The sequence below is a fragment of the Delftia acidovorans NBRC 14950 genome, from assembly GCF_001598795.1.
Lineage (GTDB): Bacteria > Pseudomonadota > Gammaproteobacteria > Burkholderiales > Burkholderiaceae_C > Comamonas > Comamonas acidovorans.
The window spans coordinates 113759-170370 of record NZ_BCZP01000002.1 but is presented as its reverse complement, the minus strand read 5'-3'; the positions used below and the strand labels follow the sequence as shown (position 1 = coordinate 170370).

The following is a 56612-nucleotide window of genomic DNA, read 5'->3' as shown; positions in this document are numbered from 1 at the left end:
GTGAATTCGCGCGTGTAGGTCAGCTCCAGCTCGCGCGGGCGCGGCAGCTCGATGTCGCGGCGCACCACGAAGCGGCCCGGGCTCTTGCTCATCACGTACACGGTGTCGGCCAGGAAGACGCTCTCGCGCAGGTCGTGCGTGACCAGGATGACGTTGAAGCGCTGCTCGGCCTGCAGGTCGCGCAGCACGCACCACAGCTCCTCGCGCGTGAAGGCGTCCAGCGCGCCGAAGGGTTCGTCCAGCAGCAGCATCTGGGGCTCGTGGATCAGCGCGCGGCAGATGCTGGCGCGCTGCTGCATACCGCCAGACAGCTGCCAGGGGTACTTGTCCTCGTAGCCGCCCAGGCCCACCTTCTGCAGCAGGGCGCGCGCACGCGCCTCGTACTCCTTGCGCTTTTGGCGGAACTGCGAGCGGTGCGGCTCCACGATCTCCAGCGGCAGCAGCACGTTGTCCACCGTGGTGCGCCAGGGCAGCAGCGACGGTGCCTGGAAGGCCATGCCCGAGATCTTCAGCGGCCCGGTCACACGCTCGCCGTTGACCATGACACGGCCCATGGAGGGCATCTTCAGCCCCGTGGTCAGCTTCATGAAGGTGGACTTGCCGCAGCCCGAGGGGCCGACGATGGCGATGAACTCGCCGCGCCGCACCTGCAGGTCGATGGCCTCGACCGCGAAGTGGTTGGCGCGCAGCAGCTCCTCGTTGTAGGCAAGCCAGACGTCGCGGAACTCGACGAAGAAGGCGTCGTCATCGCCGTGGGATGTGGAGGAATTCATGGCAGGCAGCAGGCAAGGGCCGGCGCGTCGCCCGCTGGCGCACGCGCACGGTGTCAATCACTTTGTCGTCACTTCTTGGGCAGGATGTTCAGCTCGGCCGCAGACGGCAGGAAGCTGCCGTTCCAGACCTCGGCCGGGTTCACGCGCGTCTTGGTGGCATAGACATCGGAGACCTGCGACGCCATCAGCGACAGCCGCGTGGGCACGACCTGGCCAAAGCCCTCGGCACGCGCGTCGGCGCTGTTGACCACGGTGTCGATGGCCAGTTGCAGGCGGCGTGTCTCCAGCTGGGTGTTGACGATGCCGTCGCGCTCCTTCACGTAGGCAATGGCCGCGCCCGGGTTGGCGATGACTTCCTTGGCCCCCTTGGCGAAGGCCTGCAGGAAGGCCTTGATGGCGGCCGGGTTCTCCTTGATCAGCTTCGGGCTGGCGATGATGGCGTTGCCGTACAGCTTCACGCCGAAGTCCGCATAGGGCATGACCACCACATCGGCGGCCTTGATGCCGCGCGCCTCCAGGTTCAGCAGCGAGGTGAAGGTGAAGCCGGTGATGGCATCCACATCGCCGCGCACCAGCATGGTCTCGCGCAGCGGCGGGTCCATGGCCGTCCACTGCACGGTGCCGACCTGGTTGGCCTTGGCGAACAGCGGGAAGGCGCGGCGGCCCGCATCGAACACGGGCGCGCCCAGCTTCTTGCCGGTGAGGTCGGCCGTCTTGGCGATGCCGCTTTTCTTGAGCGCCATCACCGAGGCCGGCGTGTTGTTGTAGACCATCATCACGGCCACGGGCTTGTTGGGCATGTCCGGGTTGTTGGCCTGGAACTCCATCAGCGCCGCGATGTCGGCAAAGCCCAGGTCATAGGCGCCCGAGGCCACGCGCTGCACCACGCCGCCCGAGCCGCTGCCGGCATCGACCGTGACATCCAGGCCCACGTCCTTGAAGTAGCCCTTGGCCACCGGCTGCAGGAAGAAGGCGGCCGGCCCCTCGAAGCGCCAGTCCAGCTGGAACTTCAGCGGCGTGGCCGCGTGGGCCTGTGTCTGGGCCGTTGCCAGGCCCGCGCTGGCGGACAGGGCCAGGACGGTGTGCAGGAACAGTCGTTTTTGCATGGTGGGCTTCCTCTCTGATGGTCAAAAGAAACGGTGGGGACGGAACGGGGCCGGATCAGCTTTTCCAGGCGCCCTGGTGCGAAGCGGCGGCCTCGCCGATCAGCGCCGGGCCTATGCATTCGATGGCGTGTGACGAGGCGGCGAACACATCGCGGCAGGACAGCTCGGCATCCTTCTGGTCCAGGCGCTCGCCGCGGAATTCGCGCAGGCGCACCGCGTCTATGCCGTAGACCACGCGGCCTATGGCCGACCAGAAGATGGCGCCCGCGCACATCACGCAGGGCTCGGCCGATGAATACAAGGTGGCTGCGGACAGCGCCTCGCGGTCATGCAAGGGGCTGGCCAGGCGGATGGCCGACAGCTCGGCATGGGCCGTGCAGTCGCCGCTCTCGCCATTGGCGTTGGAGGCCTCGGCGAGCACGCGGCCATCGGCGGCCACGATGAGCGCGCCGAAAGGGCGGTTGCCGCGCTTGCGCGCGCGGTCGGCCATGGCGATGGCGCGGCGCAGGTACAGGCCGTCGCGCTCGTCGAGCGAGGCCTCAAGGGGCAGTGAAACGGTGGCGTGGTCCATGTGCGATCCCTCAGGCCTTGGCCATGCGCGCGGCCAGCGGCGGCAGCAGGCTGCGGTTGAACAGCGCGTCGGCCGACACGGGCGCCTTCAGGGCAAAGGCCTGGCTGACCTGCTCAGCCTGGCGGGCCAGCAGCTGCGGGTCGATATCGCCCAGGCCGTGGCGCTGCGTATCGGGCGCGGCCAGGTACTGCGAGGTGATGGCCCAGCGCGCCAGTTCCAGCTTTTCATCCAGGATGGGCTCGCGCTGGCGCACGGCGGCCACGGCCAGCGCGGGCTGGGCCAGGCATTCGATGAGGGCGCGGTTGCTGGCGCGCAGGAATCCCGCCACCAGCGCCGGCTGCTCGGCCACCAGCGCGCTGGAAGCCAGGATGGCGTTGCCATACAGCTGCACGCCCGCATCGGTATAGCGCAGCACCGACAGCTCCTCGGGCTTGATGCGTGCGAACAGCGACACGGCCGAGTCATGGAAATAGGTGGCCGCATCCACATCGCCGCGCACCACTACGTTGTCGCGCGCCGAGAACTCCGTCGTGGTCCAGGCGAACAGGTCGGCCGGCAGGTTCTGGCGCTGCGCGACCAGGGGCCAGACGCGGCGCGTGGACTCCACGGCGGCGGCGGCCACCTTCTTGCCCTTGAGGCTGGCGAACTCGCCCGTGATGCCCCGGTCCTTGCGGCCGATGATGGCGAACGGCGCGCGGTTGTAGTACTGGTAGACGGCCTGCACGCGCGCGGCACCTGCGTTCTGCGCCTGGAACTCGATCAGCGAGCTGATGTCGCCCAGGCCCAGCTGGTAGGCGCCACTGGCCACCCGCGTGATGGATGCCACCGAGCCCGAACCCACGTCGATGCTCACGTCCAGCCCCTCGTCGCGGTAGTAGCCCTTTTGCAGCGCCACGAAAAAGGGCGCGGTCTGCGAGGTCACGCGAAAGTCCAGCGTGAACTTCAGCGGTGTCAGCGCCTTGCCCTGGGCGAAGGCACCGGGCATCACGGCACTGGCAGCGGGAAGGGCGGCGGCGGCAAGGAAATGGCGGCGTTGCATGGTGGAACTCTCAGTCGCTATCAACATGGGGACCGGCCGCTGGCATGGGGCCGGGCGGCTGGCGTGACATGAGCAATTTCCGGGCAACGCGCACTGGGCGCGTGCTGAACGCTTCTACTCAACGATGCTTGTATGCAAAGTGCGTACCACCCCCTGAGTCGCTTCGCGCCTTCCCCCTCTCTCGCTGCGCGGGAGGGGGACGACACCCTCGGTGCGGGGCGGCCCTTCCTTGGTGTCTCTGAGTGGGGCCGCGCCAGTTTCAAGCGCTGCGGGCATGCATCACCTTGGTGCACCGCCAGCTAGATGTGGGGCAACAACACGATTTCGACTGACAGCTGCACCACGATGGAACGCGCGCAGCGAAGAACCGGCCTGCGCGGGCTGGCGCGCTGTTTGCTTGGGTGGTTGGCAAGAGTAGAAGCGTTCAGCTTGCCGGCCTGTGCCGGCGCGGGTCATTGCTCTTGAAGCGGGTGCGGGAGCGGCGTGGCTGCGACCTGTGCCCTTTCAGCCACTTCAAGAGCGACGGGCGGGATCGGTGTCTTTTTGCGCCGGCCGCTGCGTGCCTTGCCACTGCCTTTGCGGCAAAGGAAACAGACCATGAACATGCTTGCCAACCCCACCCTGACTTCGGCACCGGCCTCAGATTACGCGCTGGGCGAACTCGCCAAGGAGGCCCGCATGGGCGGCCAGGGGCAGGAGACGCGCGCACGAGAGGTGCGGGTGATCGATATCTCCGACTTTGACCGCCGCAAGGCCGAGATCGCCGATGCGATCTGGCAGGCCTCGGTGGAGATCGGCTTCTTCCAGGTGTCGGGCCACGGCATTCCCCAGCCCGATATCGATGCGGCCTTCGGGCGTGCCGAGCAGTTGTTCGCCCTGCCGCGCGAGGTGAAGGCGCAGTGGCCGCTATCGCGCAATGCGGGCTGGGAGCACAAGGCGCAGATCCGGCCTTCCACGCGCACGCCCGACCAGAAGGAGTCCTACCAGATGACGCGACCGCGCATGGCCGGCCTGTGGCCCACGCAGCAGGAGCTGCCGGGCTTTCAGCAGGCCACGCTGGACTTCGAGCGCCAGTGCTGGCAGGTGGGCATGCAGCTGCTGTCGTGCTTTGCGTACAAGCTGGGCTTTGATGCGGACTTCTTCACGCGCGCCCACGACCCTTCGGTGCCCGCCTACCAGAGCACGCTGCGCATGCTGCACTACTTCGCGGTCGATCCCGCGCTCAAGGACGAGCTGGGCCTGTGGCGCGCAGGCGCCCACACCGACTTCGACTGCCTGACCCTGCTGTTCCAGCGCGCGGGCCAGGGCGGCCTGCAGGTGCTGCCGGGCAAGGAGATGGAAGGCCAGCAATGGACGCCCGTGGACCCCGTGGAAGGCGTGATCACCTGCAACATCGGCGACATGCTCACGCGCTGGAGCGACGACCAGCTGCCCAGCAACTTCCACCGCGTGCGCAATCCCCTGCCCCATGAATACCAGGGCGCGCGCTACAGCCTGGCCTTCTTCTGCCAGGCCAACGAGGACGCGGTGATCGAAGGGCCGCAAAAGAAGTACCCACCCATCACGGGCGCGGAGTACCTGCGCCAGCGCATCAGCGCCAACTTCTCGAACAAATATTGATCCCCCTGAGCGGCTGCGCCGCTTCCCCCTTCTCGCTTCGCGGAGGGGGACGACGCCTTCGCCGCGAGGCGGCTCTTGCTCGGCGTCCCTGAGTTGGGCCGCGCCAGTTTCCAGCGCTCCACTCTTTGACATAGTGTGGTGTGGCCTGGCCGGAAACGACAAGGCCCCGGAGTCCGGGGCCTTGTCTGTGTCTGCGATCGGTGGTGGTGTTGATCAGCGCAGCGATTCGATCAGGTCGATGTACTGCTGCTTGGCGTCGTCGGCCGAGGTGTCCTTGAGCTTTTCCCAGGCGTCCCACTTGGCGCGGCCGACCATGTCGGTGAAGCTGGGCTTCTTGGCCTCGTTGTCGCCTTCGGTAGCCTGCTTGTACAGCGCGTAGAGCTTGAGCAGCGTGGCGTTGTCGGGGCGCTCGCTGATCGAGGTGGAGTTCTTGACGGCGGCTTCGAAGGCGGCATTCAGATCGGACATGGCGGGTCTCCTGGTGGGCGGTTCGTGTAGCGGCACAGTGTAGCCAAAAAAGCAGGAATTTAGAACGACCGTGCTTTTTTCTCCGTCAACCGCACCGAGACCGGCCACGCCGCTCCTACGCTGCGCTGCAAAGGAGCCCGGCCGTGGGCCATCGGTCAGCCTCGCAAGGCGCGGGGGCCGGCGGCTGGGCGCGAACGCTGTCCGGTTGCAGGAGGCGGCCGTGCTCGATCACGGCCACGCGGTCGGCGACGGCGAAGGCTTGCTGGCGGTCTTGCGTCGCATAGACGGCCGTACACCCCAGGCTGCGCAGCAGCCGGGGAATTTCCTCGCACAGGCGCTCGCGCAGGTTGCCGTCGAGGCCGGACAGGGGTTCGTCAAGCAGCACCAGGCGCGGGCGCTCCACCACGGCGCGGGCCAGCGCCGCGCGCTGCTGCTGGCCACCCGACAGGCTGCCGGGAAGACGCTCGCCCATGCCCTGCAGCCCGGCCAGGCCCAGGGTCTGCTGCACCCGCTCGTGGATCTGCGCGCGAGGCAGGCCGCGCATTTCCAGCGCGAAGGCCACGTTGGCCTGCAGGCTCATATGGGGCCAGAGCGCATGGTCCTGGAGCACCAGGCCCAGGTCGCGCCGCTCGGGCGGCAGGGACTGCGAGGCGCTGGCCGCGCACTGCCCGTCCATCCAGACTTCGCCGCGGCTGGGCTGCTCCAGCCCGGCCAGGATCTTGAGCAGGGTGGTCTTGCCGCAGCCCGAAGGACCCAGCAGGGCCAGCACCTCGCCGGGGGCGATCTGCAGGCTGATGTCCTGGAGCACGGCGCGCTCGCCGTAGATGCGCTTGAGCTGCCGGGCTTGGACGGCCACGCCCTGCGCGGCGGCCGAGGAGGATTCGATGGAGGTCACAGGGACCGCATGCTAGGTGCGGTGTGTGACATGCCGGTGTCGGCCGGACCCTGCAAGGGCCTCAGCGCGTGGGCTCGCTCAGCCAGCGCTGGGCCAGCTTCACCCAGAACGTGGCGCCCTGCGGGATCAGCTGGTCGTTGAAGTCGTAGCTGGGGTTGTGCAGCGTGCAGGGACCGCCGCCGTGGCCGATGGCGCGGTGGTCGCCGTCGCCATTGGCGATGAAGCAGTAGGCGCCGGGCTTTTCCAGCAGCATGAAGGCGAAGTCCTCGGCGCCCATCGAGGGCTCCTGGGGCAGCACGTTGGCCTCGCCCACGACCTCGGCCATGACGCGGCGTGCGAACTCGGCCTCGGGCGCGGAGTTGATGGTGGGCGGGTAGTTGCGCACGAACTCGAACTCGCAGCGCGTGTCATGCGCCGCGCAGATGCTCTCGGCCAGGGCCTTCATGCGCCGCTCGATCAGGTCCAGCACCTCCAGCGTGAAGGTGCGCACCGTGCCCTGCAGCTCCACGCTGTCGGGCACCACGTTCGTGGCCTCGCCCGCGTGGACCATGGTCACCGAGACCACGCCCGCCTCGATGGGCTTGACGTTGCGGCTGACGATGGTCTGCAGGCCCAGGATCAGCTGTGCCGCCACGGGCAGCGGGTCGATCACCATGTGCGGCATGGCCGCGTGGCCGCCCTTGCCGCGCACGACGATGCGGAACTCGTTGCTGGACGCCATGGCCGGGCCCGGGCCCACGGCCATGGTGCCGGCCTTCATGCCGGGCCAGTTGTGCATGCCGAACACGGCCTGCATGGGGAACTGGGTGAACAGGCCGTCCTCGACCATCTCGCGCGCGCCGCCACCGCCCTCTTCGGCCGGCTGGAAGATCAGGTGCACCGTGCCCTCGAAGCTGTCGCGGTGCGCGGCCAGGTACTGCGCGGCGGCCAGCAGCATGGCGACATGGCCGTCATGTCCGCAGGCATGCATTTTTCCGGCGTGGCGGCTGGCGTGTTCGAAGGTGTTGAACTCCTGCATGGGCAGGGCGTCCATGTCGGCGCGCAGCCCGACGGCGCGGCCGCTGGCGCCGCCGTCACGGCCGTGGATGGTGCCCACCACGCCCGTGCGGCCCAGGCCGCGGTGCACGGCAATGCCCCATCCCTCCAATTGCCGGGCCACGAGGTCGGCAGTGCGGATCTCCTCGAAACACAGTTCGGGATGGGCATGTATGTCGCGGCGCAGCGCGGTGATTTCGGGTGCGCGGTCCAGCAGTTCCTGCAGCAAGGCCATGGGGTTCTCCTTTTAGAGCGTGTTATGCACTTTTAAGTACCCGCGTTGGCTTTGCGCGCTGGTGATCGCAAGGCGCAGTGTGCCGCCAAGGCTGAAGCCTTGGCAAGCGCTGCAACGCCGCGAGCGCCTGCGCGCAAAGCCAACCCTCCGGGAAAGCCGGGAAAGGGGCCCGGCCCTTCGTTGCAGCCCGCTTGCGGTGTGGCAACCGCGGCGCGTGCTACGCCTCGTTCCGGGCCCCTTTCCCGGCTTTCGCGGGCACTTAAAAGTGCATAACACGCTCCAATGCAGCAAGCCTACACCCGGACCTTGCCGTCGCCGGTCAGCATGGACAACTCCACGAAGCGCGGCTTGCCGGACTGCGGCTTGAAGACCAGCGGGAAGCCGGCCACCTGCTGGCCGTGCATGGCGTCGAGCGCGGCCACCAGGCCGTCGCGCGTGGGCTTGCCCGAGGCCGAGGCCTGGCGCAGCGCATCGGCGAACACGCGCGCCGCCAGATAGCCTTCCATGCTGGAATAGTTGGGCGTCAGCTTGCCGCCGCCCTTCTGGATGGCCGCCAGGAAATCGCGCGTGATCTGGCGCGAGGTCTGGAAGGGCGAGGGCACGACCTGGGTGATGACCACGCCTTCGGCATCCTTGCCCAGCGTCTCCGACAGCGCCTGGGCACCCACGAAGGACACGTTGTAGAACTGCCCGCCAAAGCCTGCCTGGCGCGCCGCGCGCACAAAGGCCGCGCTGGCCGAGTAGGTGACGATCTGCACGATGACATCGGCGCCCAGCGGCACCAGCGTCTTGACGGCGGCGGCCACATTGTTCGAGTTGCGCTCCACCGTGGCCGCGCCCACGGGCTCCAGCCCCTTGGCGGCCAGCGCCGCCTTGACACCGGCCAGGCCCGATTCGCCATAGGCATCGTTCTGGTGCAGCACGGCCACCTTCTTCAGGCCCAGGCCCGTGAGGTGGCGCACCATCAGCGCCGTCTCGTCGGCATAGGAGGCGCGCACATTGAAGACCAGGTGGGCCAGCTGGGGCTGGCGCAGCGCGTCGGCGCCCGTCAGCGGCGCGAACAGGGGCACGCGCGCCTTTTGCAGCAGCGGCAGCGCGGCCATGCTGGTGGAGGTGCCCACGTAGCCGAACAGGGCGAACACGTCGTCGGACAGGAAGCGCTGGGTATTGGCCGCGCAGCGCTCGGGCTCGTAGCCGTCGTCCATCACGCGCAATTCGATGTTGCGCCGGGCAATGCCCCCCTGCGCGTTGAGCTGTTCGAAGTACAGCTTGGCGCCTTCATGGAAGGGCTGGCCGATCTGTGCCGCGGGGCCCGTCATCGGGCAGGACTGGCCCAGCACGATGGTGCCTCCCGCGTCCTGGGCGCGCACTGCGCCGGTCCAGGTGGCGGCAGCAGCCGTGCTGGCTGCGATGAACTGTCTGCGGCTGAACGCCGTCTTGGGTCGGAGCATGAACTTGCCTGTTTTTGTCACTGGAATCGGCGCCGTTGCTGCGTGCAGCCGGCTGCAAGGGTCCGCATAATAAAGACAAGCGGCGATTGCGGCATGCAAGACCGGCACCGCCCCTTGCCCGTGACGGCCTTTTCCCGTTTTCCCGGCTTTCACGGTTTTTTCGCAAAGTACCCACCCTGTCCGAGACCGCTGCCACCATGTCCTCCGCCACGCCCCCACTCCAGGCCACCTCACAGGTGCTGGGCGCCTGCCCCCATGACTGCCCCGATACCTGCTCGCTGGTGACCACGGTCGAAGACGGCATCGCCAAAAGAGTCCAGGGCAACCCCGCCCATCCGCACACGGGCGGCGTGCTCTGCGCCAAGGTCAGCAAATACACCGAGCGCAGCTACCACCCCGAGCGCGTGCTCACCCCGCTGCGCCGCGTGGGGCCCAAGGGTTCCGGGCAGTTCGAGCCCGTGGGCTGGGACGAGGCGCTGGCCGACATCGCCGCCCGGCTGCACGCGCTGGCGGCGCGCGATCCCGAAGCCATCCTGCCCTACAGCTACGCAGGCACCATGGGCCTGGTGCAGGGCGAGAGCATGGACCGGCGCTTCTTCCACCAGCTCGGCGCCTCGCTGCTGGACCGCACCATCTGCTCCAGCGCCGGGGGCGAGGCCCTGAACCTGACCTATGGCGGCAAGCTGGGCATGCGCGTGGAGCATTTCACCGAAAGCCGGCTCATCCTCATCTGGGGCAGCAACAGCATCGGCAGCAGCCTGCATTTCTGGCGCTATGCGCTGGAGGCCAAGCGCAACGGCGCACGCCTGGTGTGCATAGACCCGCGCAAGACCGAGACCGCCGACAAGTGCCACGAGCACCTGCAGCTGCTGCCCGGCACGGACGCGGCCCTGGCGCTGGCCCTGATGCACGAGCTGATCACGCACGGCTGGCTGGACCATGACTACATTGCGCGCCACACGCTGGGCTGGGAGGAACTCAAGGCCCGCGCCCTGCAGTGGCCGCCCGAGCGCGCGGCCCAGGTCTGCGGCTTGCCCGTGGAGCAGATCCGCCAGCTGGCGCGCGACTACGGCACCACCACGCCCGCCGCCATCCGCCTGAACTATGGCGTGCAGCGCGCGCGCGGCGGCGGCAATGCCGTGCGCGCCATCGCCTGCCTGCCGGCCCTGGTGGGCGCCTGGCGCCACCGTGCGGGCGGCCTGCTGCTGTCCGCCTCGGGCGCCCTGCCCGCGCAGCGCGCCCGACTGCAGATGCCGCACCTGCTGGGCGAACGCCGCCCGCGCACCATCAACATGAGCACCATCGGCGACGCCTTGCTGCACGAAGGCGGCAATGGCTTCGGCCCGCGCGTGGACGCCATCGTGGTCTACAACAGCAATCCCGTGGCCGTGGCGCCCGAGTCGGCCAAGGTCGTGGCCGGCTTTGCGCGCGAGAACCTGTTCACCGTGGTGCTGGAGCAGTTCATGACCGACACGGCCGACCTGGCCGACTACGTGCTGCCGGCCACCACGCAGATCGAGCACTGGGACATCCACGGCAGCTACGGCCATACCGACGTGCTGCTCAACCGCCCCGCCATCGCGCCGCTGGGCCAGGCGCGCAGCAACGGCCAGATCTTCCGCGACCTGGCCGCGCACATGGCGCGGCATGACGACGCCTTTGCCGCTGCCCATTTCCAGACGGGAGACGAGCAACTGTGCCGCGAAGCCTTCGAGGGGCGCGGCGTGGACTTCAACGAGCTGATGGACAAGGGCTTTGCCACCCTGGCCCTGCCCGAGGCCCCCTTTGCCGAGGGCGGCTTCGCCACGCCCTCGGGCCGCTGCGAATTCACCAGCGCCGAGCTGGCGCGGCGCGGCATGGACCCGCTGCCCGACTACCTGCCCAACTACGAAACCGCCGAAACGGATGCGCGCTACCCGCTGGCCATGATCTCGCCGCCGGCACGCAACTTTCTCAACAGCAGCTTCGTCAACGTCAAGAGCCTGCGCACCATGGAAGGCCGCCCGCTGGTGGAGCTGCACCCCGACGACGCCGCCCCGCGCGGCGTGGCCGAGGGCGACCGGGTGCGCGTCTTCAACGACCGGGGCAGCTACGAATGCCACGCCACCCTCAACGGCCGCGCGCGCCGTGGCGTGGTCAACGGCCTGGGCATCTGGTGGCGCAAGCACGGGGACAACGGCACCAACGTCAACGAGCTCACCCACCAGCGCCTGACCGACCTGGGCCGCGCGCCCAGCTTCTACGACTGCGCGGTGCAGGTGCAGCGGCTGGCCTGAGCCCCGCCCCGGAGGCGGGCGATTCCTGCGCAATGGCGTCTGGCGCATCGGCACAATGGACCGCATTGCCACCACCGACAGGAGATGCCCATGCTGCAAACCGCCGTGGTCGCCGTGCGCGACCGTGCCCGGCTGCAGGAAATCGTCGGCGTGCTGCTGCGCTTCGGGCTGGCCGACCTGGTCGACACGCTGGGCCTGGCCCGCTTCGCGCCACGCGGCAGCCAGCCCCATCCCGAGCATCCGCTGGATGCCAGCCGCCCCGAGCGCCTGCGCATGGCCCTCGAACACCTGGGTCCCAGCTTCGTCAAGCTGGGCCAGATCATGGCCACGCGCTCGGACCTGCTCGCGCCCGAATGGACGGCCGCCCTGCAGCAACTGCACAGCCACGCCGCCCCGCTGCCCTGGGAGACGGCCCAGCCGTTGATCGAGCAGTCGCTGGGCCTGCCAGTGGAGCAGGTGTTTGCGCATTTCGACCCCGTGCCGCTGGCCTCGGCCTCCATGGCCCAGGTGTACCGCGCGCGGCTGCCTGCGGCTGAAGACCGGGATGACCGGGATGACCGGGAAGACCAGAAAGACGGCCGCGACAGCGACAGCACCCCTGCGGCCAGCGCTGCCGACATCGAAGTCGTGGTCAAGGTCCAGCGCCCTGGGCTGCGCCCCCAGATCGAGGCCGACCTGCGCCTGCTAGAGCACCTGGCGCTGCTGGCCCAGGAACAATGGCCGCAGCTGGCACGCTACCGCCCGCGCGAGGTCACGCGCCAGCTGGGCCAGGCGCTGCGCGAGGAACTGGATTTCACCGTCGAAGCCCACAACGGCGACGCCGTGGCGCGGCACTTCGCGGCCCAGCCCGAGATCGTCGTGCCGGCCATCCACTGGGCATTGAGCGGGCCGCGCCTGCTGGTGCAGGACTTCGTGCCGGGCGTGCCGGCCTCGGCCGTGGGTGCGGACCCCGCGCTGGACGGCCCGCTGCTGGCGCGCCGTGGCGCCTGCGCGTTTTTGCAGATGGTGCTGCGCGACGGCCTGTTCCACGCCGACCCCCACCCTGGCAACCTGCTGGCCCTGCCCGGCAACCGCGTGGGCTTCATCGACTTCGGCATGGTCGGTCGGCTGTCGCCCCAGCGCCGCCGCCAGGTGCTGGGCCTGATGCGCGCCCTGGTCGAGGGGCAGGGCCGCAGCCTCTCGGGCGTGCTGCTGGAATGGGCTGCCGAAAGCGAAATGCCCGGCCGCGCCCCGCCCTCGGCCGCGCGCATCGAGGCCGCCGTGGACCGCTTCGTGACCCGCCATGGCCCCGGCGCCAGCAATGGCCGCCTGGTCATGTCCCGCGCACTGCAGGACTTCATGGCCCTGGCCCGCGAAACCGGCGTGGCCCTGCCCGCCGACATGGCGCTGCTGCTCAAGGCCCTCATCACGGCCGACCAGGTGCTGCTGCAGCTGGACCCGCAATTCGACGTGGTGCAGACGGCCACGCCCCTGGTCAAGGCCCAGCTGCTGCAGCGCTACTCCCTGCGCAGCCTGGCGCGCCAGCGCCGCGCCGCCATGGCGCAGTGGATGGAACTGGCAGACGACGCGCCGCACACCCTGCGGCTGGTGATGCAAAGACTGCGCTCGGGCCGGCTGCAGGCCGATCTGGACATACGCCATATCGACCGGCTTTCACTGGCACTGGAACGCGCCGCCACCCGCCTGGCACTGGCCGTGGTCTCCGGCGCCTTCATCCTGGGCCTGGCCCCCGGCCTGCTGACCATGGGCCCGCGCCTGTGGGGCATCCCCCTCTTCGCCGCCCTGGGCGTGGCCGGCGCCGCCGCCAGCCTGGCCGTTCTTTTCACCACCATGCGCAGGCAGAAGGCGCTGGATTGATCGCTGGATTGGCGATCAGGAACGCCAAAAAAGCAGCACCAGCGCATCAGTTCAAAGCCGGGCGCCGCCCCCAAAACCGCCACGGCCCAACCCAGAGACACCGAGGAAGGGCCGCCCCGCACCGAGGGTGTCGTCCCCCTCCGCGAAGCGAGAAGGGGGAAGCGGCGCAGCCGCTCAGGGGGTCAGTCCAATTTGACGCCCGCGCTCTTGATGATCGCCCCCCAGCGCTTGGACTCCGCGCGCGACATGGCCAGGAACTGCTCGGGCGTGCCGGGCAGCGCCTCCATGCCGAAGTCCTGCATGCGCTTGACCACGGCGGGGTTGGCCAGCGCCTTGTTGAGCTCGGCGTTCAGGCGCTGCACCACGGCGGGGGGCATCTTGGCCGGGCCCAGGATGCCCTGGAAGGCATAGACCTCGGTATCGGGCACGCCGACCTCGGCCAGCGTGGGCAGCTCGGGCAGGCTGGGCACGCGCTTGCCCGTGCCGATGGCCAGGGCGCGCACCTTGCCCGACTGGATCACGGGCAGCCCAGAGGCCAGGTCCAGGAACATGCAGGGCACCTGGCCGCCCATCACGTCGGCCAGCGCAGGCGCCGCGCCGCGATAGGGGATGTGCGTCAGGAAGGTGCCCGTGCGGTTCTTGAACATCTCCATGGCCAGGTGGTGGGGCGAGCCGTTGCCGGGAGAGGCGTAGTTGACCTGGCCCGGATGCGCCTTCACGTAGGCCAGGAATTCCTTGAAGGTCTTGGCCTCGAAGTTCGGGTTCACCACCAGCGCCATCGGGAAGCGGCTGATGCCGCCGATGTAGGTGAAGTCCTTTTCGGGGTTGAAGGACAGCTTGCTGAACAGGTGCTCGTTGTAGGCCAGCACGGCGTTGTCGGCCGACATGATGGTGTAGCCGTCGGGCTTGGCCGTGGCCACGATCTGGGCGCCGATGTTGGTGGAGGCGCCGGGGCGGTTGTCCACCACGATGGTCTGGTTCAGCGTCTGGCGCATGGCCTCGGCCACGGTGCGCGCCAGCACGTCGGTGCCGCCGCCGGGCGGATAGGGCACGACCCAGCGAATGTTGCTGGCGGGCCAGTCCTGCGCCTGTGCAAAAGGCGCGGCCATGCCGGCGGATGAGGCCGCCACGGCGGCCAGGAATTGTCTACGGTCCATTGTTGTCTCCTGTGGGATGGGTGTGATGGTCCTGGCCGCGCCCTGTTGCTCTTGTTCATGGAGGCGGCGGCCGTGTGTTTCAGGGCGGGCTGGCTGCGGGGAACTCCACGCGCTGCACCTTGAAGCCCTGGGCCGCCAGCAGCGCCGGCAGGCCGCGCGTGCCCACCATGTGCAGGGCGCCCACGGCGGCGAACACGCTGCGGCCGGAACGGATCTGCCGCGCCACTTCGCGCGCCAGGCCGGGGTTGCGGCCATAGACCATGCGGTCGTAGTCGACGCGCTCGGCGGCATTGGCCATGCAGTCGCACCAGTCGGGCAGGCTCTCCAGCAGATGGATGCGGCCATCGGCCCAGACGCGTGCGATCAGGCCCAGCTTCTGGGAGGCGATGCCGCTTTCCAGCTGGCGCAGGCCGGACTCCACCGTCTCGGCCACGCGCGCGGGGTCGTCCGAGACCAGCTCGCGCAGTTGCAGCTCGGGTGTCTCCAGCGACAGCACGGGCTTGCCCAGGGCCAGCGCCACGCCGGCCAGCGAGAAATCGATGCCATAGGACGCGTCCAGCCCCTCGCTGCGGCCGGCCAGCGACAACAGGGAGATCACCTGGGCGTCGGGGCGCAGCAGGGCCAGCTCGGGGCCGGCGCAGGCCAGGCGCCTTTGCGCCTCAAGCCGGCGCTGGAGATCGCCGCGCAGCGGCGGCGCATCGGGCCGCGCCTGCATGCCTGCGAACAAGACCTTCATGACATCGGGATCGAGGATGTTCAGCTCCAGCGCCAGGCTGTCGGAGGCGCGCAGCGCGTCCGCCACCGTGGGTCCGGGCACGCTCCAGTCGAGCTTGGCCGCATGCATGGTCCCGTAGAGCCAGCTGGTGCGGCCCCGGTGCTCGATGCGCCACAGCAGCCCACGGTCCTGCGCCTTGCGCTGCATGGCGCGGATCTCGTCCGGGCTGGGCATGCGCGCCTCGGGCGGGCAGGTGACGGGGTCCGCGGCCGGGGGCGCCGCGAATGCCCCCGCCAGCGGCGACAGCGCCAGCGCGGCCAGGCCGGCGCGCAGCGACCTGCCCGCCAGGCGCCACCAGGGTGCGCAGACGCGGCTCATTCGGCAGGCTCGACGATGTTCTGGTCGATGGCGCCGAAGATGCTCTGGCCGTCCTTGCCCTTCATCTCGATGCGGATGGTGTCGCCGAAGCGCATGAACTCGGTCTTGGGCGCGCCGTCCTGGATGGTCTCTATGCAGCGCTTCTCCGCAATGCAGCTGTAGCCCTTGGGCCACTCCATGCGCCGGTTCTTGCCCTTGCCGCTTTCCACGCCCTTGTTGCTCACGGTGCCGCTGCCCACGATGGAGCCGGCGCGCACATTGCGCGTCTTGCAGATATGGGCGATGAGCTGGCCGAAGTGAAAGCTCATGTCCTCGCCCGCATCGCACATGCCGACCTTGCGGCCGTTCCAGGTGGACTGCAGCGTCAGGTGCAGGCGCCCGCCCTTCCAGGCGTCGCCCAGCTCGTCCAGCGTCACGGCCACCGGGCTGAAGGAGGTGGCGGGCTTGGACTGGAAGAAACCGAAGCCCTTGGACAGCTCATTGGGGATCAGGTTGCGCAGGCTCACGTCGTTGGCCAGCATGACCAGGCGCACGCCGCCCAGCGCACGCTCGGGCGTGGCGCCCATGGGCACGTCGGCGGTGATGACGGCGATCTCGGCCTCGAAGTCGATGCCCATGGACTCGCTGGGCACCACCACGTCGTCGCAGGGGCCCAGGAAATCGTCGCTGCCGCCCTGGTACATCAGCGGGTCGGTGTAGAAATTGGCCGGCACCTCGGCGCCGCGCGCCTGGCGCACCAGCTCCACATGGTTGATGTAGGCCGAGCCGTCGGCCCACTGGTAGGCGCGTGGCAGCGGCGCCATGCACTGGCGCGGATCGAAGGCAAAGGCATGGACCGCCTTGCCGCTGTTGAGCAGGTGGTACAGGTCCTGCAGCTGGGGCGCCATGTAGCTCCAGTCGTCGAGCACCTGCTGCAGGCGGCTCGCTATGCCGGTCGCATAATGGGCCTGGCTCAGGTCGCGTGACACCACGACCAGTTGCCCGTCCCGCGATCCGTCCTTGTATGTGGCAAGTTTCATGCTGCTCCCCCGTGCCGCCGCCGCGCGCCACGGCATCCGGGCAGCGGCCTGGATACCCATGGCGACGCAGCCACGAATTACGATAAGTTAAATTGATTTAACTAAACAAAACCAAATTCTATTGCAATGGACAAGGAACGCGCAGGGATTCAATCGGTCGAGGTCGGTTTTACATTGCTGGAGGCGCTGACGCGCGCCCGGGGCCCGCAGATGCTCAAGGACCTGGCGTCCGACGCCGGCATGAGCGCCGCCAAGGCGCACCGCTACCTCGTGAGCTTCCAGCGCATCGGCCTGGTCACCCAGGACGCGCGCACCTCCCGCTACGACCTGGGCCCGGCCTCGCTCAAGCTGGGCCTGGCCTCGCTGGCGCGGCTGGACCCCGTGCGGCTGGCGCGCGAACGCATGCCCGCGCTCATGGAGCGCATCCACCACACGGCGGCCATCGCCGTCTGGGGCAACCACGGGCCGACCATCGTGCACTGGGAGGAAAGCGCCCAGTCGGTCACCGCCAACCTGCGCCTGGGCGATGTCATGCCCATGCTGGCCTCGGCCACCGGGCGCTGCTTCGCGGCCTGGCTGCCGCGCGAGGTCACGGCCCCGCTGCTGGAGCCCGAATTGGACAAGGCCCGCCGCATCCAGCGCAAGGACCTGCCGCTCACGCCCGAGGCCATAGACGCCATGCTGGCCGAGGTGCGCGAGCGCGGCACCGCCCGCGTGGTCGATACCGTGCTGCCCGGCATCGTGGCCTTTTGCACGCCGGTCTTCGACTCCTCGGGCCATATCGTGCTGGGCCTGACCACGCTGGGCTCGATTGCCACTTTCGACCCCGAATACGGCGGCGCCATCGACGCGCCGCTGCGCGAGGCCTGCCTCCAGCTGTCCCAGGACCTGGGCTGGAATGCCTGAAATGCACCTGCGCCAGCGCGCCCTGCCCGCCCTCACCGCCGTGGTGCTGGGCGTGCACGCCCTGGCCCTGCTGGGCCTGCCGCTGTGGAGCCAGGTATCGGCGCCACACACCGAGGTGGCGGCCATGCAGACGCGGGCGCTGTCCCTGCCCGAGCCACCCGCCCCCCCGCCTGCAGCGCCCGTACCCGCCTCGAAGGCGCCTGCGCCCAAGCCGCAGCAGCCTCGCCCCAAGGTCCAGCGCCCGGCACCCGCCGCGCCCACCGCACCCGCGCCCGAGCCGCTGGACACGCCCATCCGCGAAACCGTGGAGCCCTTGCCGATGGCCGCAGCGCCGGAGCCTGCTGCATCGGACGCCTCGGAAGCCGCCGCTGCCGCCGCCGATGCAGGTGCTGGCAGCGGGCCAACCCCGGCCACGCCGCCGGCGCCGCCCGCTCCCAAGCCCGAACCCGAAACACCGCCCACACCCTCGGCCGGCCCGGCCCAGGGCATGGCCATCACCTCGCCCGATGGCACGCCGCTGGCCTCCGACGCCCCCGTTCCCGTGCAACTGCCCGATCCCGCGCGGCTGTCGTTCGCCGTCACCGGCCAGGCCAAGCGCTTCAACTACTCGGCCAGTGCCGAGCTGGTCTGGCGCCATGCCAACGGCCAGTACCAGGCCAGCCAGGAAGTCAGCCTGTTCCTGCTGGGCTCGCGCTCGCAGACCAGTGAAGGCCGCATCACGGACAGGGGCCTGGAGCCCAGCCGCTTCAACGACAAGGCACGCAAGGAGCAATCGGCGCAGCTGGCGTTCGACCAGAACCTGGCGCACTTCAGCACGGGCGCGCCCGATGCCGCCATCGCGCCAGGCGCGCAGGACCGGCTCAGCGTGTTCCTGCAACTGTCGGCCCTGCTGGCGGCGGCGCCGCAGCGCTACCCGGCGGGTACGCAGATCAGCTTCATCACCGTCAGCGCGCGGCGCGCCGACCGCTGGACCTTCCGCGTGGGTGAGACCGAGACGCTGGACCTGCCCTCGGGCAGCACGCAGGCGCTGCGGCTGGACAAGATCGCGGCGGCCGGCGATGACCAGCAGGCCTCGCTGTGGCTGGCGCCGTCCATGCAATACCTGCCCGTGCGCATCCGGCTGGCGCAGGACAACGGCGACTTCGCCGACCTGCAGCTCAAGGGCCGCCAGGCACCCTGATCGCGGGTAGGCCGGCACTTGCAGGCACCGCTGCCGCCCGCCTACCACACCGCGGCCTGTGGCGCACGCCGCCGCGCATGCCAATCCGTGGAATACTGCATGCAAGTGCCTGTGATAGATCGGGACCCCCACGGTTCTTGAAATCCGGCGCTTCGCAGCCATGTAGGCTGTGCGACGCCCGGCAACGGGCCAGAAAGGGAACACCATGCAAATGCTTTACGACTCCGAATCTTTTGTGGTGCTCCATCTGCGTCCCGACATGGATCCGGATGCAACGGCTGGCAATGAGGCAGTCGACACCGCCCGCCAACTGCCACGCCACGGCTTCGAGATCGTGGACAAGCGCTCGGGCAAGGAGGTCTACCTGGACGGTTCCTGGGCCGAGATGTTCCAAAAGCAGATCATTGCCTGGCAGCTCGACGCCCCCACCGAGGAAGAGGTGGAAGACGCGCTGGAGCGCTACGCCGGCCTGGCCCAGCAGCCTGTCGTGGTCCACTGACGCCGCGCTTTTCACCTCCCTCCAACCCATAAGAAAGCCGGGAATGCGATGAGCATTTCCGGCTTTTTCATTGGGCTTTGGGCTGGGCGGACCCAGCCCCCATTCCACCGTCAATCCCTGGACGCAGCCCTGATCGAAAGTGCCGCCATCCCGGCCAGCATCAGGGCCAGCATCATCAGCGCCCACTGGCTCAACGTGGGGATGGCTGCCACATTGCCAGCCGCCGCCGTCAGCTCGTTGGTGAAAGCCGCTGCGTTGCCCGTGGCCGCCACCGTCAGCGTGACGGCCGCCGGCATCCTGCCCCACGCCAGGCCTGCGGGTGCCGAAGGCAGCGTGGTGCTTTCGCTGACCGTGCAACTCACGCCTTGGGGCACGTTGGTGATAGTGCCTGTGCCCGTGGTCGCATTGGCCAGCACCACGGTCCCCGTGAAACTGCCACTCGCGCCACAGCTGGCCGTGAAGGCAAAGCTGCCGCTCACGCCGCCTGCAGGCGCGCCCGTGACGTTCTTGGTCAGGCTGATGGCAGCGGTGCTGCGCACCAGGGTATTGGTGAAAGCGGCCGCATTGCCGGAAGCCACCACCGTCACCGGCACGGCAGCGGGCATGACGCCCCAGCTGTAGTTGACCGGCGCGGTAGGCAAAGGCGTGTTCTCGGTGACCACGCAGCTCGCGCCTTGCGGAACACCGGCGATGCCGCCCGTTCCCGACGAGGCATTGCTCAGCGCCACGGCGCCGGTGTAGTTGCCGTCCACGCCGCAGCTCGCAGTGAAGTCGAAGTTGCCGGTTACGCCCGCTGCAGGGCCGCCCGCCACGGTCTTGGTGAGCGCAATCGATGCGGCGCTGCGCGCCAGCGTGTTGGTCAAGGCCACGGCAGGACTGCCAGGTGGCGCCAGCAAGGCCACGGTGCCGCTGGGCGGGCTGACCTCCACCCACTGGTGATTGGCCGGTGCCGCTGGGCGGGAGGTTTCGGTCACCGTGCAGCTGCCGCTGGAGATGACGGGCGTGACAGAGACGGCGCCCGCCGTGGGCGTGCTCAGCGTCACGCTGGTGGCAATGCTCGGCACCACAATGCCGTCCGTTCCTGTGCAGGAAACGCTGACGGGGAAGCTGCTGCCCGTCAGATCCGTGGCCTGACTGCCTGCGGCCCAGGCCACCGTCTTGCCCACGGCCAGCGTGCCGGACTGGCAGGTCAGCGTGGCCGTGGCGTTGTTGCCCAAACCTGCGGGTGTGAAGTCCACACCGGGCCGGATGATGTTGGTCACGGTGCGTGCCACAGGGTCCGCGCAGGCCGCGCGGCCTGCCGCGTCATTGGGCCAGACCACGGGCACGGTGATGGAGCAGCCCGTGGTGTGGGGAATACCGAAGTCATCCAGATTGACCGTGCTGGAGCCCTCAGTCGCGGTCAGCGTGCCGCCCGTGCAGGTATGGGTGACGGGACCGCTGCCGATCAGCAGGGGGCTGGGCAGGGCATCGGTGACCTTGGCATGGGCCACGTCCTGCAGCGTGTCATTCTGAAATTCGATGGTCAGCTGCGCCGTGTTGCCGGCGCCGCCCAGCAGCACATCGGTCTTGTCAAAGCGCTTGGTCACCGTGGGCAGGCCGCAGGCACCACCCGGATCAGTCACGGCGCGCACAAAGGCCTGCGCGATCTTGCCGCCGTTGCGGGCGAGGGTCATGTCCGCATCTCGGAAGCTGGACACATCCACGGTGGCAAAGACGCAGGCGCCCTGGCCATTGTTGGACTGGGCGACGGGCACCAGCAAGGCGTAGACGCCATTGACCAGGGCGGTGGAGCCCGCAGGCGGGAAGCCGGCAACGGGTGTGCCGTTCGCCAGGTACAGAACGTTTTCTCCGGGGACGTTGTTGATGTAGTCGAAAAATCCACCGTAGACCGGGTCGAGACTGGTGAACGAGCCCGAATAGGCAGAGTTGGCATTCAGCGGATAGCTCTGAAAGACTCCCACCTTCGTGCCCAATGTGAAATTCCGCCCGGTATTGGCATTGAGCAGCTCCAGCATCTGCACGTCGTTGGTCAGCGTGTCGTCATAGCCATCGACGAAGAACAGCACGCTGTTGGCCCAGCGATTGGCCACGGCCTGTGACAGGACTGCCCAGTTCGTGGGATGGATGGCCCGATAGTGGCTGGCGACCACCACCATGTCGTAGGGCCCGCCGGGCGGGTTGAAGGTGGCTGCGCTGATGCCATTGGCTGTGAACAGAGTGGACACCCGTGTCACGTTGGCTGCTCCCACCACGTTGGAGAATTCCGTTCTCATATTGGTGAACTCGGACTCCTCGACGGAAGAGTTCACCCCGCCCGCGTCCGTGGTCAGCATCAACATCTTCTGCGCCATTGCCTGACTGCCCAGCAAAAGCATGCTGGCACACAGCAACAGCCTTGCCCATCGTCTGATTGACATCATGGGTTCCCTCCCTCTATTTCATCTGTTTAGACAATTAATCGAAAAATCCTATTGTCTTTTTCTATCGATCAAGAAACAGAGTGAAACACGCGCAGCGTTCGCGCCACAGGAAAAACCAATGCTTGCCGGCCCTGCCTGCCGCCTGCTATTAGCGCGCCTGATAGCCCGGCGCCTTCGCCCTGGTGCTTCTACCGATACTGCGCAACCCCTGCTATTTCCTAGAATCCCGGGCACAGGTTCAAGATTTGAAGACCATCTGTGAGATGGTCTTGTCACGCCTGTGTGGTGTGCGCCGGCCTCTTGCAGACAACCAGGAGGCAGCGATGCAAACCACAGGCCACAGCATTCGTGGCGTTCAGGATGTCATCTCGTACATCGACGCACGCCAGGGCATTTCAGGCCGCGCCGGCACCATCTGGTGGCTGGCACTCGGCGGCCTTTTCCTCGACGCCTTTTCCAACTCCGCGCTCAGCGTGGGCCTGGGGCCCATGACGCGCGACCAGCAGCTCACGCCGGCCGAGGTGGCCTGGATGACGTCGCTGGCCTCCTGGGTGTCCATCGCCTTCAACCCCATCGGCGGCTGGATGGCCGACCGCTGGGGCCGCATGCGCCCGCTGGTCATCGCCAAGGTGCTGGCCGTGGCCGGCGCGCTGCTGGTCAGCATGGCGCCCGACTACGCCACCATCCTCTTCGGCCGCTTCTTCGTGGGCGCGGCCTATGGCATCGACTTCGCCATCGCCATGGCGGTGCTGGCCGAATTCACGCCCGCCCGCCTCAAGAGCCGGCTCAATGTCTGGCAGGGCATGTGGTACATGGCCGTGTGCAGCAACCTCGTGCTGGCGCTGTGGTTCCACTCCTGGGACGTGGGCGATTCGCTGTGGCGCTACTCGGTCGCGGCCACCGCCGTGTTCGGCGTGTTCATCCTGGGCATGCAGGCCGCGCTGCTGGTGGAAAGCCCGACCTGGCTGGCACGCAAGGAGCGGCTTGATGACGCGGCCCGCGCCATGACGCGCATCTATGGCCAGACCTTCAGGGCAGCGCCCCTTGCCGAGCGCCTGCCCGTGCTCAACCCGGCCCGGCGCGGCCTGGCCAATGTGCTGCTGATCTTTCGCGGCATCTACCTGCCGCGCACGCTGCTGGCGGCCACGGTGCAGATAGGCCAGTCCATCCAGTACTTTGCCGTGGGCTGGTACCTGCCGCTGATCAGCGCCTCGCTGTTCGGCAAGGACTTCCGCGAGGCCACGCTGGGCGCGCTGGTGTTCAACGTGTTCGGCATCGTCGGCGGCTTCCTGTCGCCCGTCATCGGGCGCCGGCTGGGCCTGCGGCGGGCCTCGGCCTTCGGCTTTGCGCTGGTGTTCCTGATGCTGCTGGTGCTGGGCCTGTTCAACGGCCGCATGCCCATCTGGCTGGCCGTGGCCGTGCCCTCGCTGTTCATCCTCTTTCACTCGGGCGGACCCGGCGCCAACGGCAAGAGCCTGTCCACGCTGTCGTTCCGCAGCGAGCTGCGCGCGGGCGCCAACGGCGTGATCGGCGCGCTGGGCGCCATGGGCGCGGCGCTGGGGCTGCTGGTGTTCCCGCTGTTCCGCCAGCAGTACGGGCTGGAGAACACCTTCCTCATCCTGTCCGTGGTGCCGCTGCTGGCCAGCATCGTCTGCTTTTCCATCCGCTGGGACCCCACGCGCACCACCGTGAACCCCGACGACGAGCCCGGCGCGCCCCAGTTCGCGGACGACGCCGCCCCGCCCGCCAAGGTCGCTCAAACCACCGCCTGAAAGAGACCACCCCATGCACCATGAAGCCGTGATCCTTTGCATCGACGAAGGCACCTCGGGCACGCGCGCCGCCGTCGTGGGACGCGACGGGCAGGTGTCCGCCCAGGACTATCTGCCGCTGGAAATCCACTGCCCGCGCCCCGGCGTGGTCGAGCAGGACGCCGACCTGCTGCTGGAGCGCACGCTGGACGTGTGCCGCCGCGCCATCGCCCGCGCCCAGGGCTGCGGCCAGCAGATCGTGGCCCTGGCCATTGCCAACCAGCGCTGCTCGGCCGTGCTTTGGGACACGGCCACGGGCCGGTCGCTGGCGCCCATCATGGTCTGGCAGGACTCGCGCCACCGCGACGAACTGGCCCTGCTGGCCGGCGACTGGGATGCCCGGCTGATCCGCCACGCGGGCCGGCCCGTGGGCGTGCGTTCGCCCTACCTGTGGGCTGCGCGCAAGCTGCGTGAGGATGCGGCCGTGGCCCGTGCCTGGCAGCAGCGCCGCCTGGCCTTCGGCACCATCGACTCCTGGCTGCTGTGGCATCTGTCGGATGCGCGCGCCGTGGTCACCACGCCCACCAATGTGACCTCGGGCAATGCCTATGCGCTGGGCGATCACCGCTACCTGCAGGACTGGCTGGACGCGCTGGAGTTTCCCGCCGAGCTGCTGCCCCGCCTGTGCGAGGACGTGCAGGACTTTGGCCGCACGCGCACCGAGCTGCTGGGCCTGGCCGTGCCCATCCTGGCCTGCGCAGGCGACCAGCATGCGGCCGCCGTGGGCCTGGGCTGCCTGGAGCGGGGCCAGGCGCTGTGCGTGCATGGCACGGGCAGCTTTGTCGATGTGCTCACGGGAACAAAGCTGCCCGCGCATGACGCGGCCCATGAAAGCTCGCTGACCATGACGGCGCGGCGCATGGGCGGTGTCTCGCGCTATGCCATCGAGACCTATGTGCCCACCACTGGCTCGGCGCTCAACTGGATCTGCGAGAAGCTGCAGTGGTTCGACAACCCGCAGCAGATCAGCACCCTGGCCCGCGAGGCCGAGACGCCGGCCGACCTGGTCTTCATCCCCGCGCTCACCGGCCTGCGCCTGCCGGCCATGGAGCCGGGCGCGCGGGCCTCGATCTCGGGCGTGTCCATGGCCACCTCGCGGCCGCAGCTGGCGCGCTCCATCCTCGAAGGCATTGCGCATTCCGTGGCCTCCTGCGTGCAGGCGGACGAGGCGGCCTCGGGCACCGAGGTGGGCGAGCTGCTGGTGGGCGGAGGACTGTCGGGCAGCGATGCGCTGCTGCAGATCCAGGCCGACCTGGGCGGCCTGCCCGTGCGACGCCTGGCCGATACCGACAAGGCCAGCCTGCGCGGCATCGCCTTCATGGCCGGCAGCGCAGGCCTGCTGTGGGACGGGCTGGAACAGGCCTGCGCCACGCTGCGCACCGAAGCGGTCTTCACCCCGCGCATGGCCGCCGACGAGCGCGGCGAGCGCCGCCGCATCTGGCGCGCCCGCGTGGGCGACGAACTGGCCCGCGCCCGGGCCCCCGGCCGCAGCGCCGCCCTGGAGGGCTGCGCATGATGCAATGGCCCTTTGGCAAGGAGCGCAGGGACAGCGCCGCACTGACCCAGACCGCGCCGCTGCAGCTGCAGCACGCGGACCAGCTCGCGCGGCTGGGTGACGAGGCCTTCGACCTGCTGGTCATCGGCGGCGGCATCACCGGCGCCTATGCGGCGCTGGACGCCAGCCTGCGCGGCCTGCGCGTGGCGCTGGTGGAGAAGGACGACTTCGCCTCGGGCACCTCGTCCAAGTCCTCCAAGATGGTGCACGGCGGCCTGCGCTACATCGAGCAGGGCAACCTGGGACTGGTGCGGCACTCGCTGCTGGAGCGCCAGCGCCTGCGCCGCAATGCGCGGCACCTGGTGCAGCGCCTGCCCTTCCTGTTTCCCGTGATGGAGCGCGACGGCGTCTTCGACGCCCGCCTGGCCAAGGCCTTCGGCAGCCTGCTGTGGACCTACGACCTGGCCGGCGGCTGGCGCGAAGGCATCCTGCACCGCAAGCTCGGCAAGGCCGAGGTGCTGTCGCACTGCCCGAGCTTTCGCGAAGAGCAGCTCCTGGGCGGCTACATGTACTTCGACGCGCGCGTGGACGATGCGCGGCTCACGCTGGCCGTGGCGCGCACCGCGGCCTTCCATGGCGCGGCCGTGCTCAACCACTGCCAGGCCACCGCCGTCACGCGCAACGCCCACGGCCGCGTGGATGGCGCCATCGTCCAGGCCGATGGCCGCGAGATCACGGTGCGCGCGCGCAGCGTGGTCATGGCCACGGGCGTGTGGCTGCGCGACTGGGATGGCCGCAAGCCCGGCCAGGAGCCCCGGCTGCACGTGCGCCCCGCCAAGGGCGTGCACGTGGCCATTCCCTGGCTGCGCATACGCAACGACTGCACCGTCACCATTCCCGTGCCGGGCCGCAGCCGGCGCGCCACCATCACGCGCTGGGGCGATGTCTCCTACCTGGGCACCACCGACGAGGACTACGCAGGCGGCCTGGACGATGTGCACTGCACGCGCGCCGAGCTGGACTTTCTGTTGGAAGGCGCGCGCTCCGCACTCAGGGTGGACCTGTCGCCCGAGGACGTGGTCGGCTCCATCGCCGGCTGCCGCCCCCTGGTCGGCCCGCCCGGCGGCAAGACCGTGGAGATGAAGCGCAACCACGAAATCCATGTGGCGGCCGACGGCCTGGTCACCATCGTGGGCGGCAAGCTCACCACCTCGCGCCACATGGCCGAGCAGACCGTGGACGCCGTGGAAAAGCTGCTGGGCCGGCGCACGCGCTGCACCACCACCTCGGCCTTTGTGCTGGGCGCGGCCGGCTACGACGCCCAGGCCATCACGGCCACGGGCGGCCTCTCGGCCCACCTGGGCGAGCGCTACGGCACGGAGGCGCGCTTCGTCAGCGACCTGCTGGCCGTGCGGCCCGAACTGGCCCGGCCCATCGTGCAGGGCCTGCCCCATACCGAGGCCGAAGTCCTCTACGCCGTGCGCCACGAAATGGCGGCCAGCGTGGACGACGTGCTCTCGCGCCGCCTGCGCGCCCGCCTCATGGCGCGCGATGCCTCGGCCCACGCCGCGCAGCGCGTGGGCGACATCCTGGCCGATGAACTGGGACTGACACCCGCGCAGGTCGCGCAACAGGTCCACGACTACCGCCGCGCCGTGGAGCGCGAAAAACAGATTTTGATGGGAGACATCCAATGCTGAGCAAAGACGCAATCGCCCGCGGCTACAACCGCCGCAACTACGTGGTGGGCGCCCCCACGACACCGGGCTGGGCAGCGCAGGCCGCACCTGCAGCCGACCGCACTGCCTCCGAAGGTCCTGCCTGCGGCCTGCAGCACGAACCCGTGGCCGTGCCCGAGGCCGCGCTCGCCGCGCTGCGCGCCGCCTGCGACCGCGTGCAGACCGAGCGCGCCGACATCGTCGCCGGCACGCGCGACTGGTGGGCGCGCACCATGGTGGCCGAGACCTCGGGCCACCCGGCCACGCCGCAGGCCGTCATCGCCCATGCATCCACCGTGGAGCAGGTGCAGGCCGTGATGCGCATTGCCGACGCGCACGCCATTCCCGTCACCGTCTCGGCCGGGCGCAGCAACGTCACGGGCGCGGCCCTGCCCCTGCGCGGCGGCATCGTGCTGGACCTGTGCGAACTCAACCGCTTCATCGCCATGGACGAGCAAAGCCAGATCGTCGAGGTCGAGGCCGGCATGTTCGGCGACGTGTTCGAGGAAACCATCCAGCGCCGCCACGGCATGACCATGGGCCACTGGCCCTCGTCCTTCGGCATCAGCACCGTGGGCGGCTGGGTGGCCTGCCGGGGCGCGGGCCAGCTGTCCACGCGCTACGGAAAGATCGAGGACATGGTCCACGGCATGGACGTGGTGCTGGCCGATGGCCGCCTCGTCACCGTAGGCGGCTATGCGCGCGCGGCCATCGGGCCGGACCTGCAGCAGCTGTTCATCGGCTCGGAAGGCACGCTGGGCGTGATCGTGCGCATCCGCTTCAAGCTGCACCGCCTGCCCGACCACGGCCGCGCCATCGCCTATGGCTTTGCCAGCTTTGCCCAGGGCCTGGAGGCCTGCCGCCAGATCCTGCAGCAAGGCGCCAACCCCGCCGCACTGCGGCTGTACGACGCGCTGGAAAGCGGCGTGCAATTCGGCCGCAGCGACCTCAACGTGCTGCTGATCGCCGACGAAGGCGCGCCCGAGATCGTCGATGCCGTCATGGCCATCTGCGAACGTGTGTGTGCACCCTTGGGTGAACGGCTGGACGGCGCCGCCACCCTGGAGCGCTGGCTGGACACGCGCTACCTGACCGGCAAGAGCGCCGAGGGCTTCAAGAAAGGCCCGGGCTTCGTCGCCGACACGCTGGAGATGTGCGGCCCCTGGAAAGACCTGCCGGCCATCTACGAGGAAGTGGTCGCCGCCCTGCAGGCCATCCCCGGCACCCTGGCCGGCTCGGCCCACCAGTCGCATGCCTATGTGGATGGCGCCTGCCTGTACTTTTCGCTGCGCGGCGAGGTGGCCGTGGACCAGCGCGCCCAGTGGTACCGCGCGGCCTGGGACGCGGCCAACGCCGTGCTGCTGCGCCACAGCGCCACGCTCAGCCACCACCACGGCGTGGGCCTGCTGCGCGCGCCCTACATGCGGCAATCGCTGGGCCCGGCCTTTGCCCTGCTGGAGGCCACCAAGCGCATGCTGGACCCCAAGAACCTGCTCAACCCCGGCAAGCTGGGGCTGGACCTCTGACATGGGCCGCCCGGACAACTCCCTGGGCGCGCGGCTGGCGCGCCGCCCCGTCATCGCAACCCTGTACGGAGCCGAGCAGATGGACGCGCTGCTGGCCAGCCAGGCCGAAGTCGCCATCGTCGCCAACATCGAACTGCGCCGGCTGCGCTCGGTGATCTCCACCATCACCGGGGCGGGCAAGATCGCCATCGTCAACATCGACAGCTGCGACGGCATCTCGCCCGACAAGGGCGGCGTGGACTACCTTGTGGACCTGGGCGCCAGCAGCCTGCTGTCCACGCGCGTGGCCACCATCCAGCGCGCCAACAAGGCCGGGCTGCTGACCATGCAAAAGGTCTTCGTCACCGACCGCTCCACCTGGCCGCGCAGCATCAAGGCCGTGGAGCAGAGCGACCCCAACCTCGTGCAGATCATGCCCGCCCCCATGCTGGCCCACATCACCGAGGCCGAGCGCCGCATCCTGCCGCCCCTGGTGGCCTCGGGCTTCGTCTGCAGCCAGGACCAGGTCCAGCAGGCGCTGGCCGGTGGTGCGATTGCGGTGTCTACCAGCGACAGTGGGCTGTGGTGAGGTGGGCCCTAGGCCGTGCGCGACGCGGCCGGCCCGCGCGCCTCCACCCAGCGGAACAGCGGCGCCACCAGCAGCAGCACGGCGATCAACCGGCAGACCTGGAAGGCCGTGACCACGGGCACGCCCAGTTGCAGCACCTTGGCGGTGATGGCCATCTCGGTGATGCCGCCCGGCGAGGTGCCCAGCAGCAGCGTGACCCAGGGCAGGTCCACGGCCAGGTGCAGCAGCCAGGCAAAGCCCGCGCAGATCGCCATGAGCCCCACGGTGCCCACGGCCACGGAGCCCAGCCAGCGCGGCGCGGTGTGCAGGAATTCGCGCTTGAAGCGCACGCCCAGGCTGATGCCGATCACCAGCTGCGCCGCATTGACCAGGGCCTGGGGCACGGCCGACAGTTCCTGGCCGCACATGGTCAGCAGCATGGACACCAGCAGCGCGCCCAGGAACCAGGGGTTGGCACGCTTGAGCCGGTCCATGGCCCAGGCGCCCAGGCCCGTGAGCACGGCCAGCAGCGCCAGCCCCGGCCATTCGACGATGCGGATGCTGGGCGGCGTCAGCCCCTCCAGCCCGTGCAGGCCGCTCCACTGCAGCGCAAACGGAATGCTCACGGTGACGATGACCAGGCGCAGGCTGTGGCTGGCCGCCACCAGATCGGTGCGCGCGTTCTCGCGCTCGGCCAGCAGCGTCATCTCCGACGCCGCGCCAATGGCGCCCGCGAAGTAGGTGGTGGCGCGCATCTCGCCAGCCGGTATCTGCGGCATGCGCGGCGCATGCACGCGGTACAGCCAGGCGCCGAAGCCCCAGCCCAGCAGCAGCGCCCAGACGATGGCCACGGCGATCGCCCACCACAGCCCCGCGATCAACTGCACCACGGCCGGCGTGAAATACAGGCCCAGCGAGGCGCCGATGATCCACTGCCCGCCGTTGCGCAGCCGGCCCGCGCTGGCCGTGGGCGCGCCCAGGATGGAGGCCAGCGAGGTAGCGATCAGCGGCCCCAGCATCCAGGGCAGCGGCGTGCGCAGCCACAGGCACAGCTGGGCGGCGGCAAAGGCGCCCAGCAGGGTCAGTGCGATGCGAAGCAGGAAAATGTGGCGGCGCTCGGGCATGGCAGGCGAGGCAGGGGCAGGTCCAAAGCCTGCGAGTATCGCCGCGCCGGCTCCCGCGCGCTGCCGGCGGCGCTATCTCCGTGACAGGTCCGCGCCCCGGCGCACGGCCATCTCACGGCCCATGGCCGCCTGCGTTGCCTCTGGCAGCAGGCCGCGCGCCTGCGGGTAGGCCAGCCGCTCTTCATTCTCGACATGGCTGGCATAGCAGGCCGCGAAGCGTTCGAACACCGCCTCGTCAGCCGCGCCAAAGCCCTGGGACTGCCCCTCAGCCATGTCCAGCAGCGGCTGGCGCGCCAGCGCCCAGTCGGCGCTCATCAGGCCGTGCTCGCGCTGCAGGCGCTGCACCAGGGCCACGGTCTGCGCATCGCCCTGCTCCAGCAGCGGCGGGAAGACATGCAGCTCCTCATCCTCATGGTGCAGCGGCGCCGCCTGGTCGAAGTAGCGCAGGATGTCGCGCGCCGCCTGGCGTGCGCTGTCGTCGCAGCCCTTGGTCTGGAGATGCACGCGCAGCCGGTCCAGCAGCGCCAGCATGCGCAGCACGCGCTCGTGGCAGGCTTCGAGCATCTCGAAGGGCTGGTCGAAGCCCGTGCCGGGCGCGCGCCAGCCGGGCACGGCATCGCCCTGCGGGCGCGGGGCCACGGTAACTTTCACCCGCAACTCCCCAGATGGCCGCAGGCCGTGCAGTACTCGCAGCCGTCCTTGCGGATCACGGCATGGGCGCCGCATTCCTCGCATTTGCGGCCGGCCATGACCATGGGGTCGGTGGCCAGAGCCTCGGGCTCGGGCAGCGGCGATGGGGCGGGCGGTGCGCCGCTGCCGCGCCGGGCCAGGATGTTCTGCACCGCATAGGCGATGGCGGCCACCTCGGAGTCGTGCCACATGGGCACGCGCGTGCCGTCGTCGCGCTGGTGGGTGCCCAGGCGCACGGGACCCCGGTCCCAGGCCACCTTGCGCATGTCGCTGAGGGCGCGCTCCAGGAAGCCGCCGCGCGCGGCCAGTGACAGCAGGCGCATGCTGGAGGTCACCCATTGTTGGGATTCGCCGCTCTGGCCCACGGGCATGAAGAATTCGATGGCGCGGTCCACCGTGCGGCCATCGGGCAGGACCACGGGCAGGAAGGAGACGACCAGGTACAGGCGCTTGGGGCCTTGCTGGGTCCAGTACTCGATCTTCTCGGCCACGGCGTCCAGCGCGCCCTGCGGGCGGCTTTCTATCACGGTGCGCAGCGGGTCGGGTGCGGAAGCCGCCGCTCCCGCCGGCGCGGGGGAGGCCGGCTTTTCAGCAGATTCAGGCGCATGGGTTTCGAGCACAGCGCCCAGGATGGTGTTGGGCCGGTAGGTGGCCAGGCCCTTGAGGCCGGCCTTCCAGGCCTGGCGGTACAGGTCCTTGAAGTCCTCGTAGGGATAGTCGGCGGCCACGTTGACGGTCTTGGAGATCGCCGTGTCCACGAAGGGCTGCACGGCCTGCATCATGGCGATGTGGCCGGCCGCAGGCATCTGCAGCGCGCTGACGAAGTACTCGGGCAGCTGCTGCACGTCGCCGCCCAGCGAGCGGTACAGGCGCCAGGCATGGTCCTCGACCGCGTACTCGGCGCTGCCACCATCGGCCGTGCGTTTCTTGCGCTTGTAGGTCCAGGAGAACGGCGGCTCTATGCCGTTGGAGGCGTTGTCGGCAAAGGCCAGGCTGACCGTGCCCGTGGGCGCGATGGACAGCAGGTGGCTGTTGCGTATGCCGTGCGTGCGTATGCGCTGGCGCAGCGCCTCGGGCAGGCGGCTGGCGAAGGTGCCTTCGGCCAGGTAGCCATCGGCGTCGAACTTGGGGAAGGCCCCCTTCTCGCGCGCCAGCTCCACCGAGGCGCCATAGGCCGCATCGCGCATGCGCTCGGCAATGCGCGCGGCCATGGCCCGGCCCTCGGGCGCGTCGTAGCGCAGGCGCAGCATGGCCAGCGCATTGCCCATGCCCGTGAAGCCCACGCCGATGCGCCGCTTGGCCTCGCTTTCCTCGCGCTGCTGCGGCAGCGGCCACCAGGTCAGCTCCAGCACGTTGTCCAGCGCACGCACCTGCACGGCCACGGCGTGCTCGAAGGCCTCGAAGTCGAACACAGGCTCGCCCGCGAAGCCGAACGGATGGCGCACGAAGCGCGTGAGGATGACGGGGCCGAGGTCGCAGCAGCCGTAGGGCGGCAAGGGTTCTTCACCGCAAGGATTCGTCGCCGCGATCTCCTCGCAGTAGCGCAGGTTGTTGTCGTCGTTGATGTGGTCCAGAAAGAGGATGCCGGGCTCGGCGAAGTCGTAGGCCGAGCGCATGATGGTGTCCCACAGCGTGCGGGCGGGCAGGGTCTGGTAGACCCACTGGCCGTCGGCGCGCTGGTGGGCACCCTGCTCCAGCAGGGCGGTGCCGGGGCGGGCGCGGTGCACCAGGTGCCAGGGCTGGTCTTCGGCCACGGCCTGCATGAAGGCGTCGCTGACGCCGACCGAGACGTTGAAGTTGTTCCAGCGGCCCGGCGTGCGCTTGGCGGTGATGAATTCGAGCACGTCGGGGTGGTCGATGCGCAGCACGCCCATCTGGGCACCGCGCCGCGCGCCCGCGCTTTCCACGGTGGCGCAGGACTGGTCGAAGACGTTGATGTAGCTGCACGGGCCCGAGGCCAGCGAGGCGGTGGCGCGCACCTCGGCGCCACGGGGGCGGATGCGCGAGAAGTCGTAGCCCACGCCGCCGCCACGGCGCATGGTTTCGGCGGCTTCGCGCAGGGCTTCATAGATGCCGGGGTAGCCGCCGTCGTCCACGCCCTGGATGCAGTCGCCCACGGGCTGTACGAAGCAGTTGATCAGCGTGGCCTGCAGGTCGGTGCCGGCCGCGCTCATGATGCGCCCCGCGCCTATGGCGCCGGCCTGCAGGTTGGCCAGGAACAGGGCCTCGCATTCGGCGCGGCGCGCCTCGGGCTCGACCGAGGCCAGGGCGCGGGCCACGCGGGCGTAGAGCTCGCCCACGCCGGTCTCGCCGTTCTTGAGGTATTTCTCGCGCAGCACATCGAGGCTGATGGGCTGCAGATCCGCCGCGTCCTGCGCGCGGCCCAGGTTTTCGCGATGCATTGGCATGGCTCCCGTGTTGACTTGCCTGCCGCCGTCCCTGGCACTTGCTCGGGCCTCAGTCGACAAGCACTTGTCCATCATGCTCCACGTAGGGCGGGTACGGCCCGGTGCCGCTGTGCGGAGCTTGAGATGCCGCAACAAAGCGGCCGGTCTGGACATCGAAGACATGGACTTCGCCGTCTTCGATGACATAGTGCCATCCGTGCAGGCTGAGCTGCCCGGCCTCTACCCGCGATCGCACCATGGGATAGTCCATCAGCCGTTCGAGCTGCAGCACGACGGCGCGCTGCTCGGTGCGGCGCAGCGCCTCGGGGCCGGCCTGCACGGGCAGCACGGCCTCGCGGCCCAGGTCCAGCCAGCGCTGCAGGTTGCGCGCCTCGGGCGAGACTTCTCCATACAGGGCCTTGATGGCCCCGCAGTGGCTGTGGCCGCAGACCACGATGCGGCTGACCTGCAGGTTGAGCACGGCGAATTCGATGGCCGCCGCCGTGCCGTGGTGGCCGTGCGATCCGTCGTACGGCGGCACGAAGGCGCCCACGTTGCGCACCAGGAACAGCTCGCCCGGCGGTGCCCCCGTGAGCAGGTAGGGCACGAGGCGCGAGTCCGAGCAGCCGATGAACAGCGTGGTCGGGTGCTGGCCCTCTTCGACCAGGGTGCGGAACTGCGCGCGGTACTGCGGGAAGGCGTGCTCGTGGAAGCGCCGCAGGCGCAGCAGCAGTTCGTCGTCGGGCATGGGCACTTCCCCCGTTATTGCACCAGCGGCGAGTCGGCCGCAGCGATGCGCACGCCCACCACTTCGGACTGGCCGGCCAGCAGTTGCAGGTACTGGTGGAGCGCGCTCACCCAGGTCTGCTGGTGCAGGGCCTGGGCGACGGCCGGGCGCGCCTGCTGCCAGTCGGGCAGAACGCCCGCCTCGCGCGCGCAGACCTCAACCACATGCAGGCCGAAGCGGCTGTGCACCAGGCGCGGCAGCACGCCGATTTCCTGGGAGGCAAAGACATCGCGCGCGAATTCGGGTGCGCAGTCGCTGCGGCCCAGCCAGCCCAGTTCGCCGCCGTGCTGGCCGCTGGGGCAGTTGGACCATTGGCGCGCGGCCTCGGCAAAGCGCAGGCCGCCGTCGTCGGCGCAGCGCAGCTCGATCAGCAGAGCCTCGGCCCGCTGGGTGAGGGCGCGCACGTCCACGCCGGGCGTGACGGCAAACAGCACGTGGCGCAGGCGCACGCGCTCGCCCTGGGCGAAGCGCGCGGGGTTGGCATCGAAGTGGCGGCGGCAGGCGTCCTCGCCGGGCTCGGGCAGGTGCAGCGATTGCTCCAGCAGCTGTTCTATGGCCTGGGAGGCGCGCTCGCTGATGACGCCGTCGTCGCCGGCCGCATCATCGGCGCCCAGCAGGCCTTCGCGCTGGGCCGCCTGGCGCAGCAGCTCGGTGCAGGCGCGCTGGCGCAGTTCGCGCTCGGGCGGGCGCTGTCCGGGTGCGTGCAGCGGCGTGTTGTTGATGCGGGCCACCTCGGCCCCGGCCTCGCCCACGGGCTGGAAGGCGGGCACTTCGGGAATCGCCGGGAGATCCCCCATCGGGGCAGAAGAAGTAGCAGAAGAAGGGGTTGAAGACGCGCAGCCGCAGTGGCCGCCGCCCGATCCGTTGCATCCATGTTCCATGTCGATCTCCTCAATGGCCGGGCTTGGCGTCACGGCGTGCCGACGATGCGGGCAGGCCCAGGCGGCGCGAGCGCACCAGCTGGTAGGGGCGCAGCAGGTAGACCAGGGTGCCGAAGCCGCTCCAGACATGGACCAGGCGCGTGAAGGGGAAGACCAGGAAGATGCTCATGCCCAGGAACATGTGGGCCTTGAACACCCAGCCGGCCTCGGCCAGCAGTTCGGCCGCGCCGCCACGGAAGGTGACGATGCGCTGCGCCCATTCGGCCAGGGCCATCATCATGGAGCCGTCCATGTGCTTTGCAGACAGCGGGATGGTGGCCAGACCCAGCAGCAGCTGCAGCCACAGCAGCCAGAGGATGGCGATGTCGCTGAACCTGGAGTTGACGCGGATGCGCACGTCCGACAGCCGGCGGTGCAGCAAGATGGTGAGGCCGATGAAGCCCAGCGTGCCCGCGATGCCGCCGCTGACCATGGCCAGCAGCTGCTTGGCGCCTGCGGCCATGAAGGGCTCGTAGACGAAGTGCGGCGTGAGCATGCCCACGGTGTGGCCGAAGAACAGGAACAGCACGCCGATGTGGAACAGGTTGCTGCCCCAGCGCAGGCTGCCGCTGCGCAGCAGCTGCGATGAATCGCTCTTCCAGGTGTACTGGTCGCGGTCGAAGCGCAGCCAGCTGCCGATGAAGAACACGGCCAGGCAGATGTAGGGGTAGAGGCCGAAGAGCAGGTGGTCTATCCAGGAGGGGGTCATGTCAGGCTCCTTTGGCGGGGTCCTTGGGCTTGGGGCGCCGCCGTGCGGCGCACGAAATGCACAGGCTGCTCGGCGCCGGGGCGGGATTTGCCCTGGCTGCTGCAGCCGTCGAAGGCGGCGGGTTCGGCCCAGGCCTCGTCCATCGCGGGCTCGGGGCGGATTTCCACGCGCTCGGCCCTGTGGCCGGTGATCTCCAGCACGGCCGCGATCACGCTGGCGTAGGGGCTGTCGCGCCGCACCAGCGCCGTGAACAGGGCGTTGAGGATGTGGGCCATCTCGCCCAGGAATTCACGGGCGATGGCCGGCGGCTGGGTGGAGGCGAACTCCAGCACCACGGCCAGGTGGTCGGGCAGTTCGTCGGCCTCGAAGGCCAGGCCCGCGCGCTCGTAGGTCTGCTGCAGGTCGATCAGCGCCGGGCCCCGGTCGGCCGAGTCGCCGTGCACATGCTCGAACAGGTGCAGCGAGGTCTGGTGGCCCCGGTCGAAGGTGTCCACGTAGCGGGCCTCGGCCTCGAAGGGGTCCATGGACTGCAGCTGCTCGGCCAGCTGCTGCAACTCGCGCAGCCGCGCGGGCGCCACGGATTGCTCCAGGCGCAGGGCGTCGATCAGGCCCGGCAGCAGGGCGCGCAGCTCGGCGCCCGGGTAGCCGATGAGGCAGGCCAGCGCGCGCAGCGTCAGGCGCACGGGGGTGGAGGTGTTGTGATTGAACATGGCGGCAGTCCTCACATTTGCGCGCGGATGGGGATGGTGCGCGGCTTCTTGCCGCCGAACAGGCTGGCGTCGGTGCTGCCGTCGGAGCAGCCGTTGCCGAACGAGAAGCCGCAGCCGCCGCGCAAATCGAACGCGCTTTCGGCGTATTCGCGGTGGGCCGAGGGGATGACGAAGCGGTCCTCGTAGTTGGCGATCGCCATGGTCTGGTACATGTCCTCGACCTCGTGCACCGTCAGTCCCGCGTACTGGAGCACGGCCAGGTTCTGTTCCTGGTCCACGTGCTTGCTGCGCTGGTACGCGCGCATGGCCAGCATGCGCTCCAGCGCGCGCACCACGGGCGTGGTGTCGCCGGCGGTGAGCAGGTTGGCCAGGTACTGCACGGGGATGCGCAGCTGCGAGACATCGGGCAGGTCGCCATTGATGGGGCTGCGGCCGACACTGTCGAGATGCCCGGCGTTCGCCGCCGAGGTGATGGGCGACAGCGGCGGCACATACCAGACCATGGGCAGGGTGCGGTACTCGGGGTGCAGCGGCAGGGCCACCTTCCAGTCCACGGCCATCTTGTAGACGGGGCTGGACTGTGCGGCCTCGATCCAGGCGTCGGGGATGCCGTCGATGCGGGCCTGGCGGATGACCTCGGGGTCATTGGGGTCCAGGAAGATGTCCAGCTGCGCCTGGTAGAGGTCGCGGTCGCGCTCCACGCTGGCTGCTTCCTCGATGCGGTCGGCGTCGTACAGCAGCACGCCCAGGTAGCGGATGCGGCCCACGCAGGTTTCGGAGCAGACGGTGGGCTGGCCGGCCTCGATGCGCGGGTAGCAGAAGATGCATTTTTCGGCCTTGCCGCTTTGCCAGTTGTAGTAGATCTTCTTGTAGGGGCAGCCGGAGACGCACATGCGCCAGCCGCGGCACTTGTCCTGGTCGATGAGGACGATGCCGTCCTCCTCGCGCTTGTAGATCGAGCCCGAGGGGCAGGACGCCACGCAGGCCGGGTTCAGGCAGTGCTCGCACAGGCGCGGCAGGTACATCATGAAGGTGTTCTCGAACTGGCCGTAGATGTCCTTCTGGATCTGCTCGAAGTTCACGTCATGGCTGCGCTTGCTGAATTCGCCGCCCAGGATTTCCTCCCAGTTCGGACCCCATTCGATCTTCTCCATGCGCTGGCCCGAGATCAGGCTGCGCGCGCGCGCCGTGGGCGCGGCCTTGCTTTCCCTGGCCGACTGCAGGTGCTCGTAGTCGTAGGTGAAGGGTTCGTAGTAGTCGTCGATCTGGGGCAGGTTGGGGTTGGCGAAGATGCGCATCAACAGGCTCCACTTGCCACCCTGGCGGGGCGCGATGGAGCCGTCCGTGCGGCGCATCCAGCCGCCGTTCCACTTGGCCTGGTTTTCCCACTCGCGCGGGTAGCCGATGCCGGGCTTGGTCTCGACGTTGTTGAACCAGGCGTATTCGACGCCCGGGCGGCTGGTCCAGACGTTCTTGCAGGTGACGGAGCAGGTGTGGCAGCCGATGCACTTGTCCAGGTTCAGCACCATGCCGATCTGTGCGCGGATTTTCATCGTGTTTCTCCTTGTTGTTCAGGCATGGGCGGCTGCGCCGGCCGGAGCTTCGTCATCCAGCCAGTCGATGCGGCGCATCTTTCGGACCAGGACGAACTCGTCGCGGTTGGTGCCGATGGTTCCGTAGTAGTTGAAGCCGTAGCTGTACTGCGCGTAGCCGCCGATCATGTGGGTGGGCTTGAGCACGATGCGCGTGACCGAGTTGTGGATGCCGCCGCGCGTGCCGGTGATCTCCGAGCCCGGCGTGTTGATGGTCTTCTCCTGCGCGTGGTACATCATCACCATGCCCGGCTTGACGCGCTGGCTGACCACGGCCCGCGCCGCGATGGCGCCGTTGGCGTTGTACAGCTCCACCCAGTCGTTGTCGGCGATGCCGGCGCTCTTGGCGTCGTCCTCGCTGAGCCAGACGATGGGGCCGCCACGCGCCAGCGTGAGCATCATCAGGTTGTCGCCATAGGTGGAGTGGATGCCCCACTTCTGGTGCGGCGTGATGAAGTTCAGCGCGATCTCGGGGTAGCCGTTGGGCTTTTGGCCCTGCACTTCCTGCAGCGCCTTCATGTGCACGGGCGGGCGGTAGCTGACGAAGCCTTCGCCGAAGTCGCGCATCCACGGATGGTCCTGGTAGAACTGCTGGCGGCCGGTAAGGGTGCGCCATGGGATCAGCTCATGCACGTTGGTGTAGCAGGCGTTGTAGCTGACCTTCTCGCTTTCCAGGCCCGACCAGGTGGGCGAGCTGATGATCTTGCGCGGCTGGGCCTGGATGTCGCGAAAGCGGATCTTCTCGTCCTCGCGGTGCAGGGCCAGGTGGGCGTGCTCGCGCCCCGTCTGCTTCGACAGCGCCTCCCAGGCCTTGACGGCCACGTGGCCGTTGGTCTCGGGCGCCAGCATCATCACCACCTCGGTGGCGTCGATGTCGGTGACGATGCGCGGGCGGCCCTGGCTCACGCCTTCCTCGCGCACCAGGCCGTTGAGCTCGCCCAGTTGCTCCACCTCGGTCTCGGTGTTCCAGCCGATGCCCTTGCCGCCGTTGCCCAGCCTGTCCATCAGCGGGCCCAGGGCCGTGAAGCGCTTGTAGAGGTTGGGATAGTCGCGCTCGACCACCGCAATCTGCGGCGCGGTCTTGCCGGGGATCAGGGCGCAATCGCCCTTCTTCCAGTCGCGCACGCCATCGGGCTGGGCCAGCTCGGCGGGGGTGTCGTGCATCAGCGGCGTGAGCACCACGTCCTTTTCCACGCCCAGGTGGCCCACGCAGACCTCGCTGAAGGACTTGGCGAAGCCCTTGTAGATCTCCCAGTCGCTCCTGGCCTGCCAGGCCGGGTCCACGGCCGCCGACAGCGGGTGGATGAAGGGGTGCATGTCGCTGGTGTTGAGGTCGTTCTTCTCGTACCAGGTGGCCGTGGGCAGGACGATGTCCGAGTACAGGCAGGTGGTGCTCATGCGGAAGTCCAGCGTGACCAGCAGGTCCAGCTTGCCTTCGGGCGCCTTGTCGTGCCAGCGCACTTCCTGCGGCTTGGCTTCATCGTGGCCCAGGTCTTTTCCTTGCACGCCATGGGTGGTGCCCAGCAGGTGCTTGAGGAAGTACTCGTGGCCCTTGCCCGAGCTGCCCAGGATGTTGGAGCGCCACACGAACATGTTGCGCGGCCAGTTGGCCGGGTGGTCGGGGTCCTCGCAACTCATGGACAGCGAGCCGTCCTGCAGGGACTGCACCACGTGGTCCTTCACGTCCAGGCCCTGGGCCTGGGCGTCGCGCACCAGCTGCAGCGGGTTGGCCTGCAGCTGCGGTGCGCTGGGCAGCCAGCCCATGCGCTCGGCGCGCACGTTGTAGTCGATCATGGCGCCGCCGTACTGGCTGCGGTCGGCCAGCGGGGACAGCACCTCTTCCACGCCCAGCTTCTCGTAGCGCCACTGGTCGGTGTGGGCGTAGAAGAAGCTGGTGGAGTTCATCTGGCGCGGCGGGCGCAGCCAGTCCAGCGCAAAGGCCAGCGCGGTCCAGCCGGTCTGCGGGCGCAGCTTTTCCTGGCCCACGTAGTGCGCCCAGCCGCCGCCGCTCTGGCCGATGCAGCCGCACAGCATCAGCATGTTGATGATGCCGCGGTAGTTCATGTCGCAGTGGTACCAGTGGTTCATGGCCGCGCCGATGATGACCATGGACTTGCCGCGCGTCTTCTCGGCGTTGTCGGCGAACTGGCGCGCAATGGCGATCACCTGGTCACGCGGCACGCCGGTGATCTTTTCCTGCCAGGCCGGGGTGTAGGGCGCATCGGCGTCATAGCCGCCATCAGCGCCCTCGCCGTCCAGGCCGCGGTGGATGCCGTAGTTGCCCGCCAGCAGGTCGAACACGGTGGCCACGATGGCCTCCTCGCCGTCCAGCACCATGCGCGAGACGGGCACGCGGCGCAGCAGCACATCCGTGCCCTGCTCGTTGGCGTCGAACCCCGGCGACTGCAGGCCGCCGAAGTAGGGGAAGGCCACGTCGGCCACTTCACTGTCCACGCCCTGGCCGTCCAGCACCGAGAGCTTGAGCTGCACGTCATTGCCCGTGCGCGCCTCCTTGGATTCGAGGTTCCACAGGCCCTCGTCGGCGCGGCCGGCCTCGCCCCAGCGAAAGCCGATGGAGCCGTTGGGCAGGGCCACGCCGCCGTCCTCGCCGTAGGCCACGGTCTTCCATTCGGGGTTGCTGTCCTGGCCCAGGTGGCCGTCGAAGTCGCTGGCGCGCACATAGCGCTCGGGCACCAGGGCCGTGCGGCCGTCGGGCAGTTGCTGGCGCTTGAGGCGGATCAGCAGCGGCAGGTCGGTGTAGCGGCGCGCATAGTCCTCGAAATAGGCCGGGCGGCCGCGCTCGCCGAAGTAGAACTCCTTGAGGATGACGTGGCCCATGGCCATGGCCACGGCGGCATCCGTGCCCTGCTTGGGGTGCATCCACAGGTCGGCCAGCTTGGCGACCTCGGAGTAGTCGGGCGTGACGGCCACGACCTTGGCGCCCTTGTAGCGGACCTCGGTGAAGAAGTGGGCGTCGGGGGTACGCGTCTGGGGCACGTTGGAGCCCCAGGCAATGATGAAGTTGGAGTTGTACCAGTCGGCGCTCTCTGGCACGTCGGTCTGCTCGCCCCAGGTCTGGGGGCTGGCCGGCGGCAGGTCGCAGTACCAGTCGTAGAAGCTCATGCACACGCCGCCGATCAGGCTCAGGTAGCGGCTGCCTGCGGCATACGAGATCATGGACATGGCCGGAATCGGCGAGAAGCCGATGATGCGGTCCGGCCCGTGCTTCTTGATGGTGTAGACGTTGGCCGCCGCGATCATGCGGTTGACCTCGTCCCAGCTGCTGCGCACGAAGCCGCCCAGGCCGCGCTGCTTCTGCCACTCGCTGCGCGCATCCGCGTTCTCGACGATGGCGGCCCAGGCATCGACCGGGCTCCTGGCCACGGCCAGTGCGGCACGCCAGTGCTTGAGCAGCCGGCCACGCACCATGGGGTATTTGACGCGGTTGGCGCTGTACAGGTACCAGCTGTAGCTGGCGCCGCGCGCGCAGCCGCGCGGCTCGTGGTTGGGCAGGTCGGCGCGCGTGCGCGGGTAGTCGGTCTGCTGGGTCTCCCAGGTCACGATGCCGCCCTTGACGTAGATCTTCCACGAGCACGAGCCCGTGCAGTTCACGCCGTGCGTGGAGCGCACCACCTTGTCATGAGCCCAGCGGTCGCGGTAGGCGTCTTCCCAGGTGCGGTCCTCGCCCGTCACCTGGCCATGGCCGTTGGAGAATTCCTGCCGGGGCAGGGAGAAGTAGGAAAGCTTGTCCAGAAAATGGCTCATCGCGGGACTCCTTGTTGTTCGTTGCGGTGCGTTGCTGTTCGGTGCAGTAGTGCCTGCGGCCCGGGGCTCAGCAGGGCATCTCGGCGTTCCTGCGCGCGTAGTACCACCAGGTCACGCCCACGCACAGCACATAGAAGGCGGCAAACACCCACAGCGCCAGCTCGGGCCCGCCCGTGGCGGCGATGGAGCTGCCGTAGCTCTTGGGGATGAAGAAGCCGCCGTAGGCTCCCAGCGCGCCCGCAAAGCCCAGGGCGGCCGCGCCTTCGGTATTGCCCTCCTTGAGGGCATGGGCCTGCGCTTGCTCGCTGGGATGGGCGCCGAGCTCGCGCTGCTTGAGCGCCAGGAAAATCGCCGGGATCATGCTGAAGGTCGATCCGTTGCCGATGCCCGTGGTCAGGAACAGCACCAGGAACATCAGAAAGAAGCCCATGAAGCTGCCCTCGGCAGGGCCGAAGCCCAGCGCGTAGCCGCCGCTGCCCTTGGGCAGGAAATACAGCACGCCCACCACGGCCACGGCCATGACGAGGAAGTTCCAGAACGTCACGCGCGCGCCGCCCGCCTTGTCGGCCAGCCAGCCGCCAAAGGGCCGCGACAGCGCGCCCAGCAGCGGGCCCAGCCAGGCATAGGCCAGCGGATTGACCGCCGGGAACTGGCTCTTGATCAGCAGCGGAAAGCCGGCGGCAAAGCCGATGAACGAGCCGAAGGTGCCCAGGTACAGCAGGCACATCACCCAGTTGTGCTTGCGCCGGAAGATGGCGGCCTGGGCCGCGAAGCTGGCCTTGGCGTCGGCGATGTCGTTCATGCCGAACCAGGCGGCCAGCGAGGCGATGGCGATCCACGGCACCCAGATGAAGGCGGCGTTCTGCGCCCACACCCGGGTGGTCTCGCCGGCCTTGGTGATGGTCTGCGCATCGCCGCCGAAGACGCCGAAGATGCCGGCCGTGATCACCAGCGGGCTCAGGAACTGCACCACCGACACGCCCAGGTTGCCCAGGCCCGCGTTCACGCCCAGGGCCGAGCCCTTGCGCTCCTTGGGAAAGAAGAAGCTGATGTTGGCCATGCTGGAGCTGAAGTTGCCCCCGCCCAGGCCGCACAGCAGGGCCAGGATCAGCATGGTCGGATAGCCGGTGCTGGCATCCTGCACGGCGTAGCCGATGCCGATGGCCGGGATCAGCAGCGAGGCCGTGGACAGCGCCGTCCAGCGGCGCCCGCCCATCAGCGGCACCATGAAGGAATAGAAGATGCGCAGCGTGGCGCCCGACAGCGCGGGCGCGGCTGCCAGCCAGAACAGCTGGTTGGTGGAGTAGGTGAAGCCCAGCGCGGGCAGGTTCACGGCCACCACGCTCCAGACCTGCCAGATGGCAAAGGCCAGGAACAGGGCGGGCACCGAGATCCAGAGGTTGATCCTGGCGATGGCCTCGCCCTCGCGCTCCCAGAACTGCCTGTCCTCGGGGCGCCAGAGGGTCAGCACGCTGCCGGGGCGGCTGCGCGCGGATGCCTTTGCGGCGGTCTTGGTGTTCGCATGCATGTGCAACTCCTGCGGTTCAGCGCGCGGCCGGCTGCACATCGCTGTGGCCGCCGTGGCTGTTGAGCACGTCGGTGCGGCGCACCTCGGTGAAATACATCCAGATCAGCGACACCCAGACCACGCCGTACAGCAGCATGAAGGCGCTGGAGCGGATGCCCGTCCAGTCCAGCAGCACGCCGAACAGGATGGGCAGGATGAAGCCGCCCATGCCGCCGGCCAGGCCCACGATGCCGCTGATGGCGCCGATGTTTCCGGGGTAGTCGTCGCTGATGTACTTGAAGACGCTGGCCTTGCCGAAGGCCATGGCAATGCCCAGCACGAACATCAGCGCGGTGAAGGCATAGACGTTCAGGCCCAGGTGAAAGCGGGTGCTGCCCTCGGTGGTGAGCACCGTGAAATCGGTCTGCGGATAGGACAGCAGGAACAGGCAGATCCAGCACACCCACAGCACCCACCAGGTCACGCTGTGTGCGCCGTACTTGTCCGACAGCCAGCCGCCGATGGCGCGCAGCACGCCGCCCGGCAGCGAAAAGCAGGCCGCCAGCAGGGCCGCCACGCGGATGTCCAGGCCGTACTCGCCCACGTAGTACTGCACCATCCACAGGCTCAGCGCCACATAGCCGCCGAAGACGATGCTGTAGTACTGGCAGTACTTGAGCACGCGCGGGTCCTTGAGCGCCTTCAACTGGTCGCTGAAGCGCACATTGCTGGGCACCAGGTGGGCCGGGTCGCTGTGGCTGAACAGCCAGAACAGCACCAGCGCGCCCAGCATGATGGCCGCATAGGCATGCGGCACGGCGGCCCAGCCGAAGGCCACCAGGATCACCGGCGCCACGAACTTGTTGACCGCCGCACCCGAGTTGCCCGCGCCATAGATGCCCATGGCCATGCCCTGGCGCTCCTTGGGAAACCAGCGCGCCACATAGGGCGTGCCCACCGAGAACGAGCCGCCCGCCAGGCCCACGAACAGGCCGATGGTCAGGAAGTGCCAGTACTCGGTGGCATAGCCCATCACCCAGATCGCGGGCACGGTGACGGCCATCAGCACCGCCATCACGATGCGCCCGCCGAAGCGGTCGGTCCAGATGCCCAGCGGCACGCGCACCAGCGAGCCCGTGAGCACGGGCATGGCCGTGAGCAGGCCGAACTGCGTGGCGTTCAGATCCAGCATCTTCTTGATGGGGATGCCGATGATGCCGAACATCATCCAGACCATGAAGCAGACCGTGAAGGCCAGGGTGCTGACGGCCAGGACCGACCAGGCCTGGCGGTCGTGGCGTGTGCCTGTGCTGGTGCTCTTTCGGGGGTCGCCCTGTGCGGTGGGCGCTGTGTTTGCCATTTTGTTTTCCTCGTGGGGGCTATGGCTTCCATGGTCCCGCGCGAGGGCCGCGCCGCACATCCGCCAGCCGTACGCTCGGACAAGGCGGAAGAACTAGGAGCGCGCAGGCGGGCCTAGTTCCAAAGAACTATCGAGGACAAAAAGGCTTGACGCAGATCAGGAGCGGCGGCCAAAAACGGACTTCGGGCTGCGCCCGTAGAACCGCGCAAATGCCGCACTGAAGTTCGACGGATGGACATAGCCCACCTGCCAGCCGGCCTGGGCGACCTGGCAGCCGGTCTCCAGCAACGCCCAGGCGCGGCGCATGCGCAGCTCCAGCAGCAGGGCCTGGGGCGTGGTGCCGAAGACGGCGCGAAAGCCCTGCTTGAGCCGGTGCTCGCCCAGGCCCACGGCGGCGCTCAGGTAGGCCAGGGTCAGCGCGCGGTCCATCTGGGTGGACAGCAGTTCGCGCGCCTGCTCCAGCCGGGACAGCTCGTCGGCCGACCAGCGCAGTGCCGCCTTGGCCGGCTGCGGCGCAGGCGCCAGGTGCCGCAGCTCCAGCGCGGCCAGGCTCAGCATGGCGATGTGGCGGTCCAGCGCATCGGTGGGCTGGTGCCCGGGCGGCTGGGCCAGGCGCCGCGCCAGCGCCAGGCTGGCCGGCAGGCTGGCACGGTGGTCCAGCGCCCGCACACCGGCCGCGCCGTCCACCTGGGTCAGCCGCCGCGAAAGCTCGGCCCCCAGGTAGCGGTCCAGCGCCGCGCCCGACAGCAGCAGGCGCAGTTGGCGCACGGTCTGGCCTGCCGCATAGCGGCGCTCGCCCTGGCTGCCGCGAAAGGCTGCCAGCGTGGTCTGCCCCGCGCCGAAGCGCAGCGCCGCACCCGTACGCGCCACAAAGCCCGATTCGCCGGCCAGCCCCAGCGTGATGACCAGGGTGCGGCCCTGGTCCGAGGCATCGGCCTGCACGCTGTCCTCCACCAGGTCGCGCAGCGGGCAGTAGTGCGAGCGCGCCAGCACGATGCCGTCACCCAGCGTGAAGCGCTCCGCATGGCAGTCGCCCAGCTCGGCGGGCAGGGCATGCCGCGTCCAGCCCGGCGCACAGGGCTGGGGCAAGGCAAGCGAGGAAGGGATGCGGGAGGTCATGGGAGAGGAATGGATGCGCGCTTCGCATAGGAAATGCTCCGGCGCGCATACGTTTTCAAATGATAGCGATTCTCATCTTCCCTAGCATCGGTCTCCAACGAGATTCCCTTTTGGAGAGGACGAGAAAACCATGGCATTCCCCCTTCGCTGGCCGGCCGCGCTGGCCCTGGCCCCCTTCACGGTGGCGGCCCAGGGCCAGGCGCCCGAAGCCGCCCTGCCCGAGATCACGGTCACGGTGAACAAGCAGGCCGAGAGCCTGGACGCCGTGCCCGCCAGCGTCTCCGTCTTCGACGGCGCGGCGCTGGAGGCGGCCGGCGTGCGCGGGCTGGACGCGCTGTCCGCACAGGTGCCGGGCTTTGTGTTCCAGGCCTTCGGCCAGTCGGGCGTGCAGCCGCCCGTGATGCGCGGGCTGACGGCCAACTTCGTGTCGTTCTCCTCGTCCACGCTGCTGCTGGTCGATGGTGTGCCCACGCTGATGGCCCAGGGCTTCGAGCACAACCTGCAGGGCGTGGACCGCGTGGAGGTGCTGCGCGGCCCGCAATCGACCTTGTACGGCCGCAATGCCGAAGCGGGCGTGGTCAGCATCGTCACGCGCCAGCCCGGCGACACGCCCTATGCATCGATCAGCGCCGAGGCCGGCAACCACGGCCAGCGCGCGGGCAGCTTCGAGCTGGGCCGCGCCCTGGTGCCGGGCCAGCTCTACATCGGCCTGTCGGGCGAGTGGCGCGCGCAGGACGGCTTCATACGCCAGCAGGCGACGGGAGCGCGCGTGGACGACCGCGAGCGCGCCAGCGGCCGCCTGGCCCTGCGCTGGACGCCCACGGCCGAGACCGAGGCCACGCTGCGCTACGCCCAGCAGCGCTGGGACGACGGCGCCGCGCAATGGGGCAGCATTGCCGCGCCGCGCGCCACGGTGAACTCGGGCACGGACAGCTGGAACCGCTCGCGCGGGCAGACGCTGTCGCTCGATGTCTCGCACCGCTTTGCCTCGGGCCTGCGGCTGCGCTCCATCACCGCGCGCAATGTCTTCGACGACCGCGTGCTGCAGGACACGGACTTCCAGCGCGCCGACCTGCTCCACGTGCGGCGCGACTACCGCCTGGCCACGACCTCGCAGGAACTGCGCCTGGAGGGCGAGGCCGCAGGCCTGTGGAACGCGCGCTGGCTGGCCGGCCTGTACCTGGACCGCGACGACCATGACCTGCGCTACGAGCAAAAGCTGCCCGCCGCGCTGATGCGGCCCACGGCCGGGCTCAAGGGCAGCACGGCGGCGCTGTTCACGCACTGGACCGTCCCGCTGTCCGAGCGCTGGACGCTGGCGGCCGGCGCGCGCGTGGAGCGAAGCCGGGTCGAACTGGCGCCGCAAGGCGCAGCGGCCCGCAGCGACAGCTGGACGCGCTTGAGCCCCAAGCTCTCGCTGCAATACCAGTGGTCGCCCCAGGGCCAGGTCTACACCAGCCTCAGCGAAGGCCAGCGCGCGGGCGGCTTCAACGTGTTCTCTCCGGCCATGGGCTATGCGGCCTACGAGCCAGAGACCGTGCGCGCCTGGGAGATCGGCGCCAAGGGCCGGCTGCTGGGGCAGCGCCTGCGCTATGCGGCCTCGGTCTACACCCAGCAGGTGCGCGACATGCAGGTGCAGCAGATGGGCCTGCCGGGCGTGGTCTACATCACCAATGCGGCGCGGGCGCGCTCCACGGGTGCGGACTTCGAGCTCGACTATGTGTTCGGCGGCGGCTGGCAGCTGCAGACCGCCCTGGGCCTGAACCGCACGCGCTTCGGCAGCTTCCGCGACGGCGCCGCCGTCTACGACGGCCACCGCAACCCCTTCGCGCCCGACATGACGGCCCATGTGGCCCTGCGCTACGACGCGCCCGGCCGCTGGTGGGCGCAGGCCGCCGTGCAGGGCACGGGCAAGGTCTACCTGGACGCCGCCAACGCCTACCGCCGCCCCGGCTACGGGCTGCTCAACCTGTCGGCCGGCTATGCCCAGGGGTCCTGGGAAATCGCCGCCTACCTGCGCAATGCCGCCAACCGCCGCTACGACGCCGTGGGCTACCTCAACGGCCAGGTCGTGGTCTACAGCCCGCCGCGCGAGTTCGGCGTGCGGCTGACCTGGCGCATTTGACTCCCTTTCGTGAAAAGGACCTTCCGATGAATACACCCCGCCGTGAATCCCCTACCCACACCCCCTCTCACGCCCTGCAACCGCTGTGGGACCTGGCCGCCGCCCCGATCCAGGCCGAGGCCCTGGTGCTGGCCCTCGAATCGGGGGCGCTGGACCGGCTGGCCACGCCCCAGACGCCGGCCGAGCTGGCCCAGGCCCAGGGCTGGAACGAGGCCAATACCTCCCACTGGCTGGAATTGCTGTGGAGCATGGGCCTGCTGCGGCGCGGCCAGCACGAGCCCGTGAGCTACCTGTTGGCCACCGACGCGCTGCGCTACCTGCACAGCGCATCGCCCGAGTCCTGCGGCCCGGCCTGGCTGTTCCGCCTGCGCTCGCTGCGCCACTCCGCCACGCTGCTGCGCGGCCTGGTCGAGCACGGCCCTGCCGGGGACGGCTCGGCCTGCAGCGCCCCCTTGGCCACGGGCAATGCCGAAGGCTGGGCCGCCGCCGCACGCGCCCAGATCGGCCAGGAGCAGCGTGCCGTCAGCGTGCCTGCCGCGCTGAACCTGCTGCAGCAGGTTCCCGAGGCCGGCGCCATGCGCCGCATGCTGGACCTGGGCGGCGGCCCGGGCTGGATCGCGCTGGCCCTGCTGCGCCGGCAGCCCGCGCTGCAGGCCAGCGTCTTAGACTGGCCCGAGGCCGTGTCCGTGGCGGCGGACAACGCCCGCCAGTCCCGCCTGTCCGACCGCTTCACCGCGCTGGGCGGCAACCTGGCCACGGACGGCATAGGCAGCGGCTACGACCTGGTCTGGTGCTCGTCCGTGCTGCACTTCGTGCCCGATGCGGCAGCCGTGGTCGCCAAGGTGTTCGACGCGCTGGCGCCCGGCGGCGTCTTCGTCTGCGCCCATGCCGAGGTGGATGAGACGCCCGAAGCCGCCCTGCGCACCCTGCCCTACTACCTGCCCATGCGCCTGCTGGGCCGCAGCGTGACCCGGCGCGGCGAGCTGCAGGCGCTGCTGGCGCAGGCCGGGTTCGAGCGCATCGAACGCATCGAGTCGCGCGAGTTTCCGATGGCGCCGCTGGCCGTGCTCGTGGCGCGCAAGGCCGCGCCATGAAGGCCGCAGCTCCCCGCCCTGTCTGGCTGCTCCAGGCGCTTTTCGGCTGGCTGCACCTGGCGCTCACGGCGCCCAGCGTCTACCTGTGGCTGGGCCTGCCCCTGGTCATGCGCCAGCATGGCTGGTCGGGCACGGCCATCGGCCTGTTCCAGCTGGCGGGGCTGCCCGCGCTCATCAAGTTCGCGCTGGCCGCGCCCGTGGAAGCGCGCAGCGCGAACGGCCAGCCGCGCTACCGCGCCTGGGCGCTGGCCCTGTGCCTGGCCTATGCGGCCGTGCTGCTGGCCCTGGGCTGGCAGCAGTTGCTGGCCGAGCGCCTGTGGCTGTTCGGCCTGGCCTTCGCGGCCGCGCTGGCCGCCACCTGGGCCGACATTCCCGTCAGCGCCCTGGCCATCCGCCTGCTGCCCGCGTCCGAGCGCATGCGCGCCGGGGGCGTGCGCGCGGCCGCGCTGTCGCTGGGCGCCATCGTGGGCGGCGGGATGATGCTGCTCATGCAGGCGAAATGGGGCTGGCGCGCGCCCTTCCTCTGCCTGGCCGGCGCGCTGGCGCTGGGCGCCCTGCTGCTGGCCTGGGTGGTGCGTCATGAGCCCGGGGAGGCGCCCTCGCCTGTGCTGCTGCCTGCGCCCAAAGCTGGACTGGCCACCATGGTCCGCGGCTATGGCGCCCAGCCCGGCGCCTGGCGCTGGACCCTGGTGCTGGTCAGCTACTTTCCCTTCATCGGCGCGGCCTGGTTCTACCTCAAGCCGCTGATGCTGGACCACGGCTTCGCGCCCGCCCAGGCCGCCCTGCTGGCCGGCATGGGCGGCGGCGTGGTGGCTGCGCTGGCGGGCGCAGCCTCGCCCCTGCTCACGCGCCGCCTGGGCACCCGGCGCGCCCTGCCCCTGTATGCAGGCTGCAACGTGGCGGCGCTGGCGCTGCTGGCCGCCGTCATCGCAGCCGGCGCTCCGCCCCCGGGCCTGGTCGCGGCCGTGGCCTGCGTGGCAGCAGCCATGGGCGCCTCCTCGGCCTGCGTCTTCGGACTGATGATGCAATTCGCCCGCCCGCGCTGGCAGGCCTTCGACTACGGCCTGCAGGCCAGCCTCTTCGCCGCCAGCCGCATGCTGGTGCCGCTGGCGGCCGGCGTGGCGCTGGACGCCATGGGCGCGGCGGCCATGCTCACCGGGCTGACCGTGGCGGCCGCGCTGGCCTGGGTGTGGGCGCTGCGGTGTGCGGGGGATGGTTGGGCTTCAGCCACAGCGTAGGCCGCTAATCCCGCTGCCGCTCCGACGCATACACCGCCGCCTGCACGCGCGAGCTCAGGCCGAGCTTGCGCAGGATGTGTTGCACATGGATCTTGACCGTGGTCTCGGCAATGTCCAGCGTGCGGGCGATTTCCTTGTTGCTGGCGCCTCGGGCGATCTGGACCAGCACCTCTTCCTCGCGCGGGGACAGCGGCGAGGCCGGGGCCTCGTCCGGCTCGGGCGCCTGGGGCTCGGGCGCGCCCTGGGACTGGAAGGCGGCCACCAGCTTGCCCATCATCTCGGGGCTGACCACAGGCTCGCCGCGCGCGGCGCGGCGCAGGGCCTCGGACAGCAGGTCGCCGTCGATGGTCTTGAGCAGATAGCCCTGGGCGCCGTTGCGCAGCGCGGCCGCCAGGTCCTGGCCGTCCTCGCTCACGGTGAGCATGACGACGCGGCTGCCGGGCGAGGCCGCGCGCAGGCCCGCGATGGCATCGACGCCCAGCACGCCGGGCAGGTGGTTGTCCAGCAGGATGACCTGGGGCGCCAGCGCGGGCACCAGGCGCAGGGCCTCGCCCGCGTCGCCGGCCTCGCCGACCACGCGCAGGCCTGCGTCCTGGGCGATGAGGGCGATCAGGCCGCGGCGGAACAGCGTGTGGTCGTCGATGACGAAGACGGAGATGGGGCTGGAGAAGGACATGGGGCGGTCTTTTTCTTGCGGGAGCGTGTCACGCGTTCGAGGGGAGGGCCTGCGCTGACGCGCCGGCCGAGGCCGACGGCGGCAGCTCGATGAGCACGCGCGTGCCCTCGCCTGGGCGGGAGTGGACATGGACCAGCGCCTGCGCCAGCAGGGCGCGCTCGCGCATGATGCCCAGGCCCACATGCAGCGAGTCCGGCGCAACGGCGGCGGGGACGAAGCCGCAGCCGTCGTCGCAGACTTCGAAGCGCCAGGGGTGGCGTCCCACGCGCAGCTCCACATGCCTGGCACCCGCGTGCTTGCGCACGTTGGACAGCGCCTCCTGCACCATGTGCAGCACCTGGATCTGCACGTCGGGCGCCAGCGGCAGGCCCTGGCCCGACATGCTCAGCGAGGTGGCAATGCCCGTCTGGTGCTCGAACTTGGACAGCGTGGCGCGCAGCGCGGCCTCGATGTCCTCGGCGCTGGTGCGCGTGCGGAAATGCACCAGCAGCTCGCGCACGTCGGCATAGCATTCGCGCACGCCCACTTCCAGCTCGCCCAGGCTGCGGTCGCGCGCCTCGTCGCGGCCCTTGGCCACGGCGTCGCGCAGCAGCTGGGTCTGTATCTTGAGAAAGGCCAGCGACTGGGCAATGGAGTCATGCAGCTCGCGCGCGATCAGGCCGCGCTCCTCGGCCACGGCGGCCTCGCGCTCCAGCGCCGTGGCGCGCAGGCTTTCCATGGCGCTGGCCAGGTGGCGCGCCATGGCGGACAGCAGGTCGCGCATGTCGTCCGTGAGCACCACGGTGGAGCGAAAGAACAGGTTGACCTCGCCCAGCAGGCGCTGCTGCAGTTGCACGGGGATGCTGACCACGGTCTCGAAGCCGGCCTCGCGGCAGTGCGGCAGCTGCAGGTCGCTGGCTGGCGTGATGGGGATCACGCGCAGCCGCGCCTGCTCGCGCGGCTGGCCGCACAGGCAGGCTCCCGTGTGCAGGCAGTGCTCCTGCACCGACATGGACTGGGGCAGGCCGTCGCCGGCCAGCAGCACGTAGCGCTCGTTGGCCTCGTCGGACCAGCGCACCGTGGCCGCATCGGCCTGGGCCGCCAGGCGGACCTGGCGCACAAAGCCTTCGGCCAGGGACTGCAGGCTGGCGGCCTCCGACGCCTGCACGCTGACCGCGTACAGCGCCTGCAGCTGCTGGTGCTGCACATTGAGGCTGGCGGTCTTCTCACGCACCTTGTCTTCCAGCTCGGCGTGCGAGCTTTGCAGCGACTGGGCCATGAGGTTGAAGCCTGCGGCCAGCTGGCCGAACTCGTCGTCCACCTCCACGCTCATGCGCGTGTCCAGGTGTCCGCGGCGCATGCGCTCCAGCGCCGAGCGCAGCTGGCCCACGGGATGCAGCACCAGCCAGTAGCTGGTGGCCATGAAACTCACGGCCGCGATGATGGCCAGCGCCATCAGACACATCTGAAACAGGTGCAGGATGGCCGTCCAGCGCGAGAGCCGGTCCTCGATGGCCTCGACGAATCCGTCCACCTCGCGCACGAAGGCATCGGCGCTGCCCATGATGGCCTGCGCATCGACATGGTCCTCGGCCTGCCACTGCGTGCGCAGCGCACTCCAGTCGCCGCGTATGCGCTCGTAGCGCGCGCTGACCGCATCGCTCCAGGGCACGAACAGCGGCCGCGACATGTCGCCGCTGCGCAGCAGGTCCAGGCTGGCGTCGAACTGCCGTGCTCGCTCCTGCCACTGCGCAGGCGCCTCGTTCTGGCGCGCCATGGCCATGCGCACCATGCTCATGCGCAGCCGCCCGGCCTCGTTCACCGCCGCCGCACCGCCTTCCAGCTGCCAGGCCACCCACAGCGTGAAACCGATCGATGCCACGGCCGCGAGCAGGCAGGCCGCGCCCATGAGCAGCAGCTTGGTCGAAAGCGAGGGCTTGCCATGCATGGTTGCACTGTAGCCACCGCACATTTGCGCGTCTTGACCTGAATCAAGCGCCACCCGTTTGCGCCGTGCTCCCGCCCCGATTCCTAGGATCCTTTCAACTGCCCCCAACGCCCACAGGGCCTATGGCGTCCCCGGGCGAGGCCAGTGTTTAGCATGGGGCCATGCAAGTCCGCTCCATCCCCCGCCCCTTCATCCGCACCCCGCGCCTTGCCGGCCTGGCTGCGGCCGCATTGCTGGCGGCAGCCCTTGCCGGCTGCGCCAGCTCCTCCGCCCCGGCGCGGGACTGGACGCAGCAGCTGCAGCGCTGGTCCGACGCGCCCATCGTGCTGCTGGGCGAGCAGCACGATGCGGTCGCCCACCAGTCCTGGCAGCAGGCCACGGTGGAGCAGTTGGCAAAACAGGAGCGCCTGGCCGCGCTGGTGATCGAGATGGCGCCGCGCACGGGCTCCACGGCCAGCCTGGCACGCGATGCCTCCGAGGACGCGGTGCAGCAGGCCCTGCAATGGCAGGACGCGGCCTGGCCCTGGCCGCGCTACCGCGGCGTGGTCATGGCCGCCGTGCGCGCGGGCGTGCCCGTGCTGGGCGGCAACCTGCCGCGCGCCGACATGAAGCAGGCCATGCGCAACGAGAACCTGGACACCCACCTGCCGCCCGAGGGCTGGCAGCGCCAGCTCGACGCCATCCGCGAAGGCCACTGCGGCCTGCTGCCCGACACCCAGCTGGCGCCCATGGCCCGCATCCAGCTGGCCCGCGATGCCAGCATGGCCGAGGTGGCAAGGGCCGCTGTCAAGCCCGGCAAGACCGTGCTGCTGGTGGCCGGGCGCGGCCACGTGCTGCGCGGCGTGGGCATTCCCACCTGGCTGCCCGAGGCCGCAGGCGCCAAGGTGGCCGTGGCGCAGGCGGGGGAGACATCGGTGGCGCAGGCCTCGGATGTGGATTGGCTGCAGAAGACGGATGCCCTGCCCGCCAAGGACCACTGCGCCGAGCTGCGGGAGAAGTTCAGGAATCCGCCGGCGCCGCGGGCCGATGCGGGCTGAAGCCCGCTGATTCCTGAAGAGGTTGCGGCCGGCCTTGCGACCGGCCGGAAATCAGCGGTAGAACGCTTCCACGGCGCCCTTGAGCTTGATCAGCAGGGGCTTTCCCTTGCGGTCCACCGTCTTGCCGGCCGGCACCTTGATCCATCCCTCGCTCACGCAGTATTCCTCCACATCGAAGCGCTCGTTGCCGTTGAAGCGGATGCCGATGTCGTGCTCGAACACGGCGGCCACGTGGTGCGGGCTGCGCGGGTCGATGGACAGATGGTCGGGCAGTGCGGGGCGATCGGCGGGTGCGTTGGCGTCGGTCATGGTCTTGTTCTCGCAAGAGGGTTCTGAAGAAAGCCGGTATTGTCCGCGCAATTCGCAGGCAGGCGCTGGCTGACAGGCTTTGGCGGCAGGCATCGCCATGCGGATGGCGGGCGGGCGTCGTATGCTGCGCTCCATGCTGTCGCCAGAGCAACGTCAAACACTGAAGTCGGCCAAGCGCCTGCCGCTGGCGCTGCTGCTGTTCGTGGCGCTGGGCTTCGTGGCCTCGTCCGTGGCGGCGGGGCACTGGCAGCAGGTGCCGCTGTGGCTGGCCTGCATCAAGGCCGTGACCGAGGCCTCGCTGGTCGGCGCGCTGGCCGACTGGTTTGCGGTGTCGGCGCTGTTCCGGCGCATTCCGCTGCCCCTGGTCGGGCGCCATACGGCCATCATCCCGCGCAACAAGGACCGCATCGGCGAGAACCTGGCGAACTTCGTGCGCGACAAGTTCCTGGACGGCCCTTCGCTGGTGGCGCTGATCGAGCGCCATGATCCCGCGCGCGTGCTGGCCGGCTGGCTGACCACGCCGGCCAACAGCACCCTGCTGGGGCGGCAGGTGGCGCGGCTGGCGCTGGCGGCGCTGGAGATGGTGCAGGACCGGCAGGTGGAACGCTTTCTGACACAGGCATTCAAGGCCTTGCTGGCCCAGGTGGACCTGCCCCGCGCGGCGGCGGATCTGTTGTCGGGCCTGACCAAGGACGGCCGCCACCAGGCCGTGCTGGACGATGTGCTGGCCCGCGTCAGCGGCGTGCTGCGCGAGGCCGAGACCCATGTGCTGATCGCCCAGACCATCGTGCTGTGGCTCAAGCGCGAGCATCCGCTCAAGGAAAAGATGCTGCCCACGGACTGGCTCAGCGACAAGGGCGCCAGCGCCATTGCGGGCGCGCTCGACAGCCTGCTGCAGGACATCGCCAGCAACCCCGAGCACCACATGCGCAAGGCCTTCGACGCCTCCGTGGACCGGCTGGTCACGCGGCTGCAGTCCGACCCCGCCATGTCCGAGCGCGCAGAGCGGCTGCGCCACTACCTGCTGCACGACGAAAAGCTGGCCGGCTACCTGCGGGCGCTGTGGCTGGGCCTGCGCGCCAAGCTGCAGGCGGACCTGGCCAACGAGCATTCGCAGGTGGCGCGCAAGACAGCCGCCATGGGCCGCTGGCTGGGCCAGTCGCTGGCGCACGACGAGGCGCTGCGCAGTTCCATGAACGAGCGCCTCAAGCGCTGGGCCCAGGCGCTGGCGCCCGATGTCTCGCAGTTCCTGGCCCAGCACATCGCCGATACCGTGCGGCGCTGGGATGCGCGCGAGCTGTCCGAGCTGATCGAGCTGCACATCGGCAAGGACCTGCAGTACATCCGCATCAACGGCACCGTGGTCGGCGGTGCCGTGGGGCTGGTGCTGTTCCTGGTCTCCAATGCGGGGCGGCTGTGGGCTTGATCTTCGTATCAGGATGTTGCCTGCGGGCCACAGCGGGCCAACTTTACAAAGCCGCCGTGCTCGCCGGAACGCCGTGAATCGTGCCGGGCGCTGCACGCGCCCGGGCACTGGCGGCCCTGCATGTCATTGATGAACAAGGCAACATTCAGCATCCTGAATGAATTGCTCACAGATCGGCCCGCTTGTAAAGAAAAACAGCAGCTGCGCTGCCGTCGGCCAGGCCGTTGTCGAGGGGAAAATAAAATAAGAACGATTCGCACTCATCAAAAACAACAGAGCGGATGCGCACCCCGGTCGTTCGACCGTCCGTGATTCTTCTTGCGAGCTTTCCCATGCACAACTGCACAGCCCCCGCGGCGGGCCGTGGCTTTGCCCTGTCCGCCCTTTGCACCTCCCTGCGTGCTTCGTTTCCCTCCACCGTCGTTCCCCTGCGCCGCACCGCGCTGGGCGCCTGCCTGGGCCTGCTGGCCTCGGGCAGCGCGCTGGCCCAGGCAGCAGGCGGGGCGACACTGGAAACCCTGGTCGTGACGGCCAGCGGCTTCGAGCAGGAGATCAGCCAGGCGCCGTCATCGATCTCGGTGATCACGCGCCAGGAACTGGAGCGGGGCGCCTACCGCAACCTGCACGATGCCCTGCGCGATGTGCCCGGCGTGATCCTCACGCCCTCGGACAACAACTCCAACGACATCTCGTTGCGCGGCATGGGCGCCAACTACACCCTGATCCTGGTGGACGGCAAGCGCATGAGCACGCGCGAGACCCAGACCAACGGCAGCACGGGCACGGACCAGAGCTGGATTCCGCCGCTGGAGGCCATCGAGCGCATCGAGGTGGTGCGCGGCCCCATGTCCTCGCTGTACGGCTCGGACGCCATGGGCGGCGTGATCAACGTCATCACGCGCAAGGTGGCGAAGAACTGGCATGGCTCGGTGCGTGCCGACGCCACGCTGCAGGAGCGCTCCACCTCGGGCGATGCCTACCAGACCAACTTCTACCTGTCAGGCCCGATCAAGACCGACCTGCTGGGCCTGAGCCTGTACGGCAACTACGGCAAGCGCGACCAGGACCGCATCTACCAGGGCTACAACAAGAGCGACAACCGTTCGCTGAACCTGCGCCTGGCGCTGACCCCCAGCAAGGACCACGACCTGATCGCCGAGATCGGCACTTCGCGCCAGCACTTCGTTTCGTCGCCTGGCATGACCCTGCTGCCCACCGATGCGCCCAGCGACCGCAAGTTCGAGCGCGAGAACTACTCGCTGCAGCACAAGGGCCGCTGGGGCTGGGCTTCCTCCGACACCTATCTGCAGCGCGAGGAAACGCGCAACCTGTCGCGCGACATGACCATCAGGAACACGGTGTTCAACAGCAGCTGGGTGGCGCCGCTGGGCCGCCAGCACCTGCTGACCA

At 69.3% G+C, this 56612-nt stretch carries 45 protein-coding genes (2 of these 45 running past the window's edge); 17 read left to right on the top strand and 28 right to left on the bottom strand.

What is annotated here, in order from left to right:
- From DA1_RS03435 to DA1_RS03420, 4 genes are all read right to left on the bottom strand, one after another.
- A protein-coding gene (locus DA1_RS03435; protein WP_017406667.1) for an ABC transporter ATP-binding protein crosses the window boundary here: on the bottom strand, window positions 1-773 show its 5' portion. Its footprint begins 70 nt before the window's first position; the window shows 773 of its 843 coding nt (coding positions 1-773); its start codon is at window positions 771-773; its stop codon lies off the left edge, out of view.
- 68 nt (window positions 774-841) lie between these two features.
- A complete protein-coding gene (locus tag DA1_RS03430; protein ID WP_034390076.1) occupies window positions 842-1879 on the bottom strand; it encodes an ABC transporter substrate-binding protein in 1038 nt (345 codons plus the stop codon).
- Between the two features lie 55 nt (window positions 1880-1934).
- Window positions 1935-2450, bottom strand: a complete 516-nt coding sequence (locus tag DA1_RS03425) for a nucleoside deaminase (protein WP_034390074.1) — start codon at window positions 2448-2450, stop codon at window positions 1935-1937.
- Window positions 2451-2460: 10 nt separating this feature from the next.
- Window positions 2461-3489, bottom strand: coding sequence for an ABC transporter substrate-binding protein (locus tag DA1_RS03420; protein ID WP_034390072.1), 1029 nt, complete (start codon window positions 3487-3489; stop codon window positions 2461-2463).
- Window positions 3490-4086: 597 nt separating this feature from the next.
- On the opposite strand from DA1_RS03420, the gene DA1_RS03415 reads away from it, so the two are divergent.
- Window positions 4087-5109 (top strand): isopenicillin N synthase family dioxygenase, encoded by a 1023-nt coding sequence (locus tag DA1_RS03415; RefSeq protein WP_034390070.1) that lies wholly within the window; start codon window positions 4087-4089, stop codon window positions 5107-5109.
- A gap of 213 nt (window positions 5110-5322) precedes the next feature.
- On the opposite strand, the gene DA1_RS03410 is transcribed toward DA1_RS03415, so the two are convergent.
- From DA1_RS03410 to DA1_RS03395, 4 genes are all read right to left on the bottom strand, one after another.
- The gene (locus DA1_RS03410) at window positions 5323-5577 is read right to left on the bottom strand and encodes an acyl-CoA-binding protein (RefSeq protein ID WP_012203065.1); all 255 of its coding nucleotides are present in this window, start codon (window positions 5575-5577) and stop codon (window positions 5323-5325) included.
- A gap of 115 nt (window positions 5578-5692) precedes the next feature.
- Window positions 5693-6472 (bottom strand): ABC transporter ATP-binding protein, encoded by a 780-nt coding sequence (locus tag DA1_RS03405; RefSeq protein ID WP_034390068.1) that lies wholly within the window; start codon window positions 6470-6472, stop codon window positions 5693-5695.
- Between the two features lie 61 nt (window positions 6473-6533).
- Window positions 6534-7742 (bottom strand): M20 aminoacylase family protein, encoded by a 1209-nt coding sequence (locus tag DA1_RS03400; protein ID WP_034390067.1) that lies wholly within the window; start codon window positions 7740-7742, stop codon window positions 6534-6536.
- A gap of 293 nt (window positions 7743-8035) precedes the next feature.
- Window positions 8036-9193, bottom strand: a complete 1158-nt coding sequence (locus DA1_RS03395; protein ID WP_034390066.1) for an ABC transporter substrate-binding protein — start codon at window positions 9191-9193, stop codon at window positions 8036-8038.
- A 197-nt stretch (window positions 9194-9390) separates the two neighbouring features.
- On the opposite strand from DA1_RS03395, the gene DA1_RS03390 reads away from it, so the two are divergent.
- On the top strand, window positions 9391-11469 hold the full coding sequence (locus DA1_RS03390) for a molybdopterin-containing oxidoreductase family protein (RefSeq protein ID WP_034390064.1): 2079 nt from the start codon (window positions 9391-9393) through the stop codon (window positions 11467-11469).
- Window positions 11470-11559: 90 nt separating this feature from the next.
- Entirely contained in the window at window positions 11560-13326 is a 1767-nt protein-coding gene (locus DA1_RS03385; protein ID WP_034398115.1) for an ABC1 kinase family protein, read from the top strand.
- A gap of 182 nt (window positions 13327-13508) precedes the next feature.
- Here DA1_RS03385 and DA1_RS03380 read toward each other — a convergent pair whose 3' ends face one another.
- From DA1_RS03380 to DA1_RS03370, 3 genes are all read right to left on the bottom strand, one after another.
- A complete protein-coding gene (locus DA1_RS03380) occupies window positions 13509-14483 on the bottom strand; it encodes a Bug family tripartite tricarboxylate transporter substrate binding protein (protein ID WP_016446620.1) in 975 nt (324 codons plus the stop codon).
- A gap of 79 nt (window positions 14484-14562) precedes the next feature.
- Complete coding sequence (locus DA1_RS03375) at window positions 14563-15576, bottom strand: TraB/GumN family protein (RefSeq protein WP_034390061.1); 1014 nt, start codon at window positions 15574-15576, stop codon at window positions 14563-14565.
- Window positions 15573-16595, bottom strand: a complete 1023-nt coding sequence (locus DA1_RS03370; RefSeq protein WP_034390060.1) for a fumarylacetoacetate hydrolase family protein — start codon at window positions 16593-16595, stop codon at window positions 15573-15575. Before DA1_RS03370 ends, DA1_RS03375 begins: the two co-directional genes overlap by 4 nt.
- A gap of 126 nt (window positions 16596-16721) precedes the next feature.
- Here DA1_RS03370 and DA1_RS03365 point away from each other — a divergent pair, with 126 nt between their 5' ends.
- From DA1_RS03365 to DA1_RS03355, 3 genes are all read left to right on the top strand, one after another.
- Window positions 16722-17501: an IclR family transcriptional regulator gene (locus DA1_RS03365; protein WP_034390057.1), complete on the top strand. Its 780-nt coding sequence runs from the start codon at window positions 16722-16724 to the stop codon at window positions 17499-17501.
- Complete coding sequence (locus DA1_RS03360) at window positions 17494-18681, top strand: DUF3108 domain-containing protein (protein WP_034390055.1); 1188 nt, start codon at window positions 17494-17496, stop codon at window positions 18679-18681. Before DA1_RS03365 ends, DA1_RS03360 begins: the two co-directional genes overlap by 8 nt.
- A 205-nt stretch (window positions 18682-18886) precedes the next feature.
- A complete protein-coding gene (locus tag DA1_RS03355; RefSeq protein WP_034390054.1) occupies window positions 18887-19180 on the top strand; it encodes a BTH_I0359 family protein in 294 nt (97 codons plus the stop codon).
- 110 nt (window positions 19181-19290) lie between these two features.
- On the opposite strand, the gene DA1_RS03350 is transcribed toward DA1_RS03355, so the two are convergent.
- On the bottom strand, window positions 19291-21516 hold the full coding sequence (locus tag DA1_RS03350; RefSeq protein ID WP_162269871.1) for an IPTL-CTERM sorting domain-containing protein: 2226 nt from the start codon (window positions 21514-21516) through the stop codon (window positions 19291-19293).
- Between the two features lie 410 nt (window positions 21517-21926).
- Here DA1_RS03350 and DA1_RS03345 point away from each other — a divergent pair, with 410 nt between their 5' ends.
- The 5 genes from DA1_RS03345 to DA1_RS03325 are packed head-to-tail and all read left to right on the top strand — an operon-like array spanning window position 21927 to window position 28721.
- Complete coding sequence (locus DA1_RS03345) at window positions 21927-23375, top strand: MFS transporter (protein ID WP_034390051.1); 1449 nt, start codon at window positions 21927-21929, stop codon at window positions 23373-23375.
- Window positions 23376-23388: 13 nt separating this feature from the next.
- Complete coding sequence (locus DA1_RS03340) at window positions 23389-24930, top strand: FGGY family carbohydrate kinase (RefSeq protein ID WP_034390049.1); 1542 nt, start codon at window positions 23389-23391, stop codon at window positions 24928-24930.
- Window positions 24927-26609: a glycerol-3-phosphate dehydrogenase/oxidase gene (locus DA1_RS03335; RefSeq protein ID WP_034390048.1), complete on the top strand. Its 1683-nt coding sequence runs from the start codon at window positions 24927-24929 to the stop codon at window positions 26607-26609. Before DA1_RS03340 ends, DA1_RS03335 begins: the two co-directional genes overlap by 4 nt.
- A complete protein-coding gene (locus tag DA1_RS03330) occupies window positions 26603-28153 on the top strand; it encodes an FAD-binding oxidoreductase (protein WP_034390047.1) in 1551 nt (516 codons plus the stop codon). Before DA1_RS03335 ends, DA1_RS03330 begins: the two co-directional genes overlap by 7 nt.
- Before the next feature lies 1 nt (window position 28154).
- Complete coding sequence (locus tag DA1_RS03325; protein ID WP_034390045.1) at window positions 28155-28721, top strand: glycerol-3-phosphate responsive antiterminator; 567 nt, start codon at window positions 28155-28157, stop codon at window positions 28719-28721.
- Between the two features lie 8 nt (window positions 28722-28729).
- On the opposite strand, the gene DA1_RS03320 is transcribed toward DA1_RS03325, so the two are convergent.
- The 12 genes from DA1_RS03320 to DA1_RS03265 form a co-directional block, all read right to left on the bottom strand.
- Window positions 28730-29824, bottom strand: coding sequence for an AbrB family transcriptional regulator (locus DA1_RS03320; protein WP_034390043.1), 1095 nt, complete (start codon window positions 29822-29824; stop codon window positions 28730-28732).
- Window positions 29825-29896: 72 nt separating this feature from the next.
- The gene (locus tag DA1_RS03315; RefSeq protein WP_051940511.1) at window positions 29897-30475 is read right to left on the bottom strand and encodes a hemerythrin domain-containing protein; all 579 of its coding nucleotides are present in this window, start codon (window positions 30473-30475) and stop codon (window positions 29897-29899) included.
- Complete coding sequence (locus DA1_RS03310) at window positions 30472-32916, bottom strand: adenosylcobalamin-dependent ribonucleoside-diphosphate reductase (RefSeq protein WP_034390040.1); 2445 nt, start codon at window positions 32914-32916, stop codon at window positions 30472-30474. The genes DA1_RS03315 and DA1_RS03310 overlap by 4 nt, the downstream gene beginning before the upstream one ends.
- Before the next feature lie 55 nt (window positions 32917-32971).
- Complete coding sequence (locus DA1_RS03305) at window positions 32972-33649, bottom strand: carbonic anhydrase (RefSeq protein ID WP_034390039.1); 678 nt, start codon at window positions 33647-33649, stop codon at window positions 32972-32974.
- A gap of 14 nt (window positions 33650-33663) precedes the next feature.
- On the bottom strand, window positions 33664-34485 hold the full coding sequence (locus tag DA1_RS03300; RefSeq protein WP_017405246.1) for a peptidylprolyl isomerase: 822 nt from the start codon (window positions 34483-34485) through the stop codon (window positions 33664-33666).
- Window positions 34486-34579: 94 nt separating this feature from the next.
- Window positions 34580-35317 (bottom strand): respiratory nitrate reductase subunit gamma, encoded by a 738-nt coding sequence (narI, locus tag DA1_RS03295; RefSeq protein ID WP_034390038.1) that lies wholly within the window; start codon window positions 35315-35317, stop codon window positions 34580-34582.
- On the bottom strand, window positions 35314-36027 hold the full coding sequence (gene narJ / locus DA1_RS03290) for a nitrate reductase molybdenum cofactor assembly chaperone (protein ID WP_034390036.1): 714 nt from the start codon (window positions 36025-36027) through the stop codon (window positions 35314-35316). Before narJ ends, narI begins: the two co-directional genes overlap by 4 nt.
- 11 nt (window positions 36028-36038) lie before the next feature.
- Window positions 36039-37580: a nitrate reductase subunit beta gene (gene narH / locus DA1_RS03285; RefSeq protein WP_034363529.1), complete on the bottom strand. Its 1542-nt coding sequence runs from the start codon at window positions 37578-37580 to the stop codon at window positions 36039-36041.
- An 18-nt stretch (window positions 37581-37598) separates the two neighbouring features.
- Window positions 37599-41384, bottom strand: a complete 3786-nt coding sequence (locus tag DA1_RS03280; protein ID WP_034390034.1) for a nitrate reductase subunit alpha — start codon at window positions 41382-41384, stop codon at window positions 37599-37601.
- Between the two features lie 67 nt (window positions 41385-41451).
- Window positions 41452-42912 (bottom strand): MFS transporter, encoded by a 1461-nt coding sequence (locus DA1_RS31165; RefSeq protein ID WP_012203039.1) that lies wholly within the window; start codon window positions 42910-42912, stop codon window positions 41452-41454.
- A 16-nt stretch (window positions 42913-42928) separates the two neighbouring features.
- Complete coding sequence (locus DA1_RS31160; RefSeq protein ID WP_012203038.1) at window positions 42929-44251, bottom strand: MFS transporter; 1323 nt, start codon at window positions 44249-44251, stop codon at window positions 42929-42931.
- Window positions 44252-44407: 156 nt separating this feature from the next.
- Window positions 44408-45370: a helix-turn-helix transcriptional regulator gene (locus DA1_RS03265; RefSeq protein WP_034390032.1), complete on the bottom strand. Its 963-nt coding sequence runs from the start codon at window positions 45368-45370 to the stop codon at window positions 44408-44410.
- Window positions 45371-45500: 130 nt separating this feature from the next.
- On the opposite strand from DA1_RS03265, the gene DA1_RS03260 reads away from it, so the two are divergent.
- The 3 genes from DA1_RS03260 to DA1_RS03250 are packed head-to-tail and all read left to right on the top strand — an operon-like array spanning window position 45501 to window position 49827.
- Window positions 45501-47495 (top strand): TonB-dependent receptor, encoded by a 1995-nt coding sequence (locus tag DA1_RS03260; RefSeq protein WP_034390030.1) that lies wholly within the window; start codon window positions 45501-45503, stop codon window positions 47493-47495.
- Window positions 47496-47521: 26 nt separating this feature from the next.
- Window positions 47522-48589, top strand: a complete 1068-nt coding sequence (locus tag DA1_RS03255) for a class I SAM-dependent methyltransferase (protein ID WP_034390028.1) — start codon at window positions 47522-47524, stop codon at window positions 48587-48589.
- On the top strand, window positions 48586-49827 hold the full coding sequence (locus DA1_RS03250; RefSeq protein ID WP_034390026.1) for an MFS transporter: 1242 nt from the start codon (window positions 48586-48588) through the stop codon (window positions 49825-49827). Before DA1_RS03255 ends, DA1_RS03250 begins: the two co-directional genes overlap by 4 nt.
- A gap of 4 nt (window positions 49828-49831) precedes the next feature.
- Here the strand turns inward: DA1_RS03250 and DA1_RS03245 are convergent, their stop codons facing one another.
- Together DA1_RS03245 and DA1_RS03240 are read right to left on the bottom strand one after the other, a co-directional pair.
- Window positions 49832-50503, bottom strand: a complete 672-nt coding sequence (locus tag DA1_RS03245; protein WP_012203037.1) for a response regulator — start codon at window positions 50501-50503, stop codon at window positions 49832-49834.
- A 28-nt stretch (window positions 50504-50531) separates the two neighbouring features.
- The gene (locus tag DA1_RS03240) at window positions 50532-52430 is read right to left on the bottom strand and encodes a type IV pili methyl-accepting chemotaxis transducer N-terminal domain-containing protein (protein ID WP_034398111.1); all 1899 of its coding nucleotides are present in this window, start codon (window positions 52428-52430) and stop codon (window positions 50532-50534) included.
- 161 nt (window positions 52431-52591) lie between these two features.
- Here DA1_RS03240 and DA1_RS03235 point away from each other — a divergent pair, with 161 nt between their 5' ends.
- The gene (locus tag DA1_RS03235) at window positions 52592-53467 is read left to right on the top strand and encodes a ChaN family lipoprotein (protein WP_034390024.1); all 876 of its coding nucleotides are present in this window, start codon (window positions 52592-52594) and stop codon (window positions 53465-53467) included.
- 51 nt (window positions 53468-53518) lie between these two features.
- Here the strand turns inward: DA1_RS03235 and DA1_RS03230 are convergent, their stop codons facing one another.
- Window positions 53519-53776 carry a DUF3297 family protein gene (locus DA1_RS03230; RefSeq protein ID WP_013804396.1) on the bottom strand — a complete coding sequence of 86 codons (258 nt, stop codon included), beginning with the start codon at window positions 53774-53776 and terminating at the stop codon, window positions 53519-53521.
- Between the two features lie 121 nt (window positions 53777-53897).
- Here DA1_RS03230 and DA1_RS03225 point away from each other — a divergent pair, with 121 nt between their 5' ends.
- Window positions 53898-55202, top strand: coding sequence for a DUF445 domain-containing protein (locus tag DA1_RS03225; RefSeq protein WP_080736788.1), 1305 nt, complete (start codon window positions 53898-53900; stop codon window positions 55200-55202).
- Between the two features lie 166 nt (window positions 55203-55368).
- On the opposite strand, the gene DA1_RS30210 is transcribed toward DA1_RS03225, so the two are convergent.
- Window positions 55369-55536 (bottom strand): hypothetical protein, encoded by a 168-nt coding sequence (locus DA1_RS30210; protein WP_155294169.1) that lies wholly within the window; start codon window positions 55534-55536, stop codon window positions 55369-55371.
- Between DA1_RS30210 and DA1_RS03220 the strand changes: the two genes are divergently transcribed.
- Window positions 55535-56612 carry the 5' portion of a ligand-gated channel protein gene (locus tag DA1_RS03220; protein ID WP_034390023.1) on the top strand. 950 nt of this gene lie beyond the right edge of the window, so the window shows 1078 of its 2028 coding nt (coding positions 1-1078); its start codon is at window positions 55535-55537; the stop codon falls past the right edge of the window. The two genes, DA1_RS30210 and DA1_RS03220, sit on opposite strands and share 2 nt — an antisense overlap.

What these genes read in the sequence shown, in the direction of transcription:
- DA1_RS03430 (WP_034390076.1), bottom strand. Translation starts at nt 1,879, where the DNA reads ATGCAAAAACGACTGTTCCTGCACACCGTCCTGGCCCTGTCCGCCAGC.
- DA1_RS03425 (WP_034390074.1), bottom strand. Translation starts at nt 2,450, where the DNA reads ATGGACCACGCCACCGTTTCACTGCCCCTTGAGGCCTCGCTCGACGAG.
- DA1_RS03420 (WP_034390072.1), bottom strand. Translation starts at nt 3,489, where the DNA reads ATGCAACGCCGCCATTTCCTTGCCGCCGCCGCCCTTCCCGCTGCCAGT.
- DA1_RS03415 (WP_034390070.1), top strand. Translation starts at nt 4,087, where the DNA reads ATGAACATGCTTGCCAACCCCACCCTGACTTCGGCACCGGCCTCAGAT.
- DA1_RS03410 (WP_012203065.1), bottom strand. Translation starts at nt 5,577, where the DNA reads ATGTCCGATCTGAATGCCGCCTTCGAAGCCGCCGTCAAGAACTCCACC.
- DA1_RS03400 (WP_034390067.1), bottom strand. Translation starts at nt 7,742, where the DNA reads ATGGCCTTGCTGCAGGAACTGCTGGACCGCGCACCCGAAATCACCGCG.
- DA1_RS03395 (WP_034390066.1), bottom strand. Translation starts at nt 9,193, where the DNA reads ATGCTCCGACCCAAGACGGCGTTCAGCCGCAGACAGTTCATCGCAGCC.
- DA1_RS03390 (WP_034390064.1), top strand. Translation starts at nt 9,391, where the DNA reads ATGTCCTCCGCCACGCCCCCACTCCAGGCCACCTCACAGGTGCTGGGC.
- DA1_RS03385 (WP_034398115.1), top strand. Translation starts at nt 11,560, where the DNA reads ATGCTGCAAACCGCCGTGGTCGCCGTGCGCGACCGTGCCCGGCTGCAG.
- DA1_RS03380 (WP_016446620.1), bottom strand. Translation starts at nt 14,483, where the DNA reads ATGGACCGTAGACAATTCCTGGCCGCCGTGGCGGCCTCATCCGCCGGC.
- DA1_RS03375 (WP_034390061.1), bottom strand. Translation starts at nt 15,576, where the DNA reads ATGAGCCGCGTCTGCGCACCCTGGTGGCGCCTGGCGGGCAGGTCGCTG.
- DA1_RS03370 (WP_034390060.1), bottom strand. Translation starts at nt 16,595, where the DNA reads ATGAAACTTGCCACATACAAGGACGGATCGCGGGACGGGCAACTGGTC.
- DA1_RS03365 (WP_034390057.1), top strand. Translation starts at nt 16,722, where the DNA reads ATGGACAAGGAACGCGCAGGGATTCAATCGGTCGAGGTCGGTTTTACA.
- DA1_RS03360 (WP_034390055.1), top strand. Translation starts at nt 17,494, where the DNA reads ATGCCTGAAATGCACCTGCGCCAGCGCGCCCTGCCCGCCCTCACCGCC.
- DA1_RS03355 (WP_034390054.1), top strand. Translation starts at nt 18,887, where the DNA reads ATGCAAATGCTTTACGACTCCGAATCTTTTGTGGTGCTCCATCTGCGT.
- DA1_RS03350 (WP_162269871.1), bottom strand. Translation starts at nt 21,516, where the DNA reads ATGCTGACCACGGACGCGGGCGGGGTGAACTCTTCCGTCGAGGAGTCC.
- DA1_RS03345 (WP_034390051.1), top strand. Translation starts at nt 21,927, where the DNA reads ATGCAAACCACAGGCCACAGCATTCGTGGCGTTCAGGATGTCATCTCG.
- DA1_RS03340 (WP_034390049.1), top strand. Translation starts at nt 23,389, where the DNA reads ATGCACCATGAAGCCGTGATCCTTTGCATCGACGAAGGCACCTCGGGC.
- DA1_RS03335 (WP_034390048.1), top strand. Translation starts at nt 24,927, where the DNA reads ATGATGCAATGGCCCTTTGGCAAGGAGCGCAGGGACAGCGCCGCACTG.
- DA1_RS03330 (WP_034390047.1), top strand. Translation starts at nt 26,603, where the DNA reads ATGCTGAGCAAAGACGCAATCGCCCGCGGCTACAACCGCCGCAACTAC.
- DA1_RS03325 (WP_034390045.1), top strand. Translation starts at nt 28,155, where the DNA reads ATGGGCCGCCCGGACAACTCCCTGGGCGCGCGGCTGGCGCGCCGCCCC.
- DA1_RS03320 (WP_034390043.1), bottom strand. Translation starts at nt 29,824, where the DNA reads ATGCCCGAGCGCCGCCACATTTTCCTGCTTCGCATCGCACTGACCCTG.
- DA1_RS03310 (WP_034390040.1), bottom strand. Translation starts at nt 32,916, where the DNA reads ATGCATCGCGAAAACCTGGGCCGCGCGCAGGACGCGGCGGATCTGCAG.
- DA1_RS03305 (WP_034390039.1), bottom strand. Translation starts at nt 33,649, where the DNA reads ATGCCCGACGACGAACTGCTGCTGCGCCTGCGGCGCTTCCACGAGCAC.
- DA1_RS03300 (WP_017405246.1), bottom strand. Translation starts at nt 34,485, where the DNA reads ATGGGGGATCTCCCGGCGATTCCCGAAGTGCCCGCCTTCCAGCCCGTG.
- narI (WP_034390038.1), bottom strand. Translation starts at nt 35,317, where the DNA reads ATGACCCCCTCCTGGATAGACCACCTGCTCTTCGGCCTCTACCCCTAC.
- narJ (WP_034390036.1), bottom strand. Translation starts at nt 36,027, where the DNA reads ATGTTCAATCACAACACCTCCACCCCCGTGCGCCTGACGCTGCGCGCG.
- narH (WP_034363529.1), bottom strand. Translation starts at nt 37,580, where the DNA reads ATGAAAATCCGCGCACAGATCGGCATGGTGCTGAACCTGGACAAGTGC.
- DA1_RS03280 (WP_034390034.1), bottom strand. Translation starts at nt 41,384, where the DNA reads ATGAGCCATTTTCTGGACAAGCTTTCCTACTTCTCCCTGCCCCGGCAG.
- DA1_RS31165 (WP_012203039.1), bottom strand. Translation starts at nt 42,912, where the DNA reads ATGCATGCGAACACCAAGACCGCCGCAAAGGCATCCGCGCGCAGCCGC.
- DA1_RS31160 (WP_012203038.1), bottom strand. Translation starts at nt 44,251, where the DNA reads ATGGCAAACACAGCGCCCACCGCACAGGGCGACCCCCGAAAGAGCACC.
- DA1_RS03265 (WP_034390032.1), bottom strand. Translation starts at nt 45,370, where the DNA reads ATGACCTCCCGCATCCCTTCCTCGCTTGCCTTGCCCCAGCCCTGTGCG.
- DA1_RS03260 (WP_034390030.1), top strand. Translation starts at nt 45,501, where the DNA reads ATGGCATTCCCCCTTCGCTGGCCGGCCGCGCTGGCCCTGGCCCCCTTC.
- DA1_RS03255 (WP_034390028.1), top strand. Translation starts at nt 47,522, where the DNA reads ATGAATACACCCCGCCGTGAATCCCCTACCCACACCCCCTCTCACGCC.
- DA1_RS03250 (WP_034390026.1), top strand. Translation starts at nt 48,586, where the DNA reads ATGAAGGCCGCAGCTCCCCGCCCTGTCTGGCTGCTCCAGGCGCTTTTC.
- DA1_RS03245 (WP_012203037.1), bottom strand. Translation starts at nt 50,503, where the DNA reads ATGTCCTTCTCCAGCCCCATCTCCGTCTTCGTCATCGACGACCACACG.
- DA1_RS03240 (WP_034398111.1), bottom strand. Translation starts at nt 52,430, where the DNA reads ATGCATGGCAAGCCCTCGCTTTCGACCAAGCTGCTGCTCATGGGCGCG.
- DA1_RS03235 (WP_034390024.1), top strand. Translation starts at nt 52,592, where the DNA reads ATGCAAGTCCGCTCCATCCCCCGCCCCTTCATCCGCACCCCGCGCCTT.
- DA1_RS03230 (WP_013804396.1), bottom strand. Translation starts at nt 53,776, where the DNA reads ATGACCGACGCCAACGCACCCGCCGATCGCCCCGCACTGCCCGACCAT.
- DA1_RS03225 (WP_080736788.1), top strand. Translation starts at nt 53,898, where the DNA reads ATGCTGCGCTCCATGCTGTCGCCAGAGCAACGTCAAACACTGAAGTCG.
- DA1_RS30210 (WP_155294169.1), bottom strand. Translation starts at nt 55,536, where the DNA reads ATGGGAAAGCTCGCAAGAAGAATCACGGACGGTCGAACGACCGGGGTG.